The sequence below is a fragment of the Aeromicrobium sp. PE09-221 genome, assembly GCF_002174305.1.
Lineage (GTDB): Bacteria > Actinomycetota > Actinomycetes > Propionibacteriales > Nocardioidaceae > Aeromicrobium.
In genome coordinates, this window is sequence record NZ_MIJB01000025.1 from 1 (window position 1) to 57,671 (window position 57,671).

The following is a 57,671-nucleotide window of genomic DNA, read 5'->3' on the forward strand; positions in this document are numbered from 1 at the left end:
CTTCCATCGTGGAACGCCTCGACCCTATCCGGCCGACGGCGCGCTAACCCCGACTACACCCTCAACTGCGAAGAGCCGGATAACTCACCGCCCACGGGACGGGTGCGGGATAACTCACCGCCGGGCGCGGGGAGGTCAGAAGGTGGGGCGCATGCGGATGATCTTGCGGCGCAGGCGCACGGTGCGATCGCCGCTACGGTCGCGGCGCAGGCGGTCGAGCTCCCACCCTTGGAACTCGGCGGCATCGGTCAGCATCCGGCAGACCGACTGACGCGACTGCGTGCGCGAGATCGACATATTCCAGAACTCGTACTCGACCATGCTGCTCCTCATGAGACATCGGACAGGGCGTCGGCGATCTGGGTCGGCAACGTGAGATCCTCCGACCCCAGCGCTTCCTCCAACTGGGCCACCGTACGCGCCCCCACCAGAAGCGACCCGACACCGGGACGATCCCGCGTCCATGCCAGCGCGGTGTGCGCCATCGGCACGCCGAGGCCCTCGGAGGCCTTGGCGACGGCGTCGACGATACGCGTCTTCTGCGCGGACAGGTACGCCGACACGAAGGGCTCCCAGTGCGCATCGGCAGCCCGCGAATCTCCCGGGATACCGCCGCGGTACTTCCCGGTGAGCACGCCACGGCCCAGCGGCGACCAGGCCAGGACGCTCATGCCCAGGTAGTCCGCCGCGGCGATCACATCGGGCTCGGCACTGCGATTCAGCAGGGAGTACTCCACCTGCGCGCTGACGAGCGGCACACCGCCACCGAGACGCTCGAACCGCGAATGAGCCAGCGATGTCTGCCAGCCGCTGTAGTTGCTGACACCGGCGTAGCGGACGCGCCCGGACCGCACGGCGTCGTCGAGCGTGGCCATCGCCTCGTCGATCGGCGTGGTCTCGTCGAAGCGATGGATCTGCCACAGATCGAGGTGATCGGCGCCGAGATCGCGCAACGACTGGTCGAGCTGGGCGAGCAGCGTGCGGCGAGACGAGTCGCGCACCACCGTGCCGTCACGATGGGACAGCCCGGCCTTTCCGGCGAGCACCAGCCGGTCGCGTGCGCCGGACTTGGCCAGCAGGCGCCCTAGCAGCTCCTCGGTGCGTCCCTCGCCGTAGATCGGAGCGGTGTCGACAAGGGTCCCGCCCGCGTCCAGGAAGGCGGCGAGGAGGTCCTCGGCGACGTAATCGTCGACGATCGTGCCCCAGGTCATCGTGCCCAGACCCAGGCGCGAGACCTCCAGTCCGGAGCCACCGAGCCGCCGCATCAACATGCCAGCAGGGTAGCCAGTCGAGCCTGGAGCCGCGTGTAGGCTCGCACGGTGGATTTGCTGCGATCAGTCGTCCTGGGTCTCATCCAGGGGCTCACCGAGTTCCTTCCGATCTCCAGTAGCGCCCATCTGGCGATCTTCCCGCAGCTCTTCGGATGGGGCGACCCGGGTGCCGCCTACACGGCCGTCGTCCAGATCGGCACCGAGCTGGCGGTGGTGCTCTACTTCTGGCGCGATATCTGGACGATCGGATCGGGTTGGGTCCGCGGCGTGTTCTCCCGGGAGGCTCGAGAGGCGCCAGAGTGGCGCATGGGCTGGTTCATCATCATCGGCTCCCTCCCGATCGTCATCCTCGGCCTCCTGCTCGAGGATCTGATCGACCGCGAGTTCCGGAGCCTCTGGGTGATCGCCACGACGCTCGTGGTGCTCGGCATCGTGCTCGGGATCTCCGAGAAGGTCGGTCGCAAGAACCGGGCCATCGACCAGCTGAACCTGAGACATGCCGTGATGCTCGGCGCCGCGCAGGCCGCCGCGATCGTCCCGGGCGTCTCCCGCTCGGGGGCCACCATCTCGATGGGACTCTTCCTCGGATACGAGCGCCAGGCCGCCACCCGGTACGCCTTCCTGTTGGCGATCCCCGCGGTCGTCGGCGCGGGCGTCTACAAGCTGAAGGACATTCCGGGAGCCGAGAACGCCTACGGCACCGGCCCGACGATCGTCGGTACCGTCGTCTCCTTCGTGGTCGGTCTCGCGGTCATCCACTGGCTGCTGCGCTATGTCAGCACGCGCTCGTACGCGCCCTTCGTCGTCTATCGGATCGTGCTGGGTCTCGCGGTCATGGGCCTGCTCGCGGCGGGCGTCCTGTCGGCCTCGTACGTATGAGCGAGCGCAGCGAGCGAACGATGAGCACGCATCGTTACCCCGCATCGGATCGTGAGGCGATCTACCGGGTGATCGCGGAACGGCGGGACATGCGGCACTTCGCCGGGGGAGAGGTGGACCCCGAGACCTTGCAGCGGCTGCTCGCGGCGGCGCACCGGGCGCCGAGTGTTGGGATGATGCAGCCCTGGCGCTTCTGCCGCATCACCGATGTCCGGCTGCGCTCGTCCATCGGCGAGCTCGTCCGTGAGGAGACCGAGCGGACCGCCGAGGCCCTGGGCGAGCGGGGTGCGGAGTTCTCCCGCTTGAAGGTCGAGGGCATCGCCGACTGCGCCGAGCTGCTGGTAGTCGCGCTGACCGAGGATCGTGAGCGGCACATCTTCGGTCGCCGCACGATGCCGCAGATGGATCTGGCCTCGGCATCCTGCGCGATCCAGAACCTGTGGCTCGCCGCCCGCGCCGAAGGTCTCGGGATGGGCTGGGTCTCCTTGTTCGACCCGGAGCGCCTGGCCGAGCTGCTCGGCTTCCCCGTGGGAGCGGAGCCCATCGCGGTCCTCTGTCTGGGCCCGGTGGACGAGTTCTACGCTCGCCCGATGCTCGAGGAGACCGGATGGACCACGGCCCTGCCGTTGGATGAGCTGCTCGCCGAGAACGGCTGGCCCGCCGACGGAGTCCCTACAACCACCCCGAGCGCTTGAACCGCACATAGGCATAGCCGCAGGCGAGGGCCATGAGCCCGAGGACCAGCGGATACCCGAAGGGCCATCGCAGCTCGGGCATGTCGTGGAAGTTCATCCCGTAGATCCCCGCGATCGAGGTGGGTATCGCGAAGAGGGCCGCACCGGCGGCGAGCTTGCGCATGTCATCGTTCTGCTGGATCGAGAGCTGTGCGAGATGGGCTGACAGGGCATTGTCCAGCAGACTGTCGACCGCCTCGATGGCATCGACGGCACGTTGCAGATGGCCCGACACGTCGCGGAAGTACGGCCCGGCCTCGCGCGGGGTGACCGCGTCGACGAGACGGGCGAGCGGCTCCCGCAAGGGCAGCACCGCGCGTCGGAACTCCAGGGACTCGCGCTTGAGCCGGTAGATGCGATTGGAGTCGCGCGTGCGGCCCTCGGAGAACACCGAGACCTCGACCTCCTCCACATCGGTCTCGAGCTCGGCGGCGACGCTGTCGTAGTCGTCCACCATCCGATCGAGCACGGCGTGCAGCACCGATACCGGACCATGGCGCAGCCGGTCCGGATCGTTCTCGAGGTCGGTGCGCGCGTGCTTGAAGGACGGGCCACCGTGCCGGACCGTGAGCGCGAAGCGCGCGCTGACACAGACATCGACCTCGTGGGTCTCCACCTCGTCGTCCGCGTAGCTGACGCCGCGCAGCGACACGAGCAGATAGTCGTGATAGCGGTCGATCTTGGGTCGCTGGTGCGGTTCGAGGATGTCCTCGACGACCAGCGGATGGAGGTTCAGCGCCCGACTGATGTCCTCGATCTCGTCGGGGCCCGGATCGTCGACGCCGATCCACAGGAACTCGTCATCGTCGAGGGATTCGACGGCGGAGGCCAGCCCCTCGGGGCCCACCCCCCGTTCCACAGTGCGCACCCGCGCACCGTCGTGGTAGATCGCGCAGTCGATGATCACCCGCTCATTGTGCCCGGATACGCTCGACCCATGCAGAGTTGGCCGTCTCCCGCTGTCCCGTCGCTCGCCGAACGTGGTTATGGGTACGGGCCCGCGGTCCACGTGTACGATTCGGCGACCCGGGAGCCCCAGCAGATCGACCCTCCGGAGCAGGCCCGGCTCTACGTCTGCGGCATCACACCCTATGACGCCACGCACCTCGGCCACGCGAACACCTATCTCGCCTTCGACCTGCTGCAGCGGGCGTGGCGTGATCGTGGCCTGGAGGTGGCCTACACCCAGAATGTGACCGATGTCGACGATCCGCTGCTGGAGCGCGCCACCGCGACGGGTGTGGACTGGCAGGAGCTGGCCGAGCGCGAGACCCAGCTGTTCCGGGAGGACATGGAGGCGCTGCGGGTGCTCGCACCGGACCACTATGTGGGTGCCGTCGAGGCGATCCCCTCGGTCATCGAGATGGTGGAGTCGCTGCGTGAGGCCGGTGCGGTCTACGAGGTCGATGGCGACCTGTACTTCGATGTCCACGCCGACGAGACCTTCGGGACCGTGAGCAATCTCGACGAGGCGACCATGCGCCGTCTGTTCGGCGAGCGCGGAGGCGACCCCAATCGCCCCGGCAAGCGCGACCCCCTGGACTGCCTGGTCTGGCAGGCGGCACGCCCGGGCGAGCCGTCCTGGCCGAGCCCTTTCGGAGACGGGCGCCCCGGCTGGCACATCGAATGCGCGGCGATCGCCTTGGAACACCTCGGACGTACCTTCGACGTCCAGGGCGGCGGCTCCGATCTGGTCTTCCCGCACCACGAGATGAGCGCCGCGGAGGCCGCTGTCGCCACGGGGGCACCGTTCGCCCGCTACTACGTGCACGGCGGCATGGTGGGCTTCGAGGGCGAGAAGATGTCGAAGTCCAAGGGCAATCTGGTGCTCGTCTCACGACTGCGTGCGGACGGGCACGAGCCCGCCGCAATCCGCCTGGCGTTGCTGGCGCACCATTATCGCGGCGACTGGGAGTGGACCGGCGAGCAGATCGATGCCGCGATCGGGCGACTCAAGACCTGGCGGGCCGCCACCGAGCGTGCCACCGCCCCTGCCGCCGCGCCCGTGATCGGCGAGCTGCGCGCAGCATTGGCCGATGACCTCGACGCGCCCCGTGCCCTCGCCGCCGTCGACGCCTGGGCCGCGGATGACGGCGACGATCCTGAGGCGACCGCCGATGTCGCGCTGGCGATCGACGCGTTGCTGGGCGTGGATCTGGGCCGATGACGCCGACGCCGGAGTATCTCTCCGCGCTCGTCGATGACGGAGACCTCGCGGCGATCTCCCACGCCCTCGACGGCGTCGGCATCGCGCAGTCGCTGTCGATCGTGGAACGGCTGCCGGCCGGCTACCGGGCCGTCGTGTTCCGGTTGCTGGACAAGGACGCCGCGATGGCGGTCTTCGAGGCCCTCGACGCGGAGCTGCAGGCGGAGCTCATCGGAGAGCTCCGCGACGACGAGGTGCGCGGGCTGTTCGAGGAGCTGGACCCCGAGGAGCGCGTGGAAGTGCTGGACGAGGTGCCGGCGGCCGTCGCCTCGCGGCTGATGCGTGGACTGTCCGGTCCCGAGCGGCAGCTCACCGGTGTCGTCCTCGGCTATCCGCCTCGGTCGCTGGGGCGCCGCATGTCGCCCGAGCTGGTGCTCTTGCATCCCGCGGACTCGGTTCGCGAGTCACTGCGCCGGATCCGGGCCAAGCCGATCCCCACCGACTCCCTCGCTGAGCTTCCACTGTGCACCCCGCAGCGCATCCTGCTCGGCATGGTCGATCTCGGGGCTCTGCTGCGCTCGGACCTCGATCTGCCCGTCGCGGACTTGCAACGGCGTGCGGTGGCGCTCCACGTGCACGACGATGCCGAGCACGCGGCCGTGCAGGTGGTCGACTCCGGTGCGGCGGTCACCGCGGTCGTCGACGAGGAGGATCGCGTCGTCGGCGTGTTGACCCTCGAAGCCGCCCGCGAGATCCTCGCCGAAGAGGCCGACACGGATGCCGCCCGCAGCGGCGCGACCGAGCCGCTCGCCCGGCCCTATCTGGCGACATCGGTCGTCCGGCTCGCACGGTCGCGTGTCGTCTGGCTGCTGGTGCTCGCCGTCTCGGCCATCCTGACGGTCCAGGTGCTGGAGCTCTTCGAGGGACAGCTCGAGCAGGTGGTCACGCTCGCGCTCTTCATCCCTCTGCTGACGGGCACCGCCGGTAATACCGGGGCGCAGGCGGCGACGACCGTCACCCGTGCGCTCGCGCTCGGAGATGTGCGAACCCGGGACGTCCGGCGCATCTTCCTGCGCGAGTCCGCCGTGGGCCTCCTGATGGGCACCCTGCTGGGCTCCTTGGGCTTCGTGCTGGCGGGTGCGGTCTACGGATTCGATCTCGGCCTGGTCATCGGGCTGACGCTGGTGTCGGTGTGCACGATCGCGGCGGCGGTCGGCGGCTGCATGCCGCTCGTCGCCCGGACCCTGCACGCCGACCCGGCGGTGTTCTCGACGCCCTTCATCTCGACCTTCTGCGATGCCTCGGGACTCGTGGTCTACTTCCTCATCGCCTCAGCCGTGCTCGGCCTCTGACCGCCGCGCCCGCCGCGGTCAGGAGCCGAGATCGCGGCGGCGCAGGTAGCGCTCGAACTCGCGCGCGATCGCATCGCCGGAGGACTCGGGTGCGTTGCCGGCATCGTGCTCCTCCTCGAGGGACCGCACGTACTCGGCGATCTCGAGATCCTGCTGGGCGATCTCATCGGCGCCACGCTGCCATGCCGCAGCCAGCTCGCCGAGCTCACCGGCGGGCAGAGCGGTGCCGAGGGTGTCCTCCAGCGCGCCGAGCAGGGCGAAGGTGGCCTTGGGGCACGGGGGCTCGGCCAGATAGTGCGGCACGGCCGCCCAGAGCGATGTCGACTCGAAGCCGGCAGCGGCCGCCTCGTGGGCGACGACCCCGGTGATGCCGACCGGACCGCTGTACGCCGATGACGCGACGGCGAGCTTGTCCGCGATGGCGGGCGAGGTCGAGGAACCGGTCAGCGGGACGGTCCTGGTGTGCGGGGTGTCGGCGAGCAGCGCTCCGAGACACACGACATCGCGGACCCCGGACATCGTGGCCAACTCCAAAATCGCGCGGGTGAACGCGCGCCACCGCAGATGCGGCTCGGGCGCGCGCAGCAGGAGCACGTCACGGTCTCCGTGCGGCGGCCGGGCCAGGTACACGGTCGGTGTCGGCCAGTCGATACGGCGGTCGACGTCGCCGCCCCGGATGATCGGCCGAGTCTCCTGGAAGTCGTAGTAGTCGTCGCCGTCGAACTCGGCGTAGACCTCGGCATCCCACTCGTCGACGAGATGGGAGATGACATCGCTCGACGCATCCGCGGCATCGTTCCAGCCCTCGAAGGCAGCCACGAGCCAGGGATTGCGCAAGGTCTCGCTCGGATTCGCAGTCACGACATCAGCCTAGGCCGTGGGGCTCGCAGACTCACGTACGACGCTCAGTCCTCGGGCTGGTAGCCCAGGTTCGGTGAGAGCCAGCGCTCTGCCTCCGCCAGAGTCCACCCCTTGCGGCGCGCGTAGTCCTCCACCTGGTCGCGGCCGATGCGTCCGAGCACGAAGTACTGCGACTGTGGATGCGAGAAGTACCAGCCGCTGACCGAGGCACCCGGCCACATGGCCATGCTCTCGGTGAGCTCGATTCCCGTTGCCTTCTCCACATCGAGCAGCTCCCACAAGGTCTGCTTCTCGGTGTGCTCGGGACATGCCGGATAACCCGGGGCGGGACGGATGCCGTCGTACTGCTCCTTGATGAGCTCCGTATTGGTGAGCTTCTCATCGGGCGAGTAGCCCCAGAACTCGGTGCGGACGCGTTCGTGCAAGCGCTCGGCGAAGGCCTCCGCGAGACGGTCGGCGAGCGATTCGAGCAAGATCGCGCTGTAGTCGTCGAGTTCTGCCTTGAACTGTGCCACCTTCTCCGCGCTGCCCAGCCCCGCCGTGACGGCGAATGCGCCGATGTGATCGGCGAGACCGGAGTCCGCCGGCGCGATGAAGTCCGCGAGCGAGCGGTGCGGCACCCCGGCCCGGTGCTCGGTCTGCTGGCGGAGGTGGTGAAGTGTCGCGACGACCTCGGTGCGGGACTCGTCGGCATACACCTGCGTGGAGTCATCGACGCGTGCGGCCGGGAAGAGCCCGAATACCGCGTTGGCGGTCAGCCACCGCTCCTCGATCACCTGGTCGAGCATGCGCTGAGCGTCATCCCACAGCCTGCGCGCGGCCTCACCGCTGGCGGGGTTGTTGAGGATGTCGGGGAAGGACCCCTTCATCTCCCAGGCGTTGAAGAAGGGCTGCCAGTCGATGTACTCGCGCAGCTCGTCCAGCGGGTACTCCGAGAGCACGTGGATGCCCGGGGCGGCGGGCACCGGCGGGGTGTAGTCGCTCCAGTCGAGGGGGCTGGCATCGGCGCGGGCATCGGCCAACGACAGCATGGGCCTGCCGTCACGCTTGGCGGCGTGGCGCTCGCGCAGCGACGCGTAGTCGGCCTCGATCTCCGCCAGCAGGGTCCCGCGTCGCTCGTCGGACAGCAGGTTCGCCACGACGGGTACCGAGCGCGACGCGTCCTTGACCCACACGACGGGGCCGTCGTACTTCTGCGACACCTTGACGGCCGTGTGCGCCCGCGACGTCGTGGCACCACCGATCAGCAAGGGGATGTCCAGGCCCTGGCGCTGCATCTCGCCGGCGAAGCTCTCCATCTCGTCGAGCGAGGGCGTGATGAGGCCGGAGAGCCCGATGATGTCGGCATTGTGCTCCTTGGCCGCGTCGAGGATCTTCTGCGCGGGCACCATGACGCCGAGATCGATCACGTCGTAGTTGTTGCACTGCAGGACGACGCCGACGATGTTCTTGCCGATATCGTGCACATCACCCTTGACGGTCGCCATGACGACGGTGCCGTTGCTGCGTCCAGCGTCCTCCGCGCTCTGGCCGGCCTCGATGAACGGGATTAGATAGGCGACGGCCTTCTTCATGACGCGAGCCGACTTCACCACCTGAGGCAGGAACATCTTGCCCGAGCCGAAGAGATCGCCGACCACATTCATGCCGCCCATGAGGGGACCCTCGATGACCTCGATCGGCTGGCCTCCGCGGTCGGCGATGAGCTGGCGCAGCTCCTCGGTGTCGGCCTCGACGTGGGCGTCGATGCCCTTGACGAGTGCGTGGGTGATGCGTTCGTCGACGGGCAGCTCGCGCCACTCCTCGGTCGCCGCCTCAGCCTTCTCGCCGGTGCCCGCGTAGTCGCCGGCGATCTCCAGCAGGCGTTCCGTGGCGTCGTCGCGGCGGTTGAGGATGACATCCTCGATGCGCTCGCGGAGCTTCTCGTCCACCGTGTCGTAGGGGACGAGGGCTCCGGCGTTGACGATGCCCATGTCGAGTCCGGCCGCGATCGCGTGATACAGGAAGACCGCGTGGATCGCCTCGCGGACGGCGTTGTTGCCGCGGAACGAGAACGAGACATTGGAGATGCCGCCCGACACGAGGGCGCCCGGGAGGTTCTGCTTGATCCAGCGGGTCGCCTCGATGAAGTCGACGCCGTACTCGGCGTGCTCCTCGATGCCGGTGGCCACCGCGAAGACATTCGGGTCGAAGATGATGTCCTCGGCCGGGAAGCCGACCTCCTCGGTGAGGAGGCGGTACGCACGTCCGCAGATCTCCTTGCGGCGCTCCAGGTTATCGGCCTGACCGTCCTCGTCGAAGGCCATGACCACGACGGCGGCGCCGTAGCGCCGGCACAGCCGGGCCTCGTGGATGAACTTCTCCTCACCCTCCTTCATGGAGATCGAGTTGACGATCGGTTTGCCCTGGATCGTCTTGAGGCCGGTCTCGATGACCTCCCACTTCGACGAGTCCACCATCACGGGCACCCGGCTGATGTCCGGCTCGGAGGCGATGAGCTTGCCGAAGCGGTCCATCGCGGCGACGCCGTCGATCATGCCTTCGTCCATGTTGATGTCGATGACCTGCGCACCGTTCTCGACCTGTTGACGCGCGACCTCCAGCGCGGTGGGGTAGTCGTCGTCCTTGATCAGGCGCCGGAACCGGGCTGAGCCGGTGATATTGGTGCGCTCACCGATGTTGACGAATAGCGAGTCCTCGGTGACGACGAAGGGCTCCAGCCCGGACAACCGGAGAGCCGGGTGCGGCGTCGCGGGGACACGCGGCGCGAGCCCGGTCACCTGCCGGGCGATCTCGGCGATGTGTCCGGGCGTGGTACCGCAGCAGCCACCGACGACGTTGACGAAGCCGCTGTCGGCGAACTCGCGCACGACGGCGGCGGTCTGCTCGGGGAGCTCGTCGTACTCGCCGAAGGCATTCGGCAGTCCCGCATTGGGGTAGCAGGAGACGTAACAGTCGGCGATCCGCGACAGCTCGGCGACGTAGGGCCGCATCTCGCTGGCGCCGAGCGCGCAGTTGAGGCCCACCAGCAACGGCTGCACGTGGCGGATCGAGTTCCAGAAGGCCTCGACGGTCTGACCCGACAACGTGCGTCCCGAAGCATCGGTGATGGTGCCCGAGATCACCACCGGCCAGCGGCGTCCGTAGTCCTCGAAGACCGACTCGATCGCGAAGATCGCGGCCTTGGCGTTGAGGGTGTCGAAGATGGTCTCGACGAAGAGCAGATCGGCGCCGCCGTCCACCAGGCCGCGGACGGAGGTGGAGTAGGCCTCGACGAGTTCGTCATAGCTGACATTGCGCGCACCGGGGTCGTTGACATCGGGGGAGATGGACGCGGTGCGCGTCGTGGGGCCGAGGGCGCCGGCGACGAAGCGAGGGCGATCGGTGTCCGCGGCGACCGCGTCGGCGGCACCGCGGGCGAGCCTGGCCGACTCGTAGTTGAGCTCATAGGCGAGGTCGACCATGTCGTAGTCGCGCAGCGAGACGGCATTGGCGCTGAACGTGTTGGTCTCGATGATGTCGGCGCCGGCCTCGAGGTACTCGCGATGGATCCCGGCGATGAGCTCCGGCTGCGTCAGCGTGAGCAGATCGTTATTGCCCCCGACATCGCAGCTCCACGATGCGAAACGCTCGCCGCGATAACCGGCCTCATCGGGCCGATCGCGTTGGATCGCGGTACCCATGGCGCCGTCGAGGACCAGGATGCGCTCGGCCATGAGCGCACGGAGGGTCTCGGTCGCGTCGGGGCGGTGCAACGAGGGGACGGAGATGACAGGCACAGCGGCAGAACCTTAGGTGGAGTACGGGTACGTCCAGCCTACGGCGGGCTCGCCTCGGCCACGATGATCGTTCGTTCTATGGACATCATACGGTGGACCCGTGACACTTCCTGACGCAGTCCTCTGGGACATGGACGGCACCCTCATCGACACCGAGCCCTTCTGGATCGCGAGCGAGCACGAGCTCGCCGCCGAGCACGACCGGCCCTGGACAGAGGAGGACAGCCTCGCCCTGGTCGGCAGCGGACTGCTCGAGGCGGGCGCCTATATCCGGCGGCGCCTGGATTCCTCCATGACGGCCGAGCAGATCGTCGATTACATGATCGGCCGTGTCACGGCGCGTCTCGACGAAGGACTCCCGTGGCGACCCGGCGCCGTGGACCTCGTACGAGGATTCGCCGATGCGGGGGTTCCCCAGGCCCTGGTGACGATGTCCTATGCGAGCCTCGCCGCCCCCGTCATGGATGCCCTGGACTTCGACGTGTTGGTCAGCGGGGATGCCGTGGGTCGTCCCAAGCCGCATCCAGAGCCCTATCTGCTGGCGGCGCGCCGCCTCGGCGTCGAGCCCCAACGCTGCCTCGCCATCGAGGATTCCAAGACGGGTGCGACATCGGCGAATGCGGCGGGATGCGTGGTGGTGGCCGTGCCACATGCCGTCACCGTCCCGGAAGCCGCGCGCCGGACCATTCTGCGCTCGCTGGAGGATCAGACGCCGGGCGCGCTGTGGGCCCTCGCGTCCACCAACTGAAGTTCAGGGAACTCCGGCGGTGTGCCGCCGAACTCCGGACACAGGGACTGGTGCGCGCAGAAGCGGCACAACGGCCCGGCCGAGGGTCGGAAGTCCTGCCTCTCGATGGAGTCGGCGATGGCCTGCCAGAGGGCGGTGAGCCGGCGCTCGGTCACCAGCAGGTCCTGCTCCGTGGGCGTATACGACAGCACGGACCGGTCGGCCAGATAGTAGAGCTGCAGGAGCGTGGGCAGCACTCCGCGCGTGCGCCACACGACGAGGGCGTAGAACTTGAGCTGGGACATCGCCCGGTCCTCGAACATCGGCCCGGGGGAGCGTCCGGTCTTGTAGTCGACGACGCGGATCAGGCCCTCGGGGGAGATATCGAGGCGGTCGACGATGCCCTGCAGCGTGAGACCGGAGTCGAGGGTGTGGGCGACCCGTTCCTCGCGCGCCGCGGGCTCGAGCCAGCGCGGGTCCTCGACACTGAAGTAGGACCCGAGGAGGTCCGCCGCGGACGTGAGCCAGTCGGCCTCGGCGGCGGCATCGGCCCCGCTGTCGAAGAGATCGACGAGCCGAGGGTCCTCCTGGCGGATCGACTGCCATTGAGCGGGCAGGAGCTCGCGGGCCCGCTCGAGCGTGCGCTCAGGGGCAGGGACGTCGAACAGCGCCTCGAGAACGGCGTGCACGAGCGTGCCGCGTGCCGCCACGGGATCGGCCGGCTCGGGGAGGCGGTCGATGGTGCGGAAGCGGTACAGCAGCGGGCAGGTGGTGAAGTCGCCCGCACGGCTCGGCGACAAGGACCGCTTGACGGCCCGTGGGGTGGCGGACGACTCCAGCTCGGACATGACGTCCACGGTACGGCGGAGCACCGACAGTTCCGCGATGCCGCGCGGGGAGGTCTGTACCGTAGGGCGCGTGAGCGAGCGACGTCCCCGGGGTGCCTGGCGGATCGGTCGCATCGCCGGCGCTGACATCCTCATCCGTCCGTCGCTGCTCGTCATGGGCGTACTGCTGGTCATCGTGTTCGCGCCGCAGTTCGAACGTCTCGGCGGTAACCCCTATGCGGTGGCCGGGGTCTTCGTCGCCGCTCTCTATGCCTCGATCCTGTTGCACGAGATCGCCCACGTGGTCGCGGCGCGCGCCTTCGGTATGCGCGTTCCATCGGTGACACTGCACCTCCTGGGCGGGGAGACGCATCTGGAGGGCGAGTCCCGATCGCCGACGCAGGAGTTCGTCACCGCGATCGTCGGACCGCTCGCTTCCCTGGCGGTCGGCGTCGCCGCCTGGTGGTCCGCCCTCCAGCTTCCGGCCGGACTCGTCTATGCCGTGCTCTGGTCAGTGGGATTCATCAACATCCTCGTGGCGGGCTTCAACATGCTGCCCGGACTCCCACTGGACGGTGGCAGGGTGTTCCGGGCCCTGATCTGGGGCGCGACCGGCTCGGAGTCCCGCGGAGTACTGGCAGCGGGATGGCTCGGACGACTCGCTGCCATCGGCCTGGTGGTCTGGGCGGTGCTGACCGTCGATCGGCTCGAACCCTTCCACCTGACCCGGGCCCTGCTGTTCGGCGTCGTGGCGATCTTCCTCTGGCAGGGGGCCTCGGGCGCGCTGGCACACGGTCGGCGGCTCACGCGCGTCGACCGGATCGTGGCCCGGGACCTCGCGGTCGACGCCGAGCCGCCTCCGGATGCCGCGGTCCTCCCGGCGGGGCTCTCGGGCCGCCGGCTGCTGATCGCCATGGTCGAGCACCCGGCCCGCGTGTACGCGCTCGTGGAGCCGGACGGTACCGTCGTCGGTCGGCTCGACGCCGCCAGCGTCGACCGTGCCTATCGAGAGGAGATGCGGTGACCAGCCCGCGACGGAGCGGTCCCTTCGGAGAAGGGGACTGGGTGCGCCTGACCGATCCCAAAGGTCGACGTCACAACATCCAGCTCGTCCCCGGACGCGAGTTCTCCACCAAGAAGGGGCAGATCCGCCACGACGATATCCTCGGTCAGCCTGAGGGCATCGTCGTGGAGACGGCGCTAGGACATCCGTACCAGGCCTTCCGGCCGCTGCTCTTCGAGTACGTCGTGTCGATGCCACGCGGGGCGGCCATCATCTATCCCAAGGATGCCGCGCAGATCGTGGCGATGGCCGATATCTTCCCGGGCGCCCGTGTCGTCGAGGCGGGAGCGGGATCCGGGAGCCTCTCCACCTACCTGCTCCGCGCCGTCGGAGCCGAGGGCCATGTCGGCTCCTATGAGCTGCGGGAGGACTTCGCGGAGACGGCACGGCGCAATGTCGAGCAGATCATGGGCGAGGCGCCCGCCAACTGGTCGCTCACCATCGGCGACGTCCGGGAGACGATGACCGAGACCGAGGTCGACCGGCTGATCCTGGACATGGTCGACCCGTGGAGCTGTGTCGAGCTGGCCGTCGAGCGCCTCGTGCCCGGCGGCATCGTGTGCGCCTATGTGGCCACCACGACCCAGCTGTCCCGATTCGTCGAGACGCTGCGGGCCGATGGCGGCTTCACCGAGCCCCACGCCTGGGAGACCCTCGTCCGGGACTGGCATCTGGAAGGTCTCGCCGTCCGGCCGGACCACAAGATGAACGGTCATACCGCCTTCCTGGTGACCGCGCGGCGGATGGCCCCCGGACATCGTTCGATCGGCAAGTCGCGGCGCCCGGCACCGGGCGCCTATGGACCGGACTACCTCGGACCCCGTCCCGTCGACCTCGACGACTGACCGGTCGCGGACTGAACGTATCCGGTGACGACGTGTGAGGAACGAGCGGCGCGTCGAAGGGGGCGACGACCACCGCGATACGGGTAATGTCGGGTACACCGAACAGGAGGTGACCCCATGAACACCGATCAGTTCAATTCCGGCGAGTCCGACGAGGTGGCCTTCTTGCGCGCCGAGCTCGAGCAGCTGCGCCGACGACTCGCCTCCTCCGGGGCGAGCGACCGCCGAGTCTCCGAGCTCGAGGCCAAGCTCGCCTCGTCCGATGCGCAGAACCAGCGCCTGAGCTCGACACTGCGCGAGGCTCGCGATCAGATCATCTCCCTCAAGGAGGAGGTCGACCGGCTGGCCCAGCCGCCGACAGGGTTCGGCACCTTCCTGCAGCACAATGACGACGAGACGGTCGATGTCTTCACCGGCGGCCGCAAACTGCGCGTCAACGTCAGCCCCGCGGTCGATCGCGATGACCTGCGCAAGGGCCAGGAGGTCATCCTCAACGAGGCCATGAACGTCGTCGCCGCACTGGACTTCGAGTCCGTCGGCGAGGTGGTCATGCTCAAGGAGCTCCTCGAGGACGGCGAGCGCGCCCTCGTGATCGGCCATGCCGATGAGGAGCGCGTCGTCCGACTCGCCGAGAGCCTCGTGGGCACCCGGCTGCGCGCCGGCGACACCCTGCTGGTCGACAACCGGTCCAACTATGTCTTCGAGCGGATCCCCAAGAGCGAGGTCGAGGAGCTCGTCCTCGAAGAGGTCCCCGATATCGATTACACGAGTATCGGCGGGCTCGCCGGCCAGATCGAGAACATCCGCGACGCCGTGGAACTGCCGTATCTGTATCCGGAGGTCTTCGTCGAGCACGAGCTGAAGCCGCCGAAGGGTGTCCTGCTCTACGGCCCGCCGGGATGCGGCAAGACGATGATCGCCAAGGCCGTGGCGTCGAGCCTGGCCAAGAAGGTCACCGAGAAGACGGGGGAGGAGGGCCGCTCCTACTTCCTCAACATCAAGGGGCCCGAGCTGCTCAACAAGTACGTCGGCGAGACCGAACGCCACATCCGCCTGGTGTTCCAGCGAGCCCGTGAGAAGGCCAGCGAGGGCACGCCGGTCATCGTGTTCTTCGATGAGATGGACTCTCTGTTCCGCACGCGCGGATCGGGTGTGTCGTCCGATGTCGAGAACACCATCGTTCCTCAGCTGCTCAGCGAGATCGACGGGGTCGAGGGACTCGAGAACGTGCTGGTCATCGGTGCCTCGAATCGCGAGGACATGATCGACCCGGCGATCCTGCGTCCCGGGCGGCTCGACGTCAAGATCAAGATCGAGCGTCCCGATGCCGAGGCGGCGCGCGATATCTTCAGCAAGTACCTGACCGCCCGGCTTCCGCTGCATGCCGACGATGTCGCCGAGTGGGGCGGCGATCGCGCGGCGTGCGTCCAGGGCATGATCCAGCGCACGGTCGAGCGCATGTACACCGAGAGCGAGGACAACCAGTTCCTCGAGGTGACCTACGCCGGTGGTGACAAGGAGATCCTGTACTTCAAGGACTTCAACTCCGGTGCGATGATCCAGAACATCGTCGATCGTGCCAAGAAGATGGCGATCAAGGACCTGCTCGAACACGATCAGCGGGGCCTGCGCGTCCAGCATCTGATGCAGGCCTGCGTCGATGAGTTCAAGGAGAACGAGGACCTCCCGAACACCACCAATCCCGATGACTGGGCTCGCATCTCGGGCAAGAAGGGTGAGCGGATCGTGTTCATCCGCACGCTCATCACCGGCAAGGGCGGTAACGAACCGGGGCGGTCGATCGACACGGTCGCGAACACGGGACAGTACCTCTGAGCCTCACCCTGCGCGTCGCGGCCTATGACGCGCCCGATGTCGTCCTGATGACCGAGGAGGTCCAGGAGGAGTACCGCCGACGCTACGGAGGCCCGGACGGTGACGCCTTGCCGATCGACGCCGATGAGTTCCTGCCCCCACGCGGTTACTTCCTCGCGGGGTACGAGGACGGTGTCGTCGCCGCGATGGGCGGATGGCGCCGGGGCGGTCCCGCGGGAGACGACGACGCGGAGATCAAGCGCATGTACGTGCGCCCGGCGTTCCGCGGGCGGGGGTACTCGCGCCTCATCCTGTCCGAGCTCGAGCGCAGTGCCGCACGCGCAGGGATCGTCCGCCTGGTCCTGGAGACCGGCCTCGAACAGCCCGAGGCCATCGCGCTGTACCGCTCGACCGGCTATGAGGACGTGGAACCCTTCGGCTTCTACGCCGGAAATGATGACAGCGTCCATCTGGCCAAGGCGCTCGATGTGATGTCCGCGCCGTAGGCTGGCGATGTGACGGTGCGACGTATCCAGGGCAGCGAGGTCGAGTACGGCATCGCTGTGCAGGGCCAACCGCAGGCCAACCCGATGATCGCGGCCACCCATGTCGTGAACGCCTATGCGGCGGCGCACGGCCTGACCCGTCGCGCGCAGTGGGACTATGAGGAGGAGAGCCCGCTCCGCGATGCCCGCGGCTTCGATCTCTCCCGCGAGGCGGCCGATCCCTCGCAGCTGACCGATGAGGATCTCGGTCTGGCCAATATCATCCTCACCAACGGCGCCCGGCTCTATGTGGATCACGCGCATCCGGAGTACTCGAGCCCCGAGGTCACCACGCCCCTCGATGTCGTCCGGTGGGAACGCGCCGGAGAGCACGTGATGCGCCGCGGCGCAGAGCTGGCGGCACAGATCTCCGGGGTCGCGCCGATCATGCTCTATAAGAACAATGTCGACAACAAGGGCGCCTCCTACGGCTCGCACGAGAACTACCTCATGCGCCGCGATGTGCCCTTCGTCCAGATCATCCGGCACCTCACCCCGTTCTTCGCCTCGCGGGCGATCATCTGCGGCGCGGGCCGGGTCGGGCAGCAGCAGGACGGCTCGGTCCATGCCTTCCAGCTCAGCCAGCGGGCCGACTACCTCGAGGAGCAGGTCGGGCTGGAGACGACCTTGAAGCGCCCGATCATCAACACCCGCGACGAACCCCACGCCGATCCCAAGAAGTACCGCCGACTCCACGTGATCGTGGGCGATGCCAACCTGGCGGATGTCTCGATCTTCCTCAAGCACGGCACCACCTCGCTCGTGCTGGCGATGATCGAGGACGAGTTCCTGGTCGACGAGGAGGTGGAGCTGGCCGATCCGGTGGCCGCGGTGCACACCATCTCGCACGATCCGACGCTGCGGGCCACGGTCGAGCTCGCGGACGGCCGCCGGCTGACGGCCCTGGACCTGCAGTGGTTCTATCTGGAGAAGGCTCGTGCCTATGTCGACAAGCTGGGCGATGATGATCCCGAGCCCGAGCAGACGACGGCCGTGCTGGATCGCTGGGAGAGTGTCTTGACGCGTCTCGGGCGCGATCCCTTCGCGTGCTCGCGGGAGATCGACTGGGTCGCCAAGCTCTCGCTGCTGGAGCAGTACCGCGAGCGTGACGGCCTGGAGTGGGACCACGCCAAATTGCACCTCGTCGACCTGCAGTATCACGACATCCGCCGCGACAAGGGACTGTTCTATCGTCTCGAGCGGGCAGGGCGCATCGAACGGCTGGTCGACGATGCGGCGATCGAGTCGGCCGTCACCGCTCCGCCTCGGGACACGCGCGCCTACTTCCGCGGACGCTGCCTCGAGAGATTCAGCTCGTCGGTGGCGGCGGCGTCGTGGGATTCGGTGATCTTCGACCTTCCGGGTCACGACTCGCTGCAACGTGTCCCGATGATGGAGCCCCTGCGGGGAACAGCGGAGCACGTCGAGACGTTATTCGAGAACAGCCGGGACGCCGGTGAGCTGTTCCGGGCGATCACCGGCGGCTGAGACCGGAGCAGACGCGGTTCCAGCGGGTTCGGGGGAGATTGGACTAAGGTGACGAACATGGCCGAGCATCAGCACAAGAGCACGCGCAAGAGCGCCGAGGAGACCGACGAGGTCGCCGAGACGACGGTCGATGCCGAGCGCAAGGAGAAGCTCGACGACGATGTCGACTCGATCCTCGACGAGATCGACGACGTGCTGGAGGAGAATGCCGAGGAGTTCGTGCGCAGCTTCGTCCAGAAGGGTGGCGAATGAGCGAGCGAGGCGGCCGATTGGACAAGGCCTTCGGCGCGGTCGGCAGTTCCTCCTTCACCGAGTTCCTGGCGAGCCACTCGCCGCAGCTCCTGCCCGGAGCGCAGGGGGTCACGGCCGGACAGCTCGAGGCTGCTCACGGCACGACGATCGTCGCGGCGACCTTCGAGGGAGGCGTCGTCATGGGCGGTGACCGCCGGGCCACCGTGGGCAATGTCATCGCCCAGCGCGATATCCAGAAGGTCTTCGCCACCGACGAGTACTCCTGTGTCGGTATCGCCGGTACCGCCGGGATCGCGGTGGAGATGACCCGCCTCTTCCAGGTCGAGCTCGAGCACTACGAGAAGATCGAGGGCACCACGCTGTCGACCGACGGCAAGGCCAACCGCCTCGCGGCACTCATCCGCGGCAATCTAGGCATGGCGATGCAAGGACTGGCCGTCGTGCCGCTCTTCGCCGCCTTCGATCTGGAGCGCGAGGCCGGTCGGATCTTCGCCTTCGACGTGACGGGCAACAAGAACGAGGAGCGCACCTTCCACTCGGTGGGCTCGGGCTCCACCTTCGCGCGCGGATCGCTGAAGAAGCTGTACCGGCAAGGGATGTCGGAGTCCGAGGCCGTCACGGCGGTGATCCAGGCGCTCTACGACGCGGCCGATGACGACACCGCCACCGGCGGTCCCGATCTGACGCGCCGGATCTTTCCGCTGATCTCGGTGATCACCGCTGACGGTTACCGTGCCTGGGACGAAGCCGCCACCGCACAGATCGCCGACGAGGTGATCGGCGGACGGATGCACCGTCCCGACGGCCCGGTCGCTCCGCTGACCGAGGGAGGGGAGTCGCGATGACCGCGCCGTTCTATGTCTCGCCCGAGCAGCTGATGAAGGACCGGGCGGATTTCGCCCGCAAGGGGATCGCCCGCGGACGATCCGTCGTGGTCATCCGCTATGTCGACGGGATCGTGCTCGTCGCGGAGAACCCGTCGCGTGCGCTGCACAAGGTCAGCGAGATCTACGACCGCATCGGGTTCGCCGCGGTCGGGCGCTACAACGAGTTCGAGAATCTGCGCATCGCCGGCGTCCGCCTGGCCGATATCCGCGGTTACTCCTACGATCGCCGCGATGTCACCGGCCGCAGCCTCGCGAATGCCTATGCGCAGACGCTCGGCACGATCTTCTCCTCCGGGGCGGAGAAGCCCTATGAGGTCGAGATCTTCGTCGCCGAGGTGGGCGACGATGCCACCGAGGACCAGATCTACCGGCTCACCTACGACGGCTCCGTGGCCGATGTCCAGGGGTTCGGCGTCATGGGCGGCCAGAGCGAGAATGTCGAGGCCTATCTGCGCGACCACTACACCGCCGACCAGGACCTCACCACAGCGCTGCGGTTGGCCGCGACCGCGCTGGGACAGGACGGCAACGGCGGCCGAACGATCCCCGCACAGGACCTCGAGGTGGCGGTTCTGGACCGCACCCGCACCCAGCCGCGCAAGTTCAAGCGACTCGCCGACCGGCAGGTGGCCGAAGCGCTGAGCTGATCGCACGACTGACCACTAGAATGCCGGAGTGATCTGGCGGTCGGCGGCATGTCTCGTGCTCTCGGCCCTCGTCGGTTGGCTCGTGGCCGGTCAGGTGTCCACCGTGCTGGATCTGCGTGTCGAGGAGGGCTCGACGATCCCTGAGGATCCCGTCGTCGCGGAGCCGGTGGATCCCGTCGAGGCTCCCGCGATCGTCTCCATCTCGGTCGATGACGACCCCGCGGTCGTCGAGGCCGCCGAGGTGCTCGGAGACGCGCTGCGCGCGCGTCAGCGTCCAGCCCCGCGCTGGGTGTCGGTCGCCGACGATCCGATGCTGACGGTCGAGGTCGACCAGGACGTCGAGCGCGAGAGCGAGGAGAGCTCGCGGCTCGTCGCGGTGGATGACGACCGCTGGATCCTGCGCGCCTCGTCCGCACGGGGGGCCGCCCAGGGACTGGTGGCCCTCGCCGACCGGATCCGTTCCGGGCGTGAGCCCTGGGTCACCGAGACGATCACCCCGGATCTGCCCACGCGCATGGTCGACTTCGGCGCGGTGGGTGTCCGGCCCCGCGAGTCGCAGTGGCGGGGCGGCGAGGACTACGGCCACGCCAGTCGCGCCTTCGAGGACGTCATCCTCGCGGAGCCTCCATATGTCGACACCGAGGCCCTGGAACGCCATCGCCCGGCCTTCGAGCGCTTCGTGCGCCAGTCGGTGGCCAACGGCTACAACGCCATGGCCGTTCCCGGATTCCTGGAGTATGTGCGCTTCGACGAGACCGCGGACGCCTCGGACCGCACGCACCGGGCGCGGGCGACCGCGATGCGCGATGCCTTCGGCCCGTGGTGGACGTATGCGAGCGATCGGGGCCTGGACGTCTACCTCCGTACGGACATGCTCGCGCTCCATGATCCTCTCGAACGCTATCTGCGCGCCCGTTTCGGCGGTCTGGAGACGAGCCTGCCCGCCTTCTGGGACACCTACGGGTCGGCCTTCGAGGAGATCTACGCGGCCATGCCCCAGCTGGCTGGAACTGTCATACGGATCGGCGAGGCCGGCGATGTCTACGATGTCGCCGGTCGCGACGAGCGGTCGGAGCTCGCCGTCACCTCCGTGGCGCAGACGCGCGCGATGCTGTCCGGGCTGCTCGCCGCCCACGAGCGTGCCGGACGCGATCTGGTGTTCCGGACCTGGAGCGTCGGTGTGGGGGAGGTGGGTGCGCTGCACACCGATCCCGAGGTCTACCGCCGGGTCTTCGACGGGATCGACAGCGACCGGCTGATCGTGTCGACCAAGTACAGCGAAGACGACTTCTACAGTCATCTCCCGCTCAACGCCACGCTGGGCGAGACCGGCCAGCGCCGCATCGTGGAGTTCCAGAGCCGCCGGGAGTACGAGGGCATGGGCGTGCTCGCCAATGACCTCACCGCTCTCCACGGCACGGCCCTCCAAGAGGCCGTCGCGGCCAACGACGGTATCGAAGGGGTCTGGACGTGGACGCAGGACGGCGGTCCGTGGCGCGCCGGACCGATGGCGCTGTACCTCGAGCGCGGCTGGTGGCCGCTGTACGACCTCAACACCTACGGCATCGGACGCTGGGCGCGCGACCTGGACGCGGAGCCCGGCGACATCAGCGGCGACTGGATCCGCTCGGCCGTCTCCCGAGTCCCGTCGACCCAGGAGGCGGTCGCCGAGGCCCTCGGGGCGTCGCGGAGCGCGATCCTCGACGGCCTGTATATCAGTGCCTTCGCGGAGAAACGTGTCCACGCCCTCGGCCTGCTGCCACCGCCGATGATGTGGATCTTCGAGTGGGACGTCCTGGCCGGCGACACCGCCACCTGGTCGGTGATCGGCACGGTGGTCGGCGACGATGTCAGGGAGGCCGTACAGGAGGGTCGCGATGCCGTGGCCACCGCGCGGACGATGCTTCGCCAGGTGCGCAGCACGCCGGCGAACAGCTGGAACGATGAGGCGAGTCACGCGAGCGCGACGCAGATCCTCGAATACGAGCTCTCGCTCCTGGAGATGCTGAGCTGGTTCCGTTCGACCGCCTTGCACCATGCGGCCTGGGTCCGCACCGGGGACGATGCCCATGCCGTCGCGGCGGATCGATCGCGAGAGCGGTACCGCGAGGCCCGCGACGCGCATCGCGAGACCTATGGCGACCGCGTCGACCTCCCGGCGTACAACACGGTCGCCGCCGATGCGGCGATGATCCGGCAGGAACGCGATCAGCTCATCGCGACCATCGCCTCGGTGCTGCTCGGCCTGGTGATCGGATGGCTCCTGTTGGGGGCCGTCGCCGCCCTCACTGGTCTGCGCGCCGGAGTCTTCGCGCTCGCTCGCTGGCATTGGAGCGGTCTCGTGCGGCCGTGGGCCGTTCGGCCAGATCACTCGGCATTCGCCCTCGGCGTCCTGCCGGGCATCGTGGTGATCGCGACGGAGGTGATGTGGGGATGGGGCCAGGCACCCGTGCACGCGGCCACGGTCGCGGCGTGCTGGCTGCTCGGGCTGACGACGCTTTCCCTCGTGACATCTCGGCGGTCGCGGCGCCGTTGGGCGGCGGCACTCGGCGGAGTCTCACTCGTGCACAGCGCGCTCGTGCTGTACGCCCTCAGCGGTCATGGACCCTCGGGCTATTGGGCCGTCGCCTGGACCGATGAACGCTCCCGGACGGCCTATGTGATCGCGACGATCGTGGTCGCCGGGTGGGCGCTGGCAGCCGTCGCGATGGCAGCACGACGGCGGGGCGCAGTGCTCGTCAGCCTCGGCGTGGTCGTCCTCGGCCTCGGCATCGCGTTGATCACGGTGGGCCTGGACCCGGCCTTGCGCACGTGGAGCGACGAACTCGGCATACTGCCGTGGACCCTCGCCCGGACTCTGGGCATCTCGACCCATCTGGGCATCCCCGCGTGGATCGTGTGGGTACCCCTCGCGGCCGGCGGACTGATCGGCATCGCCGGTATCGTCCGCCTCCGTGGCACCCGGCGCTCGGCGACCCGGGCACCGGCCGGTGGCTGACCCCGCGGACGGGGGGGCGTTATCCCGGCTCGCCTGGGCGGCGCGCACTAGGGTGAGTCCATGGAGCGGCGAATCTTCGGTATCGAGAACGAGTACGGCGTGACGTGCTCGTTCCACGGCCAGCGTCGGCTGTCTCCCGACGAGGTCGCGCGCTATCTGTTCCGGCGGGTGGTCTCCTGGGGCCGCAGCAGCAATGTCTTCCTGCGGAACGGGGCCCGGCTGTATCTCGACGTCGGATCACATCCGGAGTACGCGACGCCCGAGTGCGATGACGTCACCGAGCTGGTCACGCATGATCGCGCCGGCGAGCGCATCCTCGAAGGGCTGATGCTCGACGCCCAGGAACGTCTCCGCGAGGACGGCGTCGAGGGTGATATCTACCTCTTCAAGAACAACACCGATTCGGCGGGCAACTCCTATGGGTGCCACGAGAACTACCTCGTGGGGCGTGGCGGAGAGTTCACCCGGCTGGCCGATGTCCTCATCCCCTTCCTGGTCTCGCGTCAGATCATCTGCGGCGCCGGGAAGGTCCAGCAGACACCGCGCGGCACGGTCTTCTCCGTCAGCCAACGGGCCGAGCACATCTGGGAGGGCGTCTCCAGCGCCACCACCCGTTCGCGCCCGATCATCAACACCCGCGACGAGCCCCATGCGGATGCGGAGCGCTTCCGTCGCCTGCACGTGATCGTGGGGGACTCCAATATGAGCGAGACCACCACCTTGCTCAAGGTGGGCACGACCGACCTCGTCTTGCGGATGATCGAGGCCGGGGTCGTCATGCGCGATCTCACCTTGGAGAACCCGATCCGGGCGATCCGCGAGATCTCGCATGACATGACCGGTCGCCGCACCGTCCAGCTGGCCAATGGTCGCGAGCTGTCGGCTCTCGAACTGCAGAACGAGTACTTCTCCAAGGCGGCCGACTTCATCGACCGCGAGGGCATGCGCACGCCCACCACGGACCGGATCCTCGATCTGTGGGAGCGCACGCTCAAGGCGGTCGAGTCGGGTGACCTGTCGCTCGTCGATCGTGAGATCGACTGGGTCATCAAGTACCGGCTGTTGGAGCGTTATCGCGAGCAGCGGGGCCTGGCCTGGAGCGATCCGCGGGTCGCCCAGCTCGACCTCGCCTATCACGACATCCGCCGCGATCGAGGGATCTTCTCGCTGCTGGAGCGACGCGGGGCGGTCGCGCGCGTCAGTGACGATCTGTCGGTATTCCGTGCCAAGAGCATCCCGCCGCAGACCACCCGGGCTCGGCTACGCGGCGAGTTCATCACGCGCGCGCAGGAGAGACGTCGGGATTTCACCGTCGACTGGGTGCATCTGAAGCTCAATGACCAGGCGCAGCGCACGGTGCTCTGCAAGGACCCGTTCCGTGCCGCGGACGATCGCGTGCAGCGCCTCATCGACAGCATGTGAAGGGGCTCGGGTGCCACCTGCCGGTTGGGCGGTGCGGGCTAGGGTAGTGCTCGGCCCGCAGCTGTCCCCGAAGCGAAGGATCCCCACGTGCGCAAGTCTCTCGGTGTTCTCACGACGCTGATCGCCCTGCTGGCTGTATCGGCGTGCGGGGGAGGGTCCGGCTCCTCGCTGGACGATGTCGAGGTCTCCGGGGACGACACCCCGTCCATCGAGGTCCCCGAGGACTTCTCTGTCACCGAGACCACGAGCGAGGTGGTCGACGAAGGAGACGGCGAGGATATCGCCGAGGGAGACACCGTCAAGGTCAACTACATCGCGGTCAACGGCCGCACCGGCTCGGAGTTCGACAACTCCTTCGCCAACGAGCGTCCGATGATCCTGACCCTCAACGAGACGGCGCTGCCCGGTTTCACCAAGGGCCTGGAAGACCAGAAGGTCGGCTCCCGCGTGCTGATCGCCGTCACCGGCGAGGACGGAGCCTCGTTGCTCCAGGATCCCACCAATATCGGCCTGGAGAAGACCGACACGATGGTCTTCCTCTTCGACGTGCTCAGCAAGGTGCCCGAGTCGGCCGAGGGAGCGGAGCAGGAGCTCGCACCCCAGAGCCCCACGGTGGAGCACGACGATGACGGCAATCCCTCCGGTGTGGTGCAGGGCGACGGCCCGGCAGCCTTCGACGGCAAGGCGACATCCGAGGTGCTCATCGAGGGCGAGGGAGACGAGGTCGCCTCGGGCCAGACCATCGTCGTCCACTATGTCGGCTCCAAGTACCCGAGCGGCGAGGTCTTCGACGGTTCCTGGGAGCGCGGTGCGCCGAGCAACTTCCCGATCGGCCAGGGCCAGGTGATCCCCTGCTGGGACGAGACCCTCGTCGGTGCGAAGGTCGGCAGCCGCCTGCTGTTGGAGTGCCCGGTCGACACGGCCTACGGTGAGGACGCCGCCGCGCAGGGACGTCCCGAGGGTGATCTGGCCTTCGTGGTCGACGTCCTCGACGCCTTCTGAGATCCTCGGGTCCATGGCGCAGCGTAAGACCGAGAGGCTGATGAACCTCTTCTTCCTGCTGCTCGCGTCCAATCAGTACCTCACCAAGGATCAGATCCGGGGCGCCATCTCCGAATACCGCGATGCGAGCCCCGGCGCCTTCGAGCGCAAATTCGAACGCGATAAAGAGGAGCTGCGCGAGCTGGGCATCGTGATCGAGACCGGCAATCGCGATGCCTACTTCGACGACGAGCCCGGCTACCGGATCCGCCGCGACGACGCCGAACTGCCCGATATCTCCTTCACGCGCGAGGAGGCGGCGGTGGTCGGCCTCGCCGCCCAGGTATGGGACCGCGCCAGTCTCGCGAGCGAGTCGGCCACCGCGATCACCAAGCTCCGCTCGATCGGTGTCGACGTCGCCACCGACCAGCTGCGGATGGTCGAGCCGCGGCTGTCGACCCATGAGCCGGCCTTCGACACCGTCCTGGAGGCGGCGACCCGGCGTCAGCCGATCGCCTTCGACTATCGCAAGCCCGATGGTGAGGAGGCCCGCCGTGAGGTCGAACCCTGGGGCATGATCTCGGTGCGCGATCGCTGGTACGTGCTCGGCTTCGATCGCGATCGCGATGCCCCACGGGTCTTCCGACTGTCACGGATCCACGGGGAGGTCGCGACGCTGGGCGAGCCCGGCACGGTCGAGGTCCCGGCGGGCATCGACCTACGGGAGCTGGCGGGTGCGTTGCTGCCCCCGGAGCCCACGGAGGCGGCTGTGCTCCGGATCCGCCGTGGCCGTGCCAACAGCCTGCGACGTGAAGCTCGGGAGATCACCGGTGCCGAGGGGGAGTGGGACGTGGTGCGGGTTCCCTACGCCTCCACGCGAGTGCTGGCGAGCGAGGTCGCCTCGTTCGGACCCGATGTCGTCGTCCTCGAACCGGCCGAGCTGCGCGATGCCGTCATCGACCTCCTCCGAGCGGCGGTGAGCGGAGCATGACCACGTCGGTCCAGCGAGTACAGCGCATGCTCGCGATGGTGCCCTATCTGCAGAGCAATGCGGGTATCCCGGTCACCGAGGTGGCGGAGGCCTTCGGTGTGAGCGTCGCCCAGGTGACCAAGGACCTGTCTCTGCTCATGATGACCGGGGTGGGGGAGTACCACGGCGATCTGATCGATATCGATGTCGGTGCTCTGGAAGAGGACGGCGTCGTGTTCCTCCGCGATGCCGACTTCATGACCCGCCCACTCGCCTTCAGCGCCCGCGAGGCGTCGGCGCTCATCGTCGCGCTTCGGACGCTGCGGGACACGGCGACCGGCGACCAGCTGCCGGCCGTCGACGGTGCCCTCGCCAAGCTCGAGGGCGAGGTCGGCGCGCTCGCTCCCGTGGACGTCCGCCTCCCGCCGGTTGACTCCCGGATCAAGGACACCGTCCTGTCTGCCCATGCACACGGACATCGCCTCCACATCGTGTACGCCACCGAGTCGCGCGATCGGACCACCTCGCGCGATGTCGATCCGCACAAGGTGTTCACCGCTCGCGGCCAGCTCTATGTCAGCGGATGGTGCCATCTGGCCGAGGACACCCGGACCTTCCGGCTGGACCGCATCACCGAGGCGACCGAACTCGACACCCCCGTGGCGGTGCGGCCGAACGAGACGTCCGCCACGGTCGAAGCCGTCTTCGTGCCGGGCCCGGAGACACCTCACGCCGTGCTGGAACTCGCCCCCGAGGCCCGCTGGCTCATCGACGAGTACGATGCCGAGATCATCGACGAGGGCGCGGACGGCCGCGTGTCAGTGCGGTTGTACGGCACGGACGCGGCATGGCTCCGCCGCCTGGTGTTACGCCATGCCACGACGGTGCGCGTCCTCGAGCCCGCGGTCCTGCGAGCGGATGTGTCCGCCCACGCTCGGGCCGCGCTCGAGGCGTACACTGATGAGGTCACCGACTGAGGAGCATCATGTTCAGGCAAATCGGACCTACTGAGATCCTGGTGATCTTGGGCATCGTGGTCCTGCTGTTCGGCGGGCGCAAGTTGCCCGAGTTGGCCCGTGGATCGGGCCGTGCGCTGCGGATCTTCAAGTCTGAGATCAAGGCGGGCCAGGATGAGGACGACAAGCGCCTCGAGGCTCAGGCAGACGATGGCCGTCCCAAGGCCGAGGAGCAGCGCCCGCAGACCGTCGATCCGGCTGAGGTGACGCGCGACCATCGCACCGATCCGCGCTGACGGTGCTGAGACGCCGTGACCGCCGACCCCGTGCCGGTGCGGCGGCGGGTGCAGGTGGGCAGATGCCCCTCATGGAGCATCTGCGGGAGTTGCGCACCCGGCTGACCCGTGCACTGCTGTGCATCGTCCTCGGGGTGGTCGTCGCCTGGTTCCTCTACAGCCCCATCCTCGACCTGCTCACCCAGCCCATCGAGCGCGCACGTCCGGCGCTCGAGGAGCAGGGCATCTCGACCATCCTCAACATGGGTGGCGTCGGCGGGGCCTTCCAGTTCCAGCTCAAGACCTCGCTGATCGTGGGCCTCATCATCTCCAGTCCGCTGTGGATGTGGCAGATCTGGGGCTTCGTGCTGCCGGCATTGCACCGCCACGAGAAGATCTGGGCGATCGTCCTGACCGGCCTCGGTGCACCCCTGTTCATCGGAGGTGCGGTGGCGGCCTATTGGGTGCTGCCGACGGCGGTGGAGTTGCTGATCGGCTTCGTGCCCGAGGGCTGGGAGAATATCATCTCCGGGGCCGACTATCTGAGCTTCATCCTACGGATCATGCTGGTCTTCGGGGTCGCCGCGCAGATCCCTCTGATCGTGGTCCTGCTCAACCGCATCGGGGCGGTGTCGGCACGTCAGCTGGCGCGGGCACGCCCGTGGACCATCGTCGGCATCTTCATCTTCTCGGCGGTCGCCACGCCGACGGTCGATCCGCTGACGATGCTCTTCCTGGCGATCCCGATGACGCTGCTCTACCTGATCTCGGAGGTCATCGCCTGGCTCACGGATCGCCGTCGGGCGCGGCAACGGGACGAGGAGGCTGACGATGAGCAGGCCTCCAGGATCGATCCCGTGTCCGATGTCGACGAGCCCGATCGGCTCGATCCGTAGCGCCGATCGCCTCGCCCCGTAGGCTGGAGCCATGACGTCGTCCCCGGCCGAGCGATTCGCCCAGGCGAGGGCGGATCGCCGCTATCCCGAGCTGGCCCGCTTCCGCGATCTTTACAGCTTCGGGCTCGACGGGTTCCAGGTGGAGGCCTGTCAGCAGGTCGAGGACGGGCACGGCGTGCTCGTGGCCGCCCCCACCGGATCGGGCAAGACCATCGTGGGGGAGTTCGCGGTGCATCTGGCACTGGCCACGGGGCGCAAGTGCTTCTACACCACACCGATCAAGGCGCTGTCGAACCAGAAGTTCCACGACCTGCAGGACCGTTACGGTGCCGACAGCGTGGGGTTGCTGACCGGCGACAACACCGTCAACGGTGAGGCGCCGATCGTCGTGATGACCACCGAGGTCCTGCGCAATATGATCTACGCCGGCTCACGCACCCTCGACGGGCTCGGCTTCGTGGTCATGGACGAGGTCCACTATCTGGCGGATCGTTTCCGCGGCGCGGTCTGGGAGGAGGTCATCATCGGCCTCGCGGACTCGGTCGCGGTGATCTCACTGTCCGCGACGGTCTCGAATGCCGAGGAGTTCGGCGCCTGGCTGACCGAGGTGCGCGGCAATACCGTGACCATCGTGGAGGAGCGCCGTCCCGTCCCGTTGTACCAGCACGTCATGGCCGGCCGGCGGCTCCACCCGCTCTTCGAGCAGGACGGTCAGAAGGTCAACCACGTGCTCGAGCGGATGGCCCGCGAGGACTGGCAGCTTTCACGAGCACGCAAGGGCGGACGGCCCGGCAAGGGCCAGCGTCGTCCCCGTACCCGCTATCGCACCCCCGATCGCGTCGATATCGTGGAGAAGCTCGAGGCCGAAGGCCTATTGCCGGCCATCTGTTTCATCTTCAGCCGAGCCGGGTGCGCGGCAGCCGTGGAGCAGTGCCTTCATGCCCGGCTGATTCTCACCACCGACGAGGAGCGCGCGGAGATCTATCGCACGGTGGACGCAGCCACTACGCATCTGCCCGATGAGGACCTACAGGTTCTGGGATTCCATGACTTCCGAGAAGCACTCGGCCGTGGGATCGCGGCGCACCACGCGGGCATGCTCCCGACCTTCAAGGAGATCGTGGAGGATCTCTTCAGCAGGGGCCTCATCCGGATCGTGTTCGCCACCGAGACCCTCGCCCTCGGCATCAACATGCCCGCGCGCTCGGTCGTCATCGAACGACTCAGCAAGTGGAACGGTGAGACCCACGTGGACCTCACGCCGGGGGAGTACACCCAGCTGACGGGGCGTGCCGGACGCCGGGGCATCGATATTGAGGGGCACGGCGTGGTGCTGTGGCAACCTGGATTCGATCCGCGCCATGTCGCGGGTCTCGCCTCGACCCGTACCTATCCCTTGGTCTCGTCCTTCCATCCGTCGTACAACATGGCGGTCAACCTCGTGCATCAGGTCGGCCGCGCGCACGCGCGCTCGCTGTTGGAGCAGTCCTTCGCGCAGTTCCAGGCCGACCGGGCGGTCGTTGGTCTCAGCCGCCAGGTGCAGAAGGCCGATGAGGCCATCGAGGGATATCGCGAGGCGGCCAGTTGCGATCGCGGCGACTTCGGCGAATACATGGAACTGCGCCGTCGGCTCAAGGAGGTCGAGCAGCAGGGCTCGAAGGCCCGCAAGTCGCAGCGGCGTGCAGAGGTGGTGGAGTCGCTGCGCGGGCTGAAGGTCGGCGACATCATCGATGTTCCGGCGGGTCGCTGGGCGGGTGTGGCGGTCGTGCTGGATCCGGGCGCAGGGGGCGGTGAGGACGGCCCCCGACCGTATGTGCTGACCGCCGACCGTCACGCTCGACGGCTCGCGCTCGTCGACTTCCCGACTCCGGTCCAGGCGCGCGGCACCATGCGCATCCCCAAGTCCTTCAATGCTCGGCAGGCGCAGGCACGCCGTGATCTGGCGTCGACGTTACGCCAGCGGGCCGAAAAGACGGAGCATCTGCGTTCGGCATCCCCGGCTCGTGGGGGAGCGTCCGGTGAGGATCCCCGGATCACCGAGTTGCGCGCCAAGCTGCGTGCGCATCCCTGCCATGACTGCCCAGATCGGGAATCCCATGCGCGGTGGGCTGAGCGCTATCTCAAGCTCGAGCGGGACACTGCCTCGCAACGGCGTCGCGTGGAACGGCAGACCAACTCGGTGGCCCGGCAGTTCGACCGGGTGTGCGAGGTGCTCGACGACCTCGGCTATCTCGCCGGCGACGAGGTCACCCCGGCGGGGCAGCGGCTGCAGCGCATCTACAGCGATGTCGACCTCGTAGTCGCCGAGGGCATCCGGGCCGGTGCCTTCGACGGGCTCGACAGCGCCGAACTGGGCGCGGTGGTCAGCACACTGACCTTCGAGTCGCGTGTCGACGATGCGCCCGCGCCAGTGCTCCCCACGGGAGCGACCGTGGACGCGGTGCAACGGCTGCAAGGACTGACCGATGAGCTGATGCAGCTGGAGCGGGAGCACCGCGTACAGTTCCTCCGTCCCCTGGACGCGGGCTTCGCCCAGGCGGTGTGGTCGTGGTCGAAGGGATCGTCGCTGGATCTGGTCCTGCGCGACACGCAGATGGCAGCCGGCGACTTCGTCCGGGCGATGAAGCAGCTGCTCGATCTGATGGGCCAGATCGCCGACGCCGCCGGCCCCGGAGCCTTGCGCGACACGGCCCGCACCGCGCTCGACGACCTGCGTCGAGGGGTCGTCGCCTACAGCAGCCTCATGACCTGAGAACCTGACCTTCGACCTGCTCGGTCAGCTGGCGTGGGGGTAGGTCTGGTGGTGGAGGGCGCGTTGGTGGGCGAGGTTGCGTCGTCGTCGGTGGTGTGGGTGGCTGCCGGGTAGGGTCCGGTGGTGTCGGTCGGTGAATTCGTGGGTCTCGGGGTCGATGACCAGACTTCCGGCATGCACGTGTCGGTGGCATCGGGGACATAAGCCGATCAGATTCGCGAGGTCGGTCTTCCCGCCGTGTGACCACCAGATCACGTGATGGATGTGGATGACGGGTGCCCGACATCCCGGGGAGGCGCATTGGTGTCCTTGTCGGGCCAGGATGGCGGTGCGTTGTCGCGGGGTTGCGAGTCGGTGACTGCGCCCGACGTCGAGGATGCCGGTCTTGCCTGCGGTGGCGATGGGGGTGAGGTCGGCTTCGCAGAGCATCTCCTGCAACTGGCGGACACCGATGTTCCCGAATCCGATGAGTTCACCGGTCCCGGCATCATCCATCAGAGTGGTGGCGTCGACGGTGAGGGTCAGGTGCGGGCGGACGCCCTTGTCCCCGGGCAGGCCATTGCTCAGCACCGAATCCAGCAGTGTTTCGAGGCCGTCGACCCGCCGCTGCGCGCCCGTACGCGGATCCTGCGCACCGGCAGGCGCAGAGAGAGACTGCAAGAGCGTGTTGAGTTTGGCGCCGGTGGTCGAGTTCACGAACCCGTTGATGTGCCAGCCGTCGAGGACGGGGTTGACCTGAATATCCTCACGCGCCATCCCATCGATCCACGCCTGATCCAACTCATCGGGATACACCGCATCACGAAGAGTCCGGACCACCTGCCGCAGAGCCGAGGGTTCATTCGTGACGGCCACGTCCAAGAGTTGAGGCAGCAGGTCGCGTGTGTGCGACGCCCCCACATGGGTGACCGAGTAACTGAGGTGTTTGATGTGTTCGAGCGAGACCTTGCCAGCCGAGGCGAGCTCGGCGGCCTCGGGGATCTGTTTCAGGGTCACACCGGCTCTGACCAGCTCATTCGCCCGCCGCGTGCCGACCCGCAGCTGATCGCGCAGCCAGGCTTTCACCGAGCTATACCCCTCGGCCTCGTGGTCGAGGGTCTCGGACATCTCGGTCACGAGCTGGGCCTTGGCGGCATCGATCGCATTGCTCGCCTCTTCGAGCGCCCGCAGAGCATTCGTACTCGGAGGGAATGCATCCAGCAGTGCTGCGGTGTCCCGTAGCCGCTGCGCCAGATCCCCCGAACTCACACCCCCACCCTATCGAGCACATGTTCGAGCATCAAGGGAGGGTGGCGGCCTTTTCGCTGGTTCTCCGGGGAGAAACGCAGGATGTGACTCTGTGGTTGCCCTGGCTGCCACAGAGTCACATCCTGCGTCCAACCCCGGAAGAGAGCGGTGAGACGCGCACCCCTCATTACGATCGAGACGTGCCTACCCCACCGCCACCGCGAGGCCGCCAGCGCAACGGCGCATCTCAGGTGCCGTGCGGCTGCCTCGCCTCGCGATGTCTCAGTTCACGTGCGGACCGCGAGGACCCGGTCGGCCGAGCCGCCGAGACCCCAGGTCTGGGCGAAGTCGGTGAACTCGGCGATCTGCTCGCTCGTCAGCTCCGGGAGGGCCGACGGGGGAGTGAGGTCGAGGTCATCGCGAACGCGTACCACACGGACGGCATTGGCGATGTACGCGGACGAGTCCAGCAGCGACCGTCGCGGGCGGGGCTTGATGGAGCTCGTGTCATCGGCCGCAGCGGCCGCGATCGATTCGAGATCACCGAACTCGCCGAGCAGGGCCGCCGCGGTCTTGTCTCCGATGCCCGCCACCCCGGGCAGACCATCGGAGGCGTCCCCGCGCATCACCGCGAAGTCGACGTACTGGTGCGGCTCGATGCCGTACCTGTCCCGCACCCATGCGGCATCCACCACATCGTGCTTGCCGACCCCGCGGGCCGTGTAGAGCACCCGGATCCCGCGGGAGTCGTCGACGACCTGGAACAGATCGCGGTCGCCCGTGACCACGTCGACCGGTCCGTCCCAGCGATGCACGAGCGTGCCGATGACGTCATCGGCCTCCGCTTCAGCGGCTCCGACCACCGGGATGCCGAGCAGCCCGAGGGCCTCGGCGATGAGCGGGACCTGCGGCGCGAGCCCATCGGGGGTCTCCTCCACGTCCACGCCGCTCGTCTCCTCCTCGACCCGGTGCGCCTTGTACGAAGGGAGGAGGTCGACACGCCACTGCGGCCGCCAGTCGTCGTCCCAGCACGCCACCATCGCCGCTGGCTCATACTGCGTCGCCAAGGTGGCGACGAAATCGAGAAGGCCCCGGACGGCGTTGACCGGAGTGCCGTCCGGGGCCTTCAGCGAGTCGGGTATGCCGTAGAAGGCACGGAAGTAGAGACTCGCGGTGTCCAGCAGGATCAATCGACCGGTCATGGTCGTCGATCCTAGTTGGTTGATGTATGACCCGACCGGAGGTACCGGGCCCACTCGGTGAGGATGGTGCCGTCGAGCCAGTACGTGCCGTCATAGGTCGACGTGCCTCTCACGCAGGATGTGTCTCCGTGGTCGTCATAGCAGCCGCCACGGCACATCCTTCGTGTAGTCCGCGACGCTGAGATTGGCGACGGCAGTGGTCAGAGAACCACCGTCGAGTCGATAGGCTCGGGGACGTGACCGATCGTCTCGCCCGTGCTCAAGCCCTCCTGTCCGATCGCGGCGTCGATGCGCTCCTGGTGACCCCGGGTGCCGATCTTCGCTATCTCACCGGATACCACGCGCTGCCGCTCGAGCGGCTCACCTGCCTGGTGCTTCCGGCGCGCGGCGAGGCGAGCCTGGTGGTTCCCCATCTGGAGCGTCCCGCGGCCGTGGCGGCGGGTGTCACGCTGCCGATCGCCACGTGGCAGGAGACCGAGGATCCCTTCGCGCTCGTGGCACGCCTCGTCGGTGACGCCGAGGTCGTCGCGCTCGACGATCACATGTGGGCCGCCAGGGTCTTCGCGCTCGGTGCGGCGATCCCGGGTGCCGACCAGGTGCTCGGAGGCGAGATCGTCGCGGAGCTGCGCATGCGCAAGGAGCCCGCCGAGGTCGAGGCCCTGCGCGCGGCCGGGGCCGCGATCGACCGCGTCCACCGCCGTATGGGCGAGTGGTTGCGTGCCGGGCGCACGGAGCGCGAGGTCGGCGAGGACATCGCCCGCGCCATCCTCGCCGAGGGACACGTGTCGGTCGACTTCGTGATCGTCGGCTCGGGGCCCAACGGCGCCTCACCACATCACGAGCTCTCCGATCGCGTCATCGAGGCGGGGGACCCGGTCGTGATCGACATCGGCGGCACCACGGCCGAGGGCTACTGCTCGGACTGCACCCGCACGTATGTGGTGGGTGGCGAACCCGATGAGGAGTTCGTGGCGCTCTATGACGTCCTGCAGCGCGCCCAGACGGCGCAGCGGGAGCACGCGCGTCCTGGGGTGACGGCCGAGTCGGTCGACCGGATCGGTCGCGAGATCATCGCCGGTGCCGGCTACGGCGAGCTCTTCGTGCATCGCACGGGACACGGCATCGGCCAGGAGACGCACGAGGAGCCGTACATCGTCGAGGGCAACGCCCGTCTCCTCGAGCCCGGCATGGCCTTCTCGATCGAGCCGGGCATCTACCTCGATGGACGCTACGGCGCACGCATCGAGGACATCGCGATCTGCACCGATGACGGTGTGGAGGTCGTCAACACGACATCGCGGGATCTCGTGCGTCTGCCGTGAACGCGCTGCTCGCGATCGCCGGCTCCGGGCTGGCCGGCATCATCGCGTCGACCGCTTTCGCGCCCTGGGACATCCCGTGGATCATGGTGCCAGCGGTCGCCGCGTGGCTGTGGTTGCTGCGCCGGATGGCGTCATCGCGACGTGTCACCGTCCTGCTGGCCGGCTTCGCCTTCGGCTGGGGGTACATGGGGCCGCTCATCTGGTGGATGAACGCCGTCGACCCGGCCGCATGGGTCGCGCTCGTCATGGCGCAGGCCCTGTTCTATGTGCTGATCGCCTGGGCCTTGCGCGCCGTGCTGCGCCTGCCCGGCTGGCCGTTGTGGGCTGCGGCCGTCTGGATGGCCGGTGAGAGCCTACGCGGGGCGATCCCGCTGTCGGGCTTTCCGTGGGGCCGTCTTGCCCACACGACGATCGACACGCCGATGGAATCGTGGGTGCGCCTCGTCGGCATGCCCGCCACCACCTTCGTCCTCGTGGTCATGGCGTCGCTGCTCGTGCTCGTCGCCGAACGACCCCGTCGCGTGCTCCCGGCCGCGGTCGCCGGCGGCGCCCTCATCCTCTGGGGCGCCCTGCTCCCGGTGGGCCTGGCCGGGGCGGGAGACACGCATCGCGTGGCTGTGGTGCAGGGCGGAACCCCCGGTCCCTTCCTGCAATGGCCCCGTGGCGAGATCTTCGAACTCCATGTGGAGGCGACCGCCGAGATCGACGAGCCGGTCGACATGGTCCTCTGGCCCGAGAACGCGATGGACATCGATCCGCTGACCGAGGCATGGGCCGGCGATCGTCTCAGCGAGGCCTCGCGGGAGGTGGGCGCACCTATCCTCGCCGGGGGCATCCTCAACGGCCCCACGTCCACCACGGCCTACAATGCCGGCTTCGTCTGGACCCCGCGGGGACACCAGGAGACCTACGTCAAGCGCAAGCTCGTACCCTACGGAGAGTACGTGCCGTTGCGCCAACAGCTGGGTGACCTGGTGCCGAGGATCGACCGCGACATCCCCCGGGACATGCTTCCCGGGGACGAGCCCGGCGACCTGAGGATCGGCGGGGCGGTCATCGGTGACACGATCTGCTGGGACATCGCCTATGACGGCATCGTGCGCGAGGCGATCGGGGGAGGTGCTGAGTTCCTGGTGGTCCAGACCAGCAATGCGAGTTTCGAGGGGACCTCGCAGCTGCGTCAGCAGTGGAATATCTCGCGGCTGCGGGCTATCGAGACCGGCCGTTACGTCGTCGTGCCGTCAACCAATGGCATCAGCGGAGTCGTGACACCCGACGGCGAGGTCGTCGCCGAGGCGCCCCTGCTGGAGTCCTCGGTCATGATCGAGGACATCACCGGAGCCACCGGAACGACACCAGCCCAGCGACTCGCCGCTCCACTGGAGGGGCTCATCGCCGGGCTGGCATTGGTCGGCGTGGTGGTGGCCTGGCAGGCCGGCCGGCGACGGGGTTAAGCGGTCTTCTTCTTGCTCCCCGAGCGCCGGTGCAGGTGCGGGGGACCGATTTCGCCACCGCGCAGAAGCTCCAAGCGCTCGCTCAGGAGGTCCTCGAGCTCGTCGACCGAGCGACGCTCGAGCAGCATGTCCCAGTGGGTACGGATTGGCTTCTCGTCCTTGTCCTCGCCCGAGGTATCGGCACCGACCAGGCGGCCCATCTGCCCGGACTTGGGATCCTCCCATTCACCGGGGATCTCCGCTTCCTCCGACATCGTCACGGTGAAGGTGCGGCCATCGGCGAGGGCGTACTCGACCTCCTGGCGCGGAGCCATCTCCACGCCGCGCTCGTCTTCGAAGCTCTGGGCACCGAGTCGGGCGCCTCGCAGTGCTCGTTCAGCCATGCTCGCGTTCCCCTTTCGTGGTCGTCTCTACCTATCAACGTACGCCATCGCCGTGAGATTCCCCTGAGAAGCGATCTTCCTCCGCGCTCCTCAGCTCGGGGATTCGCGAGAGGAGGACGAGACCGACGCCGAGGACGACCATGATTCCCAGGATTCCCCAGCGATCCGCCCCGCCGATCAGCACGAACAGCCCGAAGAGGCTAGGCGCCATGAAGGAGGCCGCCCGCCCGGTCATCGCGTAGAGCCCGAAGTTCTGACCCTCCTTGCCGATTCTGGTTGCCCGGGCCAGATAGGTGCGCGACGCCGCCTGCGCGGGGCCGACGAACAAGCAGAGGGCGAGGCCGAAGATCCAGAACATCAGCGGACCGCTCACGAACAGCAGGACGACCGCGACGACGAGCATCGACACGAGGGACGTCACGACGACTCGCCGCGACCCCCAGCTGTCGTCGAGATAGCCGGCGACCCAGGCTCCTGCGGCGCTCACGACATTGGCGGCGATGGCGAAGAGGATGACATCGGCGGCGTCGATGCCGTAGACACTGACCGCGAGGATCCCGCCGAAGGTGAACACCCCGGAGAGGCCGTCTCGGTAGAACGCACTCGCGATGAGGAACTTCAGCACATCGCGATCGCCGGCCCACATCGCCTTGAGCTCACTCCAGAGCACGCGATAAGACTCGATGAAGCCCACATCGGCGCGGTCGGGAGTGGCGCTGGCCGGCAACTCGGGGACGGCGAAGAACAAGGGGATCGCGAAGACGAGGAACCACCCCGCCGCGACCAGCGCTACGAGCCGGATATTCCACCCGTTGTCGGTGGAGAGACCGAGCACGCCGCCGTCGCCGGCGATGAAGCCGAAGTAACAGATCAACAGTAGGACGATGCCGCCCAGATAGCCGAAGGCCCACCCGATACCGGAGATACGGCCGATATTGTCCGGTGTGGAGACCTGGCGCAACATCGCGAAGTACGGAACCTGCGCCAGTTCGAAGGCAATCGACGCCAGGGCCACGAGCAATAGGCCGAGCCACAGGTAGTGGTAGTCGTCCTCGACGAAGAAGAGCGCCGCGGTGAGCACGACCACGCTACCGGTCAGCAGCGCGAGGGTGTGTTTGCGCCGGCCCCGGGCATCGGCGCGCTGACCGAGAGCGGGCGCGGAGATCGCGATCACGAGGGCGCCGGCGCCGATCGCCCAGCCGTACCAGGTGCTCGCGGCGATCGGCCCGGGGAGATCGTCGCCCACGCCCTCGACGAGATACACCGAGAAGACGAAGGTGAGGATGACGGCGTTGAAGGCCGCCGATCCCCAGTCCCAAAGGCTCCAGGCGATGACCTTCTTCATGGCCCCTCGTTCCATTCACCGCGCTCGATGAGCACGTCCTTGAGCAGATCCGTCCGATCGCTCATGATCCCGTCCACCCCGAGATCCAGCAGTCGATGCATCTCCACGGGATCGTCGATGGTCCAGACATGGACCTGGATACCCGCCGCATGTGCCCTCCGGAGGAACCGTCGGGTGACGATGGGCACCGAACCCCTCGCGACGGGTACCTGCAGACAGTCCACCCCCGACGGGATGCCGAGGCCGATCACCATCCGCGCGACCTGACGCGATGAGGCGCTGAAAGTTGCGCCAGGGAGCCGTGATCGCAGGGCGTTGAGACGCTGGTGCGAGAACGAGGCGAGACAGACCCTGTCTGTCGCGTCGAGCCGCTCGATCACCTGGCAGGTGGGCTCGATCGCATCGCCGGACTTCACATCGATATTGAAACGGGCCTCCGGCAGGGCCGTCATCAGGGCGTCGAGACGCACGATCGGCTCCCGGTCACCGAGCAGCATGGCATCGAGCTCGGCCGAGGTGAGATCGCCGATGGCCCGCTCATCGCCCGTCAGACGGGTGAGACGGGCGTCGTGACAGGCGTAGGCGACCCCGTCGCGAGTAGCGCGCGTGTCGGTCTCGAGATAGCGGTACCCGAGCTCCACGGCGTGACGGAAGGCCGCGAGTGAGTTCTCGATACCCGCATTGCCGGCCGTGTGGGCCCCTCCGCGATGAGCGAAGGCCAGGGGAGTGGGGGCGTCAAGGTAGGGTGACCGTCGGTTCACGACTCCCACGCTAGGGGAGTTTCGCTACGCAGGGACGACGCCTCGCCGTCACTTCCTCGGGTCCGGGAGGTAGACCGTCAACCTCATCGGGCGGGCGATGGGGTTGAGGGACTACCGCGTTTACGCGGGAAAGGTCGACAGACTACCGCCCGGCATACCGGACGATCAGATATCGCGGAAGGTCTCGATCTCCGCGCCGAGCGCGTTGAGCCTCGTCGCCAAGTCCTCATAGCCGCGATTGATCACATAGACACTGCGCAGCACCGAGGTGCCCTTGGCGGCCAGCATCGCGAGCAGGATGACCACCGCCGGACGCAAGGCGGGAGGGCACACCAACTCGGCGCCGCTCCAGTGCGTCGGACCCTCGATGAGGACGCGGTGGGGATCCATGAGCTTGACTCGGGCACCGAGCTTGTTGAGCTCCGTCAGATAGATCGCGCGGTTCTCGTAGACCCAGTCGTGCAACATCGTCTGTCCGTCCGCCGTCGCCGCGATGACGGCGAAAAAGGGCAGATTGTCGATATTGAGGCCCGGGAACGGCATCGGGTGGATCTTGTCGATCGGTGCCCTGAGCTGCGAGGGATGCGTCGTGATGTCGACCAGGCGGGTCTGCCCGTTCTCGGCCATGTACTCGGCGGACCGTTCGTAGACGAAGCCCATCTCCTCGAGCACCGCGAGCTCGATCTCCATGAACTCGATCGGCACCCGGCACACCGTGATGCTCGACTTGGTGACGATCGCGGCCGCGATGAGGCTCATCGCCTCGATCGGATCCTCGCTCGGGGCGTAGTCGACATCGGTGCGGATGTCCGGCTCACCGTGCACGCGCAGGGTGGTGGTGCCGATGCCCTCAATGCGCACGCCGAGCTTCTCGAGGAAGAAGCAGAGGTCCTGGACCATGTAATTCGAGCTGGCATTGCGGATGACGGTGACGCCATCGTAGCGCGCGGCCGCGAGCAGCGCGTTCTCCGTCACGGTGTCGCCGCGTTCGGTGAGGACGATCGGACGCTCCGGACCGGTGCCCTGGGCGGCGGAGGCGTGGTAGCTGCCGTCGGTGGCGACGACCTTGAGACCGAAGGGACGCAGCGCCGTCATATGCGGCTCCACCGTGCGGGTGCCGAGATCACAGCCTCCCGCGTAAGGCAGCTCGAACTCGGGAACCCGGTGCATCAGCGGGCCGAGGAACATGATGATGCTGCGCGTGCGGCGCGCTGCGGCGGCATCCATCCCCGCGAGGTCGAGCTTCTCGGGCACCACGAGCTCGAGGTCGTTGTGCTCGTTCAGCCAGCGGGTCTTGACGCCGATGGAGTCCAGCACCTCGAGCAGGCGGTTGACCTCCTCGATGCGCGCCACCTTGCGCAGCACCGTGGTGCCGGTGTTGAGCAGCGATGCGCACAGCAGCGCGACACCGGCGTTCTTGCTGGACTTGACGTCGATAGCACCCTTGAGCGTGGTGCCGCCCTTGACCCGAAGGTGGCTCGGGCCCGACGTGCCGACACTGACGATCTCGGAGTCCAGGGCCGAGCCGATCCGGGCGAGCATGTCCAAGGTCAGGTTCTGCTGGCCCTTCTCGATGCGGTTGACGGCACTCTGGCTCGTGCGGAGCTCGGCGGCGAGCTGCGCCTGGGTGAGACCGGAGTGCTGGCGCGCATCGCGGATCAGGGTCCCAATGCGTCCGAGGTAGTCGTCTCGTTCCGTCATAGCTTCGAGGCTATCTCATGTGTGAGATAGAGTCGCGTCGAAGGAGTGCGTCGATCATCACACCTCGAGCTGGCCGTCCTGGGGAAGGTTCCGAGCGTCCGCTACGCCGCCGAAACGGCTCACATGCTGCCAGTAGACACCGTGTCCGGCCTCGGAGACGGTGCAGTCGTGGATCGGGAACATCACGGTCGGGCCGACACGAGCCACGAAGTCGATGGTCTCGGCGACCTTGGTCCAGGGTGCTGAGAGCGGGACGGCGAGCACGTCGATGTCCGGGGGAGCGACCGCATAACTGTCGCCGGGATGGAACAGGGTCGGCTCGCCCGATGCGGTGATGAGCACGCCCACATTGGCGACCCTGGGCAGTGGTTCGGCGATGACCGCGTGCCACTGGCCGACTCCCGTCAGCTCCAGGTCGCCGATCAGGGTGATCTCACCATCGCGATGGGCGCGCCAGGGAGAACCGAGTCGTTCGGCCGTCTCGGGATCGGCGAGGAGCGTGGCAGCGGGATTGGCATCCACCAGGCCTCCGATGCGGTCCGGGTCCACATGATCCGGGTGCTGGTGCGTCACGACGATGGCGTCGAGTCCCGTCAGACCGAAGACGACCTCCCGGCTGAGCGTGCCGGGATCGATGAGGACGCGTGTCGCACCTGATTCCACGAGAAGGGCAGCATGTCCGTAACGGGTGACCAACATGTCGTCCATCGTGGCACGATGCGCGCATGACGCAGCGGGAGATCCTCACCCGTAGCGCGCAGGCGAGGCGCAGAGCGACTTCCCGTGGTCGAGCGAACCGGTCGCCACACCGTGCACGGGCATCGCCGATGCGGGGGTCTCAGCGGCTGAAGGTGACGTGAGCGAAGTCCTCGATCGCGTCGCACACGGCGTAGAAACGCAGGGATGCGAAGCGGTCGAAGCCGTGTTGAGCGCCTGGGAGTGCGGCGAGAGCGACGGGTACCTGGGACAGCAGACGACGGTGCTCCACATAGCGGCGCGCCCCCGCGATGTCGACGACGGAATCTGCATCGCCGTGGACGATGAGCGTCGGCGGCGCGTCATCGACGCGGTAACGGGCAGGGTCGGAAAGGACCTGCGAGCGGGTCCGCTGGGAACCGTAGTAGCCGTAGAGTCCGACGAGGGCGGCGACGCGCGCACCGCGCAGCGTGGCCAGTACGGCGAGATGGGCACCGGCGGAGCTGCCGGCCAGCACGACCCGGTCGGGATCGACGTGCAGTTCGTCTGCGTGAGTCCGGAGCCAGGCGATGACCGCGACGATGTCATCGGCATTGGCCGGGAACTCACCGTCGGGCAGCAGCCGGTAGTCCGGAGAGACCGTCACCCAACCGCGGCGCGCGAGCCGGTAGAGGAGGAGTCGCGCGTCCTGGGAGCGTCGTCCACGACGAAAGCTGCCGCCGTGGACATGGACGAGCACCGGTGCGAGGCCCGGTGGCTGATGCCGACGACGGTAGAGATCGAGCGAGTTCGCATCGCCGTACGGCCCATAGGTGAGCGCATCGACCCGCTCGACCGAACGCGGCAACCTGGGCCAGGGGCGCAGCAGGAGAGTCGCCCACGGACGGGGTCGACGTGCGGCGCTGACGCCCATCTCTCGCAGCGTCCGCTCCAACACGTCGCGCGCAAGCGCCGCTCGACGCAGCAGCAGGCTCGCACCGATCGCGGATCCTCCAAGGAGCACGACCGCGAGGACGGTGGCCTCGCCGACGGCGACGGTGGCGACGGTCAGGAGTGCGACGAGGGTCAAGACCTGCAACGGAAGCTCGGATGTCACCACACCCGCGTAGAAGCTGACATTCGCCACGAGCGGATTGCCCTTGACCGGCCGGACCGCGAGCAGCACGCTGAATGCCAGCACGGCGGTCAACGCGGTCACGAACAACGGCATGGGAGAGCTCAGCGCACCGGCGACGCGGCAGGAGAGAGCGGGCTGGCCATGTCTGGCATTGTGCCAGAGACGAGGGTCAGAGACGTGGCGCAGGTCACAGTCTGCGGTGGCCCCGGTGGTCGAGTGGGCCCGTCCGCTCTGCAGGCGGCGATGGAGCCAGACCACGTCGAAGCATCGCCTCACTTCGAAGCTGCTTTCCGTCAGTCCTCGCGGCTACCGTGAGGACTATGGATGAGACGACCTGGAAAGACGTGCTGGAGCACTATCTGCGCAGGGCGCACCGCTCGGTGCACCGAACGATCGACGGGGTGGGGGAGTACGACCTGCGACGCCCATTGACCCCCAGCGGCACCAATCTGCTCGGTGTCGTCAAACACCTGGCGACGGTGGAGCACGAGTATCTGGTGACCTTGCCAGGACGCGCGAGCCCTGCCTCCGACGTCATCACCTGGAGTGACGAGGAGAGTATGACCAGCAATGCCGACCTCTGGGTCGAGCGGGAGATGTCCAGCGAGTCGGTCGTCGCCCTGTACAACCAGGTCGAGGAGGCCTCTCTCGCCTCGCTGCGCGAACTGCCGCTCGACACGCCGGTCACTGTCCCGTGGTGGCGTCCCGATGCCCGGGACACCACGTTAGGTCTTCTCGCCGTGCACGTGATCGCGGAGACCGCCCAGCACGCAGGACAGCTCGACATCCTCCGCGAGCAGATCGATGGGGCGACGGGCGAGTCGGGCGAGGACGGCCGCGATGAGACCTGGTGGCGGGCCTATGTCGACAAGATCAGCGCGGAGGCCGAGCACTTCGCCTGATCGGTGGAACCTCTAAGCTGGAGCCCGTGACCGAGCCGACGCTGCACACCCGTCTCATCGGTGACTCCGGGAGCCCTGTGGTGTTCCTGCACGGATTGTTCGGTCAGGGACGCAACTTCACCCAGATCGCCAAGGGGCTCGAACCGGAGTTCCGCTCCCTCCTCGTCGACCTGCCCGACCATGGTCGCTCCCCGTGGACAGAACGTGTGGACTACATGACGATGGCCGATACGGTCGCTGAGACGATCAGCCAGGCCTTCCCCGGTCAGCGCGTCCATCTCGTCGGGCACTCGATGGGCGGCAAGGTCGCGATGGTGACCGCCCTACGTCACCCCGGGCTCATCGACCGGCTGGTCATCGTCGACATCGCCCCGGCCATCAGCGAAGGTTCCGACGAGTTCGAGCATCTGCTCGGCAGTCTCGCGGCTATAGATCTCGACTCCCTCGAACGGCGCACGGATGCCGATGCCGCCCTTGTCGGACGTATCGACGACGAGCGGGTACGAGGATTCCTCCTGCAGAATCTGCGACCAGCCGATGGGGGTTTCGCCTGGCAGGCCAATCTGTCGGTGCTCCGTCGTGATCTGGACCGCATCGGTGGTTTCCCGGAGATCGATGCCGTGTTCGACAGGCCCACACTCTGGGTGGCAGGGGAGAGGTCCCACTACATCCGCCCCGAGCACACCGACCGGATGCGCGAGCTCTTCCCCCGCACCACCCAGGTCACGGTCAAGGGTGCCGGCCATTGGGTGCACTCCGAGCAGCCCGACTCGTTCATCGCAACGCTGCGTGCCTTCCTCGGCTCCGATCGCTGACGCGCCGCCAATATCCGAGCCGCGCGTGCCGTGGCACGATACAGACATGGCCGATGACGCCGTCGAACAGCGGCTGCGCGATCTCGCATTGCTGCGGCGCGTTCGCGACCGGATCGACCGCGACTACGCCCAGCCGCTGGACGTTCCCTCCCTTGCTCGCGAGGTGCACATGTCGGCGGGTCATCTGAGTCGACAGTTCCGGCTGGCCTACGGCGAGAGCCCCTACAGCTACCTCATGACCCGGCGGATCGAACGCGCGATGACCCTCCTACGAAGAGGTGATCTCAGCGTCACGGAGGTGTGCTTCGCGGTCGGTTGCTCCTCGCTCGGCACCTTCAGCACCCGATTCAGCGAACTCATCGGCGAGCCGCCGAGTGTCTATCAGCGTCGGTCGGGTGCCGGACTTCCCGGGGTTCCCTCCCTGGTCACCAAACGGGTCACCCGACCGATCAGGAATCGAGAAGCGGCCACCGGGCCCACGGCTCTACTGTGAGCCCCATGAACCTGAGAATCCATGCCACCTTCTTGCCTCACGAGGACGCAGAGACCTCGATGGCGTTCTTCCGCGATGTCCTCGGCTTCGAGGTCCGCAACGATGTCGGGTACGACGGCATGCGCTGGATCACTGTCGGACCGCCGAACCAACCCGACACCTCGATCGTCCTGCACCCTCCGGCCGCCGACCCTGGCATCACCCCGGAGGACTTGACGGTCGTCCGCGAGATGATGGCCAAGGGCACGTTCGCCTCACTCGTCCTGGCGGCGAGCGACCTCGACGAGGTCTTCGAGCGACTCCAGCGGCACGACGCCGATATCGTTCAAGAGCCCATCGACCAGGACTACGGTGTACGCGACTGCGCCGTCCGCGACCCGGCCGGCAATATGATCCGCATCCAGGAACGAGATTGAATCGATGACGACCCCCGTCCCCACATCGCCCGCCGATAGCCATGACGTCATCCGCGTCCGCGGGGCACGGGAGAACAATCTCCGCAATGTCGATGTCGAGCTGCCGAAGCGCCGGCTCACGGTCTTCACCGGCGTCTCGGGATCCGGCAAGAGCTCACTCGTGTTCGGCACCATCGCCGCAGAATCGCAGCGTCTCATCAATGAGACCTACAGCGCCTTCGTTCAAGGCTTCATGCCGACGCTGGCGCGCCCCGACGTGGACCTGCTCGAAGGACTGACCACGGCCATCATCGTCGACCAAGAGCGGATGGGCGCCAATATCCGCTCGACCGTCGGCACGGTCACCGATGTCAATGCGATGCTGCGCATCCTGTTCAGCAGGCTCGGCGAACCGCACATCGGCTCGCCGCAGGCCTTCTCCTTCAATGTCGCCTCGATCAGCGGCGCCGGAGCGGTCAACCTCGAGCGCGGCGGCAAGACCGTCAAGGAACGCCGCGATTTCAGCATCACCGGCGGCATGTGCCCGCACTGCGAGGGCACCGGCCGGGTCAGCGACTTCGACCTCGCAGCCCTGTTCGATGCAGGCAAGTCCCTCAACGAGGGTGCCGTCACCGTCCCGGGGTACAGCATGGACGGCTGGAACGGGCGCATCTATCGTGGTTGCGGCTTCTTCGATCCCGACAAGCCGATCTCCTCCTTCACCGACACCGAGCTCCACGACCTGCTCCACAGGGAGCCGACCAAGGTCAAGATCGAGGGCATCAACCTCACGTACACCGGACTGATCCCGCAGATCCAGAAGTCCTTCCTGTCCAAGGACCGCGAGGCGATGCAACCGCATATCCGGGCCTTCGTCGACCGCGCGATCACCTTCGCCGACTGCCCGGAGTGCCAGGGGACCCGGCTGAGCGAGTTGGCGCGATCCTCGAGGATCCGGGGTCGGAACATCGCCGAACTATGCGCGATGCAGATCAGCGACCTCGCGCAGTGGATCGGCGAGCTCGACGAGCCCTCCGCCAGGCCGCTGTTGAAGGCGCTGCGCGAGACCCTCGACTCCTTCGTGGAGATCGGCCTGGGCTATCTCAGTCTGAACCGGTCCTCCGGAACACTCTCCGGGGGAGAAGCCCAGCGGACCAAGATGATCCGTCACCTCGGCTCTTCGCTCACGGATGTCACCTATGTCTTCGACGAGCCCACGATCGGACTGCACCCGCACGACATCGCCCGGATGAACCGTCTGCTCCTGCAACTGCGGGACAAAGGCAACACGGTCCTCGTCGTCGAACACAAGCCCGAGACGATCGCCATCGGCGACCATGTGGTCGACCTCGGGCCGCGCGCGGGTATCGAGGGTGGTCAGGTGGTCTACGAAGGCTCCGTCGGCGGTCTGCGCTCCAGCGACACGTTGACGGGCCGACACCTCGATGACCGGGCCACCCTGAAGTCGCAGGCTCGTGTGGCGGAGGGGGTCCTGGAGATCCGCGGCGCCGATGCCCACAATCTGCGAGATGTGGATGTCGACATTCCTCTCGGGGTCCTGTGTGTCGTCACCGGGGTGGCGGGGTCCGGGAAGAGCTCGCTGGTGCACGGCTCGATGGCGGGACGAGAGGGGGTTGTGGTCATCGACCAGGGTGTGATCAAGGGCTCGCGGCGCAGCAACCCCGCGACCTACACAGGACTGCTCGATCCGATCCGCAAGGCCTTCGCCAAGGCCAACGGGGTCAAGCCGGGACTGTTCAGCGCCAATTCCGATGGCGCCTGCCCGCACTGCAAGGGTGCCGGCGTCGTCTATACCGACCTGGCGATGATGGCTGGCGTCGCCGTGCCGTGCGAGGTGTGCGACGGCAAGCGATTCCAGGCCGAGGTGCTGGAGTACACCTTCGGCGGCAAGGACATCAGCGAGGTGCTCGCCATGTCCGTCGCCGAGGCCGAGGAGTTCCTCGGTTCCGGAGAGGTAAGGATCCCCGTGGCCCACAAGATCCTCGTCCGGCTCGCCGATGTCGGCCTCGGCTATATCAAGCTCGGTCAGCCGCTCACGACGCTGTCGGGTGGTGAACGCCAGCGACTCAAGCTCGCGGCGCAGATGGGGGAGAAGGCCGATGTCTACGTCCTCGACGAGCCGACCACGGGTCTGCACCTCGCGGATGTCGCGCAGTTGCTCGGTCTGTTGGACCGGCTCGTGGACACGGGCAAGTCCGTGGTCGTCATCGAGCACCACCAAGCGGTCATGGCCCACGCCGACTGGATCATCGATCTCGGTCCCGGAGCCGGCCACGACGGTGGCCGCATCGTCTTCGAGGGGACTCCCAGGGCGCTCGTCACCGACGCCTCGACGCTCACCGGCCGGCATCTGGCGGCGTACTGTGGTCGTCTCGCCGGTGTCGACGCCGATCAAGGGACAGCGCCGGATTCGGTGAATCGTGACCAGGAGGGATGAGCCGATCACGAGATCGGGCACGGCATACTGATGATCATGACCATCGAGCAAGGCATCGCATGACCGACGGAGCTGGGCATCGACAGGCCCTCGCCGATCGCATCCGCGGGGACCATGCGCGTCGCGCACGGCGCCGGCGTTCGATAGCAACCGTGTCGATCGTGTCCACCGTTCTCCTCTGCTTGACGGTTTTCGGATGGCTGCAGCTCCGTGGAACTGCAGACGAGCAGGGAGATATCGCGGTCCCGGAGCACGCTACCGATGATTACGGCTTCATGCTCACCCCCGACCTCGTGACGGGAACCGACACCGGCGACGTACCGCCGGTGAATGTGCAGGTCTTCGAGGACTTCCTGTGCCCCTCCTGTAAGGCCTTCCATGAGGAATCGGGAGCATTCCTCGCCGAGCAGGTGGCCTCCGGCACTATCAGCCTCACCTATCAGCCGTTCACCTTCCTTCTGGAGGCGTCGACTGACGAATACGCCCAGCGAGCGGCGAATGCGGCGGCATGCGTCGCCGATGATGCCGGCGTCGTCGCCTATGCGGCGATGCACGATCTACTGCTCCAGCATCAGCCGGCCGAGGGCGGGCCCGGGTTGAGCGATGATCAGCTCCTCGACTTCGCCACACAGGCAGGGGCTGACGATATCGCCGCGTGCATCGAAGAACGCACCTTCGCGCCGTGGGTGGAGCGCGCCCTCGAAGCGGGACGTGCCGCTGACGTCACCACGACACCCACGGTGCGGATCGGTGGCATGGATGTCGTCAGAAGCACCGACGGTGCCGAGTCGATCCCTGGCCCGGAGGAACTTCAGTTCGCGATCGAGGCGGCACGATGAGCGAACCGGACACCGGGCCCTCGTGGGACGTCGACCGCCGAGATGCGCCACCTCGACCGTCCGTCGCCACCGATTTCGCACCGGAGCCGCCTATCGAGCGACCCCGGCGCGTCGCCATAGCGATGTGGCTCGTATTCGTCGCCGCGGTGATCTTCGTCGGACTGACGGTCCTGGCCGGGCTGCGCCTCGGCGAGGTACGCGAGGCAGTGACCGCGGCCCTTCCCTCCGATCTCGAGGAGGACTACACCGCATCGGAGATCCGCCGCGCAGTGCGCGTTCTCATCGGGGCGGTCGCCGGACTCGGTCTGCTGCTGACCGTCATGCAGGTCCTCGCCATCGTTTCGGTAGCGAAGCGGCGGAACACCACGGCACGCGTGCTCTTCATCACCGTGCTCGTCCTCTACCTGCCCGTCGCCGCGGTGGGCCCTTCCGTCCGATCGTTCGGAGCCTACGACACAGCGCTGAGCGGTCTGGCCGTCGCCAGCCTCCTCGTCGCGATGATCCTGATCTGCACTCCCGCGGTCACGCGATGGTGGCGTCAGCCGGACCGTCGCGGCCCTCTTCCCCTCCTTCGGCCCGAGGATGGGCTGGACATCGCCCCCGAAGGCCAGCGACCGGGCGAGGGCGCGGACACCGATCCGCCCATCAACCGAAGTTGATCGCCGTCCGCTGCTCGCGACCCATCAGCGTCACGACGAGCGACTCGCAGCTACGCTCGGCGATCTTGGCTGCTCGATAGGTCTCGTCATCGAGCAGCGGATTGCGAGTCAGTTCTCGCCATCGGCCGAGATGCCGCGCCGCACTCTCCACCAGCTCCTCGGCGGAGGCTCCGTCACGTTCCACACCCAATCGGTCCTCAGGACTCGCACCGCGCCCACCCACCAACCGCTCCAGCTCACTGAGGAGCGTCGGCGACAGACTCAACCGCCGGGCGGCGATACGTCCGAGCAAGCGGGTCTCGGCGAAGGTATGTGCTCCGGCCATATGCTCATCGGCCATCACCACGACCTCGTCGGACCCCTGCACGGGGTGGGCCCGCAAGAGTCGGTGAACCGCGAGGACGATCGAGTGCGCCTTCAATTCGGACTGTCGTTGAACGAAGTGCACGTCGACCACACGCCGAAGCTCCTCCAACCCGCTTCGCCGGAGCAGTTCCCTCGAGAGCTGTTCGGCATCGTCGATCCCACCCCGCACGGTCGCGAGGGCGAGACGGATGCCATACATCCCGAAGCGGTCCACCAGATCGGCTCGCACGCGCTCGCTGGGAAGATCCTCATCCCTCGTCGCCAGGAAACGCTCCACACTGACCATCAGCTGCCGAGTCTCCTCCGGGTCGCGTGCAGCCAGATTCCGGAAGACGCTGAAGTCCGCTTGGCGCAGGGTACTGGCACCGGCGCCCAGCAGTCCGGCAACCGGAACTATCGTCTCGCACACTCCCTGTAGGGCCGAATGCTGGCGCAGTCTCTCGACCGCCTCATTGATCGAGACCATGGCGGTCAGGCGTCCCCCGCCGAGCTCATCGGCACGGGACAGCACCGCGATGGCACCGATCGCCGCGTTGCCATGACGCGTCCGTTCGTGCAGCGCGCGCAGGAACTGCACATCGGACTCGTGCAGCGAGCGGAGCAGGTAGATGACCGCATCAGCACCCGCCGCACCCTCCTCTGGTAGGAGGAAACGATCGGTCTGATCGGACGCCTCCTGGGTCACCGAGATCGTTCCGGGAGTGTCGACGAAGGTGAGTCCCCGCACGCCGGGTGCCGGCCAGCTCACATCCAGGCGCTCGAACTCCGCGGGCGACAACCCGTGCAGGGCCAGCTCCAGACGGTCTTCCTGGCGTCGTGCCGGCAGCAGCGCCGGCGTTCCATCGGCGAGTACCGCTCGAACGGAGGGCGTGGCTCCGTAGTGGTAGCGAGTCACGATACGCGTACACTCCCGCGCATCGGTGGGCGCGATCCGCTCTCCCAACAGTCCGTTGAGAAGCGTCGACTTGCCGGCTTTGACCGAGCCGACAAGGGCGATGCGCAGGGGGCCCTCCAGGCGCCGATCCAGTTCACCGAGCTGGGCTGCAATGGGAGAGTCGAGCGGGTAGAGCCGGCGCGCAGCGCTAACGAGAGCTCGTGCCGAGTCCAAAGGTCCTCTCATGCTGGCGTCAACTCCCGACCCGTCGGCGGCGTCGTCGTGAAAGCGGAGGCCCGTTCGCAGAGCTGGCGAATCTCCCGCAGCTCCCGCGACAGGAGAATCGCGCGGCGGGAGCGCTCATCGGTCGGAAGCGCCGTACCGTCCTTCGCTGCACGTACCGATTCGGCGAGGGATCTTTTCAGGTCCTCAGCGATTGCGGAGAAATGATCACGGAGGACCCGCTTGACTCTTCCCATCCGGTCACGGGACTCCTTGCCCACCTGGAAGATCGATTCGTCGATGAGTCGCCGCACCGCGTGCTTCGCTTCATTGCGCCGCTGCTCCAAGCGCTGTTGGGCATCCTGTCGATAGGCGAACCCGCCCATGACGAGTCCGGCCGCTACCGACAATGGATTCACGAGGGCCATTCCGGCAAGGCTGGTCATCAGGCCGAACATGAGGATTCCCCCGTAGGAGCCCTTCATACCGACCATCACCTTCTGGCCGAGTGAGAGACGTCCGGAGCGCACCACCTCCAACCCACCGATCGCTCGGAGCGCTTGCTCAGTGCCGTCGAGGGCGAGCTCGGGGACCGCCGCCCGGCCATCGAGGGAGAAGTGCCGGGCGACCACCTCGGCCAGATGCTCGCTGCGCTGGTGGGCCCAGACGAAGTTGTCCGAAACCGCTTGGGTCACCGACTCGGCTAGCCACGAGCCGATGTCATCCCAGACCTCACCAGGGTCGCAGTCATCAATGAGCTTCTCGGCCTCGCGCCCGACGGCACGCAGCCGGTCACGCAGATCGAACTCGATGTCCGAGACCAGTTCGGCCGCACCATCGGAGAGGGTCTGCTGCCAACGGGCCGATCGGCGTGTGAGCTGATTGGCGAGGTCGCGCACATCTTCGAGCTCGCGCACCACCTCCGCGCCTCCCGAGGTTGCTCCGAGCGCGCGCAACTCGGCCTGCAGCACCATCATCAGGTGCTCACAGACCGCCAGGATATCGTCGACTGCCGAGCGACGACGTTCGGCCAATACGTCCTCTCGGACGACCTCACGCAGGTGCGTTCCCAGTGCGGTCACGCGTGCTTCATCGGCGAGCGCGTCGTCGTGTTCGCGACCGGCGAGATCGTGCAAGAGCGCCGACGTCGCGAGGAGCGGCACATCGATATCGGCAGCGGCCAGGTGCTCGAGATTCGCCTCGACGATCGCGCGCCACTGGTGCTGGAGATCGATCTTACTGACGACGCAGGTGACACGTGGACACAAGGCCACCGCCTGGCGGAGGAATCCCATCTCGGGCTGGGTGAGTTCCTGGGTAGCGTCCGAGAGCATGATGGCCGCATCGGCGTGGGGGAGCAGCGTGAGATTGGTTGACACCTGGGCTTGCGCGCGGCCGACGCCTGGAGTGTCCACCAGGGTGAGGCCATCGGCCAGAAAGGCGCGCGGCAAACGGACCTCGGCGTGGAGCGAACCGGCGAAACCGGTCTCACCCGCCAGCTCGGTGACGTGCCGGCGCAGCTGTCGAGGGTCGATCGATGTCCGGATGGAGGTCTCCTCCTGTGCGAACTCCGTGACCAGCACCGCACTCGGTTGATCCCCCCAGCTGACAGCTGTGGGAACTGCGGTCGCCACGACATCATCGACCGGGCACACCGGTGCGTCGACGAGGGCGTTGACCAAGGCGCTCTTGCCCTGTTTGAACTGCCCGACGACGACCACCTGGACGCTGGTATCGGCCAGCAGCGCTTGGACATCGTCCATTCGGCCAGTGAGCTCTGGACGACCGTGGGACACGGTAACCGATCGAAGACGCTCGACGATCTCGTCAAGTCCGACCGAGGTGCTGGTGGAGAGGGACGATGTCACGATGGCTCCTCTGGAGGCTGGGGGAAGCTGACACCGGGGCCACCCACCGACCGCTGCGAGCAGAACTCGCAGCGGCCGGAGACTGGCCCCGGGGTCAGCCCGCGTTGTAATCGAAATCGTTGGTGTACGTCGTTTCGGGGCTGAACTCGGTCGACGGCGAGTACGTATTGCCCGAGCCTTCCTCGTAGTAGTCGCCTCCGTAGGAGCTGCCACCGCCGCTCTCGTAGAAGTCGCCTCCGACGGACTCGACCGCGCCCTGCTCGTAGTAGTCGCCTCCGTAGGAGCTGCCACCACCCGGCTCATAGACGTTCCCACCGACCGAGTTGTCCTGCGACAGGTCGACGCCGCCGACGTCCACCGAGTTATCCTGCGACAGGTCGACGCCGCCGACGTCCACCGAGTTGTCCTGCGACAAGTCGACGCCGCCGACGTCCACCGAGTTATCCTCGACCGTCGTATTGCCGATGCCGCCGGCGTTAGAGCCGTCTTCCCAGTAGTCGCCACCGACCGAGTTGTCCTCGGACAGGTCGACCGCGAGGGTACCGACGCTGATGGAGTTGTCGTTATTGAGCGAATCAGAGATCGCGACGGTGTTGCCCGAGTCTGTCGTGTTACCGGAGTTGCGGCTATCGGTATTGCCGATGCCGCCGACGTTAGAGCCGTCTTCCCAGTAGTCGCCACCGACCGAGTTGTCCTCGGACAGGTCGACCGCGATATCGCCGATGGTGAGCGAATTGTCATCGGTGTTACCCGAGTCGGTGACCGTCGTGTTACCCGAATCGTTCACCGTCGTATTACCCGAGTCGTTCACCGTGGTGTTACCCGAGTCGTTGACCGAGTTATCGGACAGATCGACCGCGATATCGCCGATAGTGAGCGAATTGTCATCGGTGTTACCCGAGTCGGTGATGTTGCCCGAGTCGTTCACCGAGTTATCGGACAGATCGACCGCGATATCGCCGATAGTGAGCGAATTGTCATCGGTGTTGCCCGAGTCGGTGATCGAATTATCGGACAGATCGATGTCGCCGATGGTGAGCGAGTTATCATCCGTGTTGCCGGAATCGGTGATCGTGGTGTTGCCCGAGTCGTTCACCGAGTTATCGGACAGATCGATGTCGCCGATGGTGAGGGAGTTGTCATCGGTATTGCCGATGCCGCCGACATTCGAGCCATCCTCCCAGTAGTCGCCACCCACCGAGTTGTCGACCGTGTTGCCCGAGTCGGTGGTGTTGCCCGAGTCGGTGACCGTCGTGTTCCCCGAATCAGAGACATTACCCGAGTCGTTCACCGAGTTATCGGAGAGATCGATGTCGCCGATGGTGAGGGAGTTGTCGGAGTTGTCGGAGTTGTCGTTGCCGATGCCACCGACATTCGAGCCATCCTCCCAGTAGTCGCCACCCACCGAGTTGTCCACGCTGTTGCCGGAGTCGGTGATCGTGGTGTTGCCCGAGTCGTTCACCGAGTGATCCGAGTTGTCGTTACCGGTGTTCTCGGCATTGTTCTGGTTGCCACCGACGGTGGTCGAGTTGTCGTTACCGGTGTTCTCGGCATTGTTCTGATTTCCACCGACGGTGTTGCCGGTGTTCTCAGCCTCGTTATTGATCTGGTCGCCACCCAAGGTCAGCTTGCCGTCACCGTTCTGGATGATGTCCCGTCCGGCGGCCTGAGCGGTGTCGGAGGCAACGGTATTGCCGTGTCCGATCACTACTGGATCCTCCGGGAGGAACTCTCCGCCGACGGCCAGACCACCTTCGCTGGCGAAGGCTTGACGCACATCGCCTTCCGCCCAGATGTTCTGGTCGAAGTGGGTGCCACCGTAGCTTCCGATGGCGACATTCTTGACCAGGTAGTTGATCATCTCACCCGGGGTGCCAGCACCCCCGCCGCCCACGGCGACGGCCATCGCACCCGGCACGGCATTGGCGATCAGGGGCGTCAGAGCGTCGACGTCTGCGCAGGAGATACCACCGAGACCGGCTGCGGCAAGGGCACCAGACGGGTCATCGGCGAACGCATCTGCCTTGGACGAGTCTCCCAGCAGATCGAGAATAAAGCTCAGCAGATTGCTGGCGGTCACTTCCATCAGAACTCCTCTAAGATCACAGCTCGCCGCGAAATCGACCGAGCCACTGTGACGCTATGTCGGACCGTTCACCCGGACCAACGGGGAACAACCCCCTGTTTTCTGCCCTCACCCCTGTGAGCCGGCGGGATTCCAGCGGAGGTGAATGAGGGGATGGATTAGGGGATCGGGCATCGTGTACCGGGTGTCGAACCCCTATCGGGGGGCCCGGGGCTCCTTTAGAATCGAGGTGATCGGCACCCCAGTGGTGCCATGACGTTCGGAGCACGGGGGTATCGAACGCGACGTTCACGCCAAGCGACCGGGAGCCTTCACATGATTGGTATCGACGTAGGTGCCACCGAAGCCACCCACAGTGACTACAGCACTCTTGCTCACGGCGTCCCCGATGCGCCACCGGATCTCCTGGTGAGGGTCGCCAATGATCGTCCCGCCATCCGCCTCGACACGAACGGATGTGAACTCCGACCGGCCCCCGAGATCTTCGCGGATCTGGTCGCCCACGCAGTTCGACAACGACCCATCGGGGACGTGGCACCTACGGCTGTGGCAGTGCCTGCGTGGTGGACTCCTCGCGTTCTGGATCAGGTCCGAGCCGCGCTCGCGGCACGCGATGTGCGCGTCGCGCTGGTCAACGATGCGGAAGCAGCGGTGGCAGAGCACCGAGCTATGGGACATGACGTCCCGGAGACGGTCGCCGTCCTCAGCGTGAGAGCGGAGTACAGCAGCGTCGCCATCGTCGAGCATTGTCCCGAACAGCCAGTCGCTCGGGCAACGCCCGTATACGTCCACGATGAGGGTGGGACCCGACTCGATGTCGCGATACTGCGGCATCTCGTGGCTGGGCTGGTCGATCTGGGGGATGAGATCGAGGTGGGAAGTCCGGACACGATCGGCGCGGCGCGTGTGGCCCTGCACCGGTGCCGTGAGCTCCGCGAGGCGCTGTCGACGAGCGCCGTCGAGTCAGCCCATATCGATCTCCCTGGGGCCGTGCATCGACTCCGGCTCGTGCGCAGCGAGCTCGATGAGCTCGCTGACCCTTGGATTCGGGCGGTCATCCAGATGACGGACTCGGCGATCACGCAATACGCGGGCCCTGTGGGGGCCGTGATGATCGTCGGTGGTCTCGCGGCGATGCCCATGGTAAGTCAACGGCTTTCAGCCGGACTCGGGCTCGAGGTGATCGTCACGGAGGAGCCCGAATTCATCGTGGCCCGCGGGGCCCGACGGATCGCCGAGAACAACATCACAGCGCGGGGGAGCGAGGGACGGAGATCCTCATTGTGGACCCGGCGTCGCTCTCGTGCCACCGGCAAGCGCCGAAGGGGAGCGCCCACGGCGATAGAGGCGTCGCCGGTCGCCTCTCGGCGGGCCCTGAGGATACCGCCGGGATCACTGGACGAATCCGCTCCCGAACAGTTGGCCGGCCAGTTCGTTCCTGTCGAAGCCAGCGTGCAGGCGACCGGAGATCGGCAGTTCACATCATGACTGTAGACAGCCTTGGCGAGCTCGAGGTCTCTTCGCCCAGCGTCCCGAGCGGTTCGGATGCCGATCACAGGAAACTGCTGCTCCACATCGCGGTGAGCTGTCCCGCGAATGCCGGGGAGATCGCCCGCCGGCTCGGCTACCCGGAGACGGTGATTCGTCGCGCGATCGACGCACTCATCGGCGATGGCATCGTCCATCGGCACGAAGGCACATTGCGGACCACCGCGGCATCCCGCCTGCTCGCCGAGGCCGATCCCGCCGAAATACAGGAGATCCACGAGCTGGTGCTGGCGGAGCTGGAAACCGAACTCCCGCGGCCGACGACGGTGCTCGCACTCGTGGAATCCGGGTGTCGCGACACGGCATTGCTTCATCACGCGGTCCGGACCGTCAACGAGCATCCGGAGGGAGGGGTGGTTCTCGGCGCGCTGACATCCTTGGCGCATTCCCACGGATACGATGACGACGGTGTCTGCTTGCTGCGAGCCTCCGATGCGGCCCGGCGTGGACACACCGACCTCGTTCTGCTGCTCGCCGAGGGCTTGGTCACGGCGAACTCGGCCGAGACCCGACGAAGCGCCGCGTTGCTGGCCGCCGGGGCCCATGTACAGAGTGCCCGGCTGGAGCGCGCGGCGGCTCTCTACCGCCACGTGAGGGAGAGTTCCATCAGCCATGAGGGCGCGTGGGGAGTCCTGACTGCGCTGGGCAGAGGCGATCTCGCTGACGCTCGCCGATGGCGCGAGGAGATGGGTGAGGACGCCCTCACGAGCCACGGCGCGGGTCTCATCGACCTCGCCGACGGGTTGCTCCAGAGCATCGAAGGCGCTGGCGCAGTCGACCGCCTGGCGCGATCACTCTCGGCATTGAGTCCATTCGCTTCGGATGTGGTTCTCCCCGATACCCCGGCGGCCCTCGCGGCCATCGTGGCGATGAGCCAAGGCGAACCCGCCACGGCAGAGGTCCTCCTCGATCGTGCACTTCGCGCGCGGCTCGGGGGAGAAGCGGGAAGACAGCGTCATCTGCTGCTCGCTGCATGGGCCCACATGGTGCAAGGCAGACTCACGGCCACGGATCGCCGTCTCGATTCCCTCGGTTCGGCGGAGACGCTGGGGGATCGCGAGCAAGTGTTCTACTGGGGCCTGCGGGCCGGGTTGGCACGGCGTCGCAGCACTCCGCAGGAGATTCGCACGGCCTGGCGTGAGTTCCGTGATCGCACGCTCGGCTTCAACCTGAGCTTGTACGAGCTGCTGCCGCTGGGGGAGATGATGGTGGTCGCGGCCCCCTTGCACGATGGCGACCGTCTCGATCCTATGGTCACGGAAGCGCTTGCCATCCTCGACGGCCTCGGACACCCCGCTTCCTGGTCGGTGCCCTTGCACTGGTCTGGGGTTCAGGCGGCGTTCCAGAGCGAAGACCCGGCTGCTCTCCTGCCTCACGCCAATGCGCTCGCGACGGCGGCTTCGTACAGCTCCTATGCCGCGATCCTCGCTCGAGCCGGCCGCGTCTGGCTGGATGTCCTGCGGCGGGAAGGCGACCTCGACGCTGTGGAGCTGAGCGTCCGCGAGCTGGCCGCGGCCGGACAGGTGTGGGATGCGTCCCGGCTCGCGAGTCAGGCAGCATTGCAGCATCC

Annotated in this window: 49 protein-coding genes (1 of these 49 running past the window's edge); 32 read left to right on the forward strand and 17 right to left on the reverse strand. The window is 67.2% G+C overall.

Annotated features, from left to right (window positions below):
- Nucleotides 1–135: 135 nt before the first annotated feature.
- Both BHE97_RS13300 and BHE97_RS13305 read right to left on the reverse strand, forming a co-directional pair.
- Nucleotides 136–321 (reverse strand): DUF5703 family protein, encoded by a 186-nt coding sequence (locus BHE97_RS13300; RefSeq protein ID WP_087624536.1) that lies wholly within the window; start codon nt 319–321, stop codon nt 136–138.
- A gap of 8 nt (nt 322–329) precedes the next feature.
- On the reverse strand, nt 330–1,271 hold the full coding sequence (locus BHE97_RS13305) for an aldo/keto reductase (RefSeq protein ID WP_087624537.1): 942 nt from the start codon (nt 1,269–1,271) through the stop codon (nt 330–332).
- Nucleotides 1,272–1,319: 48 nt separating this feature from the next.
- On the opposite strand from BHE97_RS13305, the gene BHE97_RS13310 reads away from it, so the two are divergent.
- Entirely contained in the window at nt 1,320–2,150 is an 831-nt protein-coding gene (locus BHE97_RS13310) for an undecaprenyl-diphosphate phosphatase (protein WP_087624538.1), read from the forward strand.
- 20 nt (nt 2,151–2,170) lie between these two features.
- Entirely contained in the window at nt 2,171–2,845 is a 675-nt protein-coding gene (gene bluB, locus BHE97_RS13315) for a 5,6-dimethylbenzimidazole synthase (protein ID WP_087624539.1), read from the forward strand.
- Here bluB and BHE97_RS13320 read toward each other — a convergent pair.
- Nucleotides 2,823–3,791 carry a magnesium and cobalt transport protein CorA gene (locus tag BHE97_RS13320; RefSeq protein ID WP_087624540.1) on the reverse strand — a complete coding sequence of 323 codons (969 nt, stop codon included), beginning with the start codon at nt 3,789–3,791 and terminating at the stop codon, nt 2,823–2,825. The genes bluB and BHE97_RS13320 overlap by 23 nt on opposite strands.
- Nucleotides 3,792–3,821: 30 nt before the next feature.
- Between BHE97_RS13320 and mshC the strand changes: the two genes are divergently transcribed.
- Together mshC and mgtE are read left to right on the forward strand one after the other, a co-directional pair.
- A complete protein-coding gene (gene mshC, locus BHE97_RS13325) occupies nt 3,822–5,051 on the forward strand; it encodes a cysteine--1-D-myo-inosityl 2-amino-2-deoxy-alpha-D-glucopyranoside ligase (protein WP_087624541.1) in 1,230 nt (409 codons plus the stop codon).
- On the forward strand, nt 5,048–6,382 hold the full coding sequence (gene mgtE, locus BHE97_RS13330) for a magnesium transporter (protein WP_087624542.1): 1,335 nt from the start codon (nt 5,048–5,050) through the stop codon (nt 6,380–6,382). Before mshC ends, mgtE begins: the two co-directional genes overlap by 4 nt.
- An 18-nt stretch (nt 6,383–6,400) precedes the next feature.
- Here the strand turns inward: mgtE and BHE97_RS13335 are convergent, their stop codons facing one another.
- Entirely contained in the window at nt 6,401–7,243 is an 843-nt protein-coding gene (locus tag BHE97_RS13335; protein WP_087624543.1) for a PAC2 family protein, read from the reverse strand.
- Between the two features lie 44 nt (nt 7,244–7,287).
- The gene (gene metH, locus BHE97_RS13340; protein WP_272896914.1) at nt 7,288–11,022 is read right to left on the reverse strand and encodes a methionine synthase; all 3,735 of its coding nucleotides are present in this window, start codon (nt 11,020–11,022) and stop codon (nt 7,288–7,290) included.
- A gap of 100 nt (nt 11,023–11,122) precedes the next feature.
- Here metH and BHE97_RS13345 point away from each other — a divergent pair, with 100 nt between their 5' ends.
- Complete coding sequence (locus BHE97_RS13345; RefSeq protein WP_087624544.1) at nt 11,123–11,770, forward strand: HAD family phosphatase; 648 nt, start codon at nt 11,123–11,125, stop codon at nt 11,768–11,770.
- Here the strand turns inward: BHE97_RS13345 and BHE97_RS13350 are convergent.
- Nucleotides 11,728–12,597, reverse strand: a complete 870-nt coding sequence (locus BHE97_RS13350; protein WP_170931421.1) for a PD-(D/E)XK nuclease family protein — start codon at nt 12,595–12,597, stop codon at nt 11,728–11,730. The two genes, BHE97_RS13345 and BHE97_RS13350, sit on opposite strands and share 43 nt — an antisense overlap.
- Before the next feature lie 70 nt (nt 12,598–12,667).
- On the opposite strand from BHE97_RS13350, the gene BHE97_RS20725 reads away from it, so the two are divergent.
- From BHE97_RS20725 to BHE97_RS13430, 16 genes are all read left to right on the forward strand, one after another.
- The gene (locus BHE97_RS20725; protein WP_236757685.1) at nt 12,668–13,600 is read left to right on the forward strand and encodes a site-2 protease family protein; all 933 of its coding nucleotides are present in this window, start codon (nt 12,668–12,670) and stop codon (nt 13,598–13,600) included.
- Entirely contained in the window at nt 13,597–14,484 is an 888-nt protein-coding gene (locus BHE97_RS13360) for a tRNA (adenine-N1)-methyltransferase (protein ID WP_087624547.1), read from the forward strand. Before BHE97_RS20725 ends, BHE97_RS13360 begins: the two co-directional genes overlap by 4 nt.
- Nucleotides 14,485–14,601: 117 nt before the next feature.
- Nucleotides 14,602–16,320, forward strand: coding sequence for a proteasome ATPase (arc, locus tag BHE97_RS13365; protein ID WP_087624548.1), 1,719 nt, complete (start codon nt 14,602–14,604; stop codon nt 16,318–16,320).
- Nucleotides 16,321–16,367: 47 nt separating this feature from the next.
- Entirely contained in the window at nt 16,368–16,805 is a 438-nt protein-coding gene (locus tag BHE97_RS13370) for a GNAT family N-acetyltransferase (RefSeq protein ID WP_087624549.1), read from the forward strand.
- Nucleotides 16,806–16,814: 9 nt separating this feature from the next.
- The gene (gene dop, locus BHE97_RS13375) at nt 16,815–18,332 is read left to right on the forward strand and encodes a depupylase/deamidase Dop (protein WP_087624550.1); all 1,518 of its coding nucleotides are present in this window, start codon (nt 16,815–16,817) and stop codon (nt 18,330–18,332) included.
- 57 nt (nt 18,333–18,389) lie between these two features.
- The gene (locus tag BHE97_RS13380) at nt 18,390–18,584 is read left to right on the forward strand and encodes a ubiquitin-like protein Pup (protein WP_087624551.1); all 195 of its coding nucleotides are present in this window, start codon (nt 18,390–18,392) and stop codon (nt 18,582–18,584) included.
- Nucleotides 18,581–19,429: a proteasome subunit beta gene (gene prcB, locus BHE97_RS13385; RefSeq protein WP_087624552.1), complete on the forward strand. Its 849-nt coding sequence runs from the start codon at nt 18,581–18,583 to the stop codon at nt 19,427–19,429. Before BHE97_RS13380 ends, prcB begins: the two co-directional genes overlap by 4 nt.
- Nucleotides 19,426–20,118, forward strand: coding sequence for a proteasome subunit alpha (gene prcA, locus BHE97_RS13390; RefSeq protein ID WP_087624553.1), 693 nt, complete (start codon nt 19,426–19,428; stop codon nt 20,116–20,118). The genes prcB and prcA overlap by 4 nt, the downstream gene beginning before the upstream one ends.
- A 28-nt stretch (nt 20,119–20,146) precedes the next feature.
- The gene (locus BHE97_RS13395) at nt 20,147–23,116 is read left to right on the forward strand and encodes a hypothetical protein (RefSeq protein WP_087624554.1); all 2,970 of its coding nucleotides are present in this window, start codon (nt 20,147–20,149) and stop codon (nt 23,114–23,116) included.
- 60 nt (nt 23,117–23,176) lie between these two features.
- Nucleotides 23,177–24,538: a Pup--protein ligase gene (pafA, locus tag BHE97_RS13400; protein ID WP_087624555.1), complete on the forward strand. Its 1,362-nt coding sequence runs from the start codon at nt 23,177–23,179 to the stop codon at nt 24,536–24,538.
- Nucleotides 24,539–24,625: 87 nt separating this feature from the next.
- Nucleotides 24,626–25,540 (forward strand): FKBP-type peptidyl-prolyl cis-trans isomerase, encoded by a 915-nt coding sequence (locus BHE97_RS13405; protein WP_087624556.1) that lies wholly within the window; start codon nt 24,626–24,628, stop codon nt 25,538–25,540.
- A 13-nt stretch (nt 25,541–25,553) separates the two neighbouring features.
- Nucleotides 25,554–26,510, forward strand: coding sequence for a WYL domain-containing protein (locus BHE97_RS13410; RefSeq protein WP_087624557.1), 957 nt, complete (start codon nt 25,554–25,556; stop codon nt 26,508–26,510).
- Nucleotides 26,507–27,466 (forward strand): WYL domain-containing protein, encoded by a 960-nt coding sequence (locus BHE97_RS13415; protein ID WP_087624558.1) that lies wholly within the window; start codon nt 26,507–26,509, stop codon nt 27,464–27,466. The genes BHE97_RS13410 and BHE97_RS13415 overlap by 4 nt, the downstream gene beginning before the upstream one ends.
- Before the next feature lie 8 nt (nt 27,467–27,474).
- The gene (locus BHE97_RS13420; protein ID WP_087624559.1) at nt 27,475–27,741 is read left to right on the forward strand and encodes a Sec-independent protein translocase subunit TatA; all 267 of its coding nucleotides are present in this window, start codon (nt 27,475–27,477) and stop codon (nt 27,739–27,741) included.
- A gap of 62 nt (nt 27,742–27,803) precedes the next feature.
- Nucleotides 27,804–28,616: a twin-arginine translocase subunit TatC gene (gene tatC, locus BHE97_RS13425; protein ID WP_087624560.1), complete on the forward strand. Its 813-nt coding sequence runs from the start codon at nt 27,804–27,806 to the stop codon at nt 28,614–28,616.
- A gap of 31 nt (nt 28,617–28,647) precedes the next feature.
- Complete coding sequence (locus tag BHE97_RS13430) at nt 28,648–31,368, forward strand: DEAD/DEAH box helicase (RefSeq protein WP_087624561.1); 2,721 nt, start codon at nt 28,648–28,650, stop codon at nt 31,366–31,368.
- 24 nt (nt 31,369–31,392) lie between these two features.
- Here BHE97_RS13430 and BHE97_RS13435 read toward each other — a convergent pair whose 3' ends face one another.
- Nucleotides 31,393–32,616 carry an HNH endonuclease signature motif containing protein gene (locus BHE97_RS13435; RefSeq protein WP_087624562.1) on the reverse strand — a complete coding sequence of 408 codons (1,224 nt, stop codon included), beginning with the start codon at nt 32,614–32,616 and terminating at the stop codon, nt 31,393–31,395.
- Between the two features lie 266 nt (nt 32,617–32,882).
- Nucleotides 32,883–33,797, reverse strand: a complete 915-nt coding sequence (locus tag BHE97_RS13440) for a 5'-3' exonuclease (RefSeq protein ID WP_170931422.1) — start codon at nt 33,795–33,797, stop codon at nt 32,883–32,885.
- Nucleotides 33,798–34,033: 236 nt separating this feature from the next.
- Here BHE97_RS13440 and BHE97_RS13445 point away from each other — a divergent pair, with 236 nt between their 5' ends.
- Both BHE97_RS13445 and lnt read left to right on the forward strand, forming a co-directional pair.
- A complete protein-coding gene (locus BHE97_RS13445) occupies nt 34,034–35,119 on the forward strand; it encodes a Xaa-Pro peptidase family protein (RefSeq protein ID WP_087624563.1) in 1,086 nt (361 codons plus the stop codon).
- Nucleotides 35,116–36,573 carry an apolipoprotein N-acyltransferase gene (gene lnt, locus BHE97_RS13450; protein ID WP_087624564.1) on the forward strand — a complete coding sequence of 486 codons (1,458 nt, stop codon included), beginning with the start codon at nt 35,116–35,118 and terminating at the stop codon, nt 36,571–36,573. The genes BHE97_RS13445 and lnt overlap by 4 nt, the downstream gene beginning before the upstream one ends.
- Here lnt and BHE97_RS13455 read toward each other — a convergent pair.
- From BHE97_RS13455 to BHE97_RS13480, 6 genes are all read right to left on the reverse strand, one after another.
- On the reverse strand, nt 36,570–36,956 hold the full coding sequence (locus tag BHE97_RS13455) for an RNA polymerase-binding protein RbpA (RefSeq protein ID WP_087624565.1): 387 nt from the start codon (nt 36,954–36,956) through the stop codon (nt 36,570–36,572). The genes lnt and BHE97_RS13455 overlap by 4 nt on opposite strands.
- A 34-nt stretch (nt 36,957–36,990) precedes the next feature.
- Entirely contained in the window at nt 36,991–38,301 is a 1,311-nt protein-coding gene (locus BHE97_RS13460) for an MFS transporter (protein WP_236757686.1), read from the reverse strand.
- Entirely contained in the window at nt 38,298–39,062 is a 765-nt protein-coding gene (locus tag BHE97_RS13465) for a glycerophosphodiester phosphodiesterase (RefSeq protein ID WP_087624695.1), read from the reverse strand. Before BHE97_RS13465 ends, BHE97_RS13460 begins: the two co-directional genes overlap by 4 nt.
- A gap of 165 nt (nt 39,063–39,227) precedes the next feature.
- On the reverse strand, nt 39,228–40,763 hold the full coding sequence (locus BHE97_RS13470; protein WP_087624567.1) for a UDP-N-acetylglucosamine 1-carboxyvinyltransferase: 1,536 nt from the start codon (nt 40,761–40,763) through the stop codon (nt 39,228–39,230).
- Between the two features lie 57 nt (nt 40,764–40,820).
- Nucleotides 40,821–41,471 (reverse strand): MBL fold metallo-hydrolase, encoded by a 651-nt coding sequence (locus tag BHE97_RS13475; RefSeq protein WP_201791442.1) that lies wholly within the window; start codon nt 41,469–41,471, stop codon nt 40,821–40,823.
- Nucleotides 41,472–41,601: 130 nt separating this feature from the next.
- Nucleotides 41,602–42,669 carry an alpha/beta hydrolase gene (locus BHE97_RS13480; protein WP_087624568.1) on the reverse strand — a complete coding sequence of 356 codons (1,068 nt, stop codon included), beginning with the start codon at nt 42,667–42,669 and terminating at the stop codon, nt 41,602–41,604.
- 227 nt (nt 42,670–42,896) lie between these two features.
- On the opposite strand from BHE97_RS13480, the gene BHE97_RS13485 reads away from it, so the two are divergent.
- From BHE97_RS13485 to BHE97_RS13515, 7 genes are all read left to right on the forward strand, one after another.
- On the forward strand, nt 42,897–43,478 hold the full coding sequence (locus BHE97_RS13485) for a DinB family protein (protein WP_170931423.1): 582 nt from the start codon (nt 42,897–42,899) through the stop codon (nt 43,476–43,478).
- Nucleotides 43,479–43,504: 26 nt separating this feature from the next.
- Nucleotides 43,505–44,293 carry an alpha/beta fold hydrolase gene (locus BHE97_RS13490; RefSeq protein ID WP_201791443.1) on the forward strand — a complete coding sequence of 263 codons (789 nt, stop codon included), beginning with the start codon at nt 43,505–43,507 and terminating at the stop codon, nt 44,291–44,293.
- A 46-nt stretch (nt 44,294–44,339) separates the two neighbouring features.
- Complete coding sequence (locus BHE97_RS13495) at nt 44,340–44,786, forward strand: helix-turn-helix transcriptional regulator (RefSeq protein WP_087624570.1); 447 nt, start codon at nt 44,340–44,342, stop codon at nt 44,784–44,786.
- 5 nt (nt 44,787–44,791) lie between these two features.
- A complete protein-coding gene (locus BHE97_RS13500; protein WP_087624571.1) occupies nt 44,792–45,202 on the forward strand; it encodes a VOC family protein in 411 nt (136 codons plus the stop codon).
- 4 nt (nt 45,203–45,206) lie between these two features.
- Nucleotides 45,207–47,639 (forward strand): excinuclease ABC subunit UvrA, encoded by a 2,433-nt coding sequence (locus BHE97_RS13505; protein ID WP_087624572.1) that lies wholly within the window; start codon nt 45,207–45,209, stop codon nt 47,637–47,639.
- 161 nt (nt 47,640–47,800) lie between these two features.
- Nucleotides 47,801–48,478, forward strand: coding sequence for a thioredoxin domain-containing protein (locus BHE97_RS13510; RefSeq protein WP_170931424.1), 678 nt, complete (start codon nt 47,801–47,803; stop codon nt 48,476–48,478).
- The gene (locus BHE97_RS13515) at nt 48,475–49,137 is read left to right on the forward strand and encodes a hypothetical protein (protein WP_087624574.1); all 663 of its coding nucleotides are present in this window, start codon (nt 48,475–48,477) and stop codon (nt 49,135–49,137) included. The genes BHE97_RS13510 and BHE97_RS13515 overlap by 4 nt, the downstream gene beginning before the upstream one ends.
- Here the strand turns inward: BHE97_RS13515 and BHE97_RS13520 are convergent.
- The 3 genes from BHE97_RS13520 to BHE97_RS20160 all read right to left on the reverse strand — a co-directional run bounded on the left by BHE97_RS13520 (nt 49,124) and on the right by BHE97_RS20160 (nt 54,553).
- Complete coding sequence (locus BHE97_RS13520) at nt 49,124–50,623, reverse strand: dynamin family protein (RefSeq protein WP_087624575.1); 1,500 nt, start codon at nt 50,621–50,623, stop codon at nt 49,124–49,126. The two genes, BHE97_RS13515 and BHE97_RS13520, sit on opposite strands and share 14 nt — an antisense overlap.
- Nucleotides 50,620–52,467 (reverse strand): dynamin family protein, encoded by a 1,848-nt coding sequence (locus BHE97_RS13525; protein WP_170931425.1) that lies wholly within the window; start codon nt 52,465–52,467, stop codon nt 50,620–50,622. Before BHE97_RS13525 ends, BHE97_RS13520 begins: the two co-directional genes overlap by 4 nt.
- A gap of 94 nt (nt 52,468–52,561) precedes the next feature.
- Nucleotides 52,562–54,553, reverse strand: a complete 1,992-nt coding sequence (locus BHE97_RS20160) for an IniB N-terminal domain-containing protein (protein WP_170931426.1) — start codon at nt 54,551–54,553, stop codon at nt 52,562–52,564.
- 315 nt (nt 54,554–54,868) lie between these two features.
- On the opposite strand from BHE97_RS20160, the gene BHE97_RS13535 reads away from it, so the two are divergent.
- Together BHE97_RS13535 and BHE97_RS13540 are read left to right on the forward strand one after the other, a co-directional pair.
- Complete coding sequence (locus tag BHE97_RS13535; RefSeq protein ID WP_170931427.1) at nt 54,869–56,041, forward strand: Hsp70 family protein; 1,173 nt, start codon at nt 54,869–54,871, stop codon at nt 56,039–56,041.
- Nucleotides 56,038–57,671, forward strand: partial view of a helix-turn-helix transcriptional regulator gene (locus tag BHE97_RS13540; protein ID WP_087624578.1) — the 5' portion only. 289 nt of this gene lie beyond the right edge of the window; 1,634 of the gene's 1,923 nt are visible here — the first part of the coding sequence; its start codon is at nt 56,038–56,040; its stop codon lies off the right edge, out of view. The genes BHE97_RS13535 and BHE97_RS13540 overlap by 4 nt, the downstream gene beginning before the upstream one ends.

Excerpts from the sequence above, each read along its gene's own strand:
- BHE97_RS13300 (WP_087624536.1), bottom strand. The coding sequence starts at position 321 with ATGGTCGAGTACGAGTTCTGGAATATGTCGATCTCGCGCACGCAGTCG.
- BHE97_RS13305 (WP_087624537.1), bottom strand. The coding sequence starts at position 1,271 with ATGTTGATGCGGCGGCTCGGTGGCTCCGGACTGGAGGTCTCGCGCCTG.
- bluB (WP_087624539.1), top strand. The coding sequence starts at position 2,171 with ATGAGCACGCATCGTTACCCCGCATCGGATCGTGAGGCGATCTACCGG.
- mshC (WP_087624541.1), top strand. The coding sequence starts at position 3,822 with ATGCAGAGTTGGCCGTCTCCCGCTGTCCCGTCGCTCGCCGAACGTGGT.
- mgtE (WP_087624542.1), top strand. The coding sequence starts at position 5,048 with ATGACGCCGACGCCGGAGTATCTCTCCGCGCTCGTCGATGACGGAGAC.
- BHE97_RS13350 (WP_170931421.1), bottom strand. The coding sequence starts at position 12,597 with ATGTCCGAGCTGGAGTCGTCCGCCACCCCACGGGCCGTCAAGCGGTCC.
- arc (WP_087624548.1), top strand. The coding sequence starts at position 14,602 with ATGAACACCGATCAGTTCAATTCCGGCGAGTCCGACGAGGTGGCCTTC.
- BHE97_RS13370 (WP_087624549.1), top strand. The coding sequence starts at position 16,368 with ATGACCGAGGAGGTCCAGGAGGAGTACCGCCGACGCTACGGAGGCCCG.
- BHE97_RS13380 (WP_087624551.1), top strand. The coding sequence starts at position 18,390 with ATGGCCGAGCATCAGCACAAGAGCACGCGCAAGAGCGCCGAGGAGACC.
- prcB (WP_087624552.1), top strand. The coding sequence starts at position 18,581 with ATGAGCGAGCGAGGCGGCCGATTGGACAAGGCCTTCGGCGCGGTCGGC.
- prcA (WP_087624553.1), top strand. The coding sequence starts at position 19,426 with ATGACCGCGCCGTTCTATGTCTCGCCCGAGCAGCTGATGAAGGACCGG.
- pafA (WP_087624555.1), top strand. The coding sequence starts at position 23,177 with ATGGAGCGGCGAATCTTCGGTATCGAGAACGAGTACGGCGTGACGTGC.
- BHE97_RS13410 (WP_087624557.1), top strand. The coding sequence starts at position 25,554 with ATGGCGCAGCGTAAGACCGAGAGGCTGATGAACCTCTTCTTCCTGCTG.
- BHE97_RS13415 (WP_087624558.1), top strand. The coding sequence starts at position 26,507 with ATGACCACGTCGGTCCAGCGAGTACAGCGCATGCTCGCGATGGTGCCC.
- BHE97_RS13420 (WP_087624559.1), top strand. The coding sequence starts at position 27,475 with ATGTTCAGGCAAATCGGACCTACTGAGATCCTGGTGATCTTGGGCATC.
- tatC (WP_087624560.1), top strand. The coding sequence starts at position 27,804 with ATGCCCCTCATGGAGCATCTGCGGGAGTTGCGCACCCGGCTGACCCGT.
- BHE97_RS13430 (WP_087624561.1), top strand. The coding sequence starts at position 28,648 with ATGACGTCGTCCCCGGCCGAGCGATTCGCCCAGGCGAGGGCGGATCGC.
- BHE97_RS13440 (WP_170931422.1), bottom strand. The coding sequence starts at position 33,797 with ATGACCGGTCGATTGATCCTGCTGGACACCGCGAGTCTCTACTTCCGT.
- BHE97_RS13455 (WP_087624565.1), bottom strand. The coding sequence starts at position 36,956 with ATGGCTGAACGAGCACTGCGAGGCGCCCGACTCGGTGCCCAGAGCTTC.
- BHE97_RS13460 (WP_236757686.1), bottom strand. The coding sequence starts at position 38,301 with ATGAAGAAGGTCATCGCCTGGAGCCTTTGGGACTGGGGATCGGCGGCC.
- BHE97_RS13470 (WP_087624567.1), bottom strand. The coding sequence starts at position 40,763 with ATGACGGAACGAGACGACTACCTCGGACGCATTGGGACCCTGATCCGC.
- BHE97_RS13475 (WP_201791442.1), bottom strand. The coding sequence starts at position 41,471 with ATGGACGACATGTTGGTCACCCGTTACGGACATGCTGCCCTTCTCGTG.
- BHE97_RS13480 (WP_087624568.1), bottom strand. The coding sequence starts at position 42,669 with ATGCCGTTGTTCGTGACCGCGTTGACCGCCGTGCTGGCATTCAGCGTG.
- BHE97_RS13485 (WP_170931423.1), top strand. The coding sequence starts at position 42,897 with ATGGATGAGACGACCTGGAAAGACGTGCTGGAGCACTATCTGCGCAGG.
- BHE97_RS13495 (WP_087624570.1), top strand. The coding sequence starts at position 44,340 with ATGGCCGATGACGCCGTCGAACAGCGGCTGCGCGATCTCGCATTGCTG.
- BHE97_RS13500 (WP_087624571.1), top strand. The coding sequence starts at position 44,792 with ATGAACCTGAGAATCCATGCCACCTTCTTGCCTCACGAGGACGCAGAG.
- BHE97_RS13505 (WP_087624572.1), top strand. The coding sequence starts at position 45,207 with ATGACGACCCCCGTCCCCACATCGCCCGCCGATAGCCATGACGTCATC.
- BHE97_RS13515 (WP_087624574.1), top strand. The coding sequence starts at position 48,475 with ATGAGCGAACCGGACACCGGGCCCTCGTGGGACGTCGACCGCCGAGAT.
- BHE97_RS13520 (WP_087624575.1), bottom strand. The coding sequence starts at position 50,623 with ATGAGAGGACCTTTGGACTCGGCACGAGCTCTCGTTAGCGCTGCGCGC.
- BHE97_RS20160 (WP_170931426.1), bottom strand. The coding sequence starts at position 54,553 with ATGGAAGTGACCGCCAGCAATCTGCTGAGCTTTATTCTCGATCTGCTG.
- BHE97_RS13535 (WP_170931427.1), top strand. The coding sequence starts at position 54,869 with ATGATTGGTATCGACGTAGGTGCCACCGAAGCCACCCACAGTGACTAC.